Consider the following 57,671-nt stretch of genomic DNA (forward strand, 5'->3'; position numbering starts at 1 on the left):
AAAGCCGTGCCCAAAACCGTTGTAGTTAACTTACCGGCATGCACTTTAAAGGGTTTTTGAGGGTTATGAGCGACATCAAAAAAAGCTTCACCGGTTATATTCACCTCACGTGTACTATCGTTAAATAATCTGTTATCATAACTAATGGTAGTTCCCGGGTTCAGCCAAATTTTGGTTCCGTCTCTTATAACCGCATATTGCAAACTGCCGGTAATGTTGGTAATTTTTTCATAGGTAGACGTTTGTTCAATTTTTCGCTCGGCAGAATTATAGATCAAAGCACTTATTCCGACAATCAATACTAAAGTAGCCGCAATTTTGAGATAGATATATGCGGTTTTACGGACTGGTCGTTTTACCTCTTGCTGCCCGTTCACCCGTTCCATTAAGTTATCAAAGAACTGTTCCTTAAAAGCGTGCTCTAACTGAACATCATCAGTGCATTTCTCGTTATCATTAATATAATTATCAAAAACACGCATGTCATTTCCCCGGAAATACTCCTTTACCTGTTCAGTTTCCCACCTGCTGCTCTTACCCTCAAAATATCTCTTAAGTATTTCTTTATTCATTTGAGTGTTTAACCGCGGTAATGGGCGGCAATTCATTTGCTTGTTTCTTATATAATCCCGTAATGGACCATATTCCCTAGTTCAATTGAAAAAAAACTTAATAAAATATTTACTACGAATAGGGAGTTGTCGCAGCCTACTCATTATATAATAAATGCACCTATGAAAAGCTGTATAACGGGTTATATAATTTTCGCTATTATGATAATCATGATAGCGTTACCATCATGTAAAAAAAACAATGAAACCGATAATCCACTATCATTAAGTAATCAGTGGATTTTAGATAGCATGAAAGTTTACTATTACTGGAACTCAGAATTACCAGGAAAGCCTGCATCAGCATTAAGCCCGACCTCATTTTTTAAATCGCTGCTTAATCCGGCCGACCGCTTTTCTTTTATTGACAGCCCCGATGAGACCAGGACCGAGTATTCATCATTCGCATGGTATGGCTTTGAATATGCACTCATACAAATACCATCAATGCCCAATCAACTAATTGGAACAATAACGCTGGTTGTGCCGGGCGGGCCTGCCGATAGGCAGGGACTTAAGCGTGGCGATATGTTTACGTCTGTAAACGGAACAGACATTACGTTGGGTACGGCATCATCAATAAAACAAACACTCGCACGGGGCGATGGAGTTATCCTTCAGCTATCTACATTGCATAACAACACCTTAACACCTTCAATAAAAGTGAAAATATACTATGCGAGGTTTGCTGAGCCGGCCGTGTATAAAACACGCATTTTCTCAAACGGCACAATAAAGGTAGGTTATATATTTTACAACTGGTTTGATGGACGGCAGGACTATGATGTTCTTGATTCACTTAATAAATTGAAGAATGAGGGAGTATCTAAGCTAATTATCGATCTGCGTTATAATCCTGGTGGTGATGTATCCTCAGCCGCTAAAATAGCAGCAACCGTAACTCCTACCACAGCTAACCAACTTTTCGCTATCTATCAGGCGAACAACAATGGTGGCCGTTTGCCTAAAACATTTAACGATTTAATTACAGAAAATTCGTTTACCCCTCAAGATTTTAATGAACTGACTGCCCGCCGAATCAACCTGCAAAGCGTAATTATTTTGACCACAGGTTCAACGGCCTCAGCCGCAGAATTACTGGTTAACAACCTTAAGCCTTTTGTAACTGTCACTCAAATTGGCAGCAAAAGCATGGGTAAGGATATGGCGAGTTTTGCTATTAGCGACCTTAGAGAACCTAAACTGGTTAACCTAACCATGCATCCCTTAATATTTAAACTTTACAACGCCAAAGGGATGGGTGATTACGCAAACGGCTTGCCGCCAGATTATTTAGTAGACGAATTTTCTACATTGCCCTTATTACCATTTGGCGATCCCAATGATCCGTTGTTGAAAAAAGCTTTAACAATAACAGGAATCCAGCCCGAAGCAAGCCTTACTAAAACGAAAACAACTAAAACATTAGCCGCGCCTTATGCAACTACCGTAGTTATCGCTAAACGGAATTTGCCCATGTTAGTTAAAAAGCCAAGTAAATTTAAAAACGCACATTAACACTACCACTCAAGCAAAGCAAGTGCTACAGCGTGGCGTTGCAACTTAACTTCCAAAGTTATTTTGCCTGCCTTTGGCTTTACTTTACTGTTTAAAATACGGCTTAATTGCCCGGCCTTTTCTAATTCGGTTATTTGCGCTGCGGTTGGATTTTGCGGCGAACCCATTTTTTTCCACACCTCGTACGCATTGCTGTTATTTTTATCGATCATGTAAATGCTCAGGCTTGCCTTTTTTGCGGTAAGACCTGCAATTTGCAGGCTAACGGTTTCGTAAGCAGCCGGCTTATCATCATCGTGGTAATTCCACAGCATAATACTTGCTGTTTGTTTGCTCTTCGCGGCCAATCCACCAATATCAGACAAAGCGCCATGTACGCTATTTTTTACAACGCTATCCAATGCAACCATTCTGTTCGATTGGACTTGCACGCGGCCCCCCTTCATCATGCCCAGCATTCTGAAAACGTTCAACACAGGTTTATCTACCCCGTTAGTGGCCAGATCTCGGAAACCATAAAACCAGGGCTGATCCTCAAACTCAAAAGACCAGCTTACCGCGCCTAACAAATTAGCTTTTTTACGGGTGGCCAGCTCATACTTACGGGCAAAAGAGGCAGCGGTATAGCTGGAATACATTACCCCGTTGCGGTAGGCGTTCTCCGGGTTTGTGGCCATACCACAGGCCGCGCAGCCTTCCGGGTCCGATTCACCAACTATCAGCGGTAGGTTTTTTGTTTGTTGATACGATTGAGCAATTTCCATCCCGGTACGAATGTCTTGCAATTGCGGCGCCATATCCATTCGGATATTTCCGTTCACCAGCCTCGGCCATCCCTTAGCATGGAATAAAACGGCATCTAACGGCGAACCTACCCTGCCGGTTGCGTAATTTTTGCCGCTTATGCAATGTTCAATGAACTGGCGCGTCCATTCTATTGCTCCTTTCGTGCGCGTTCCGGCAATATTGATACCGCCGATTTTAGCTGTTGGCAAAGCCTTTTTTAATCCGTCAGCTGCATAATCATATAATTTAAAGAACTCCTCACGCGTACCTTTCCAATAAGCGCCGTTGGGCTCGTTCCAAACCTCCCAATACCAGCTTTCCACTTCCTTTTGGCCATATCGTTCTACAGAATGCTTTACCCACTGATACACCAGTTCGCGCCATTTATCGTAATCTTTAGGTGGATAAGCCCACCCGGTAATAATATCATTGTAAGGGTCGCCGGGCTTCCAGTAATGGCGGTAAGGCTCCGGATGTGTAGACAATGCTTGCGGCATAAAGCCTATCTGTGCCAGCGGTTTCATACCGCGATTAACGTAAGTATCAAAAATACTGTCGATAATAGCCCAGTTGTAAATCGGTTTTCCGCTGGCATCTTCAGTATAAGCATTGGTTGAACCCCATTTAAGTGCGGCCGTTCCATCGCCCGTTACCAATAAACTGTGTGTACGCACATAAACCGGCACTGGACTTAGTTTCGATAGTTCAGTAAGCAACTTCTTGCCATCTTTCATGTAAGTATAATTTGGTTCGTCGTAACCAAACCACGCCCAAATGGGTTTCATTGGTTCGATAACGCGGTTAAGGTCGACACTTACCTGTGGTTGCTGTGCAAAGGCATTAAAGAAGGAAGTCAAACTTAATAACAAAATGCTACTAAAGCGCTTAGCGCATTTGGGAAGGCTTGAAAAATTGAGCATAACAGGCTTACTAATAGGTATACGGCAAAATACACATATTATCTATAAGTGTGGATATTAATTGTTGATTATACAACAAAAAAGCAACCATATGTAGGTTGCTTATACATATGGGCTCTATATATTATTTACGAAGTATTTTATCCAGGGATTTACCCTTGGCAAGTTCATCAACGAGCTTATCCAGAAAACGAACTTTTTGAGTAATTGGATTATCAATTTCTTCTACCCGGTAACCGCAAATCAGCCCGGTAATTAATGACGCTCGTGGATTAATTGTAGCCTGAGCGAAGAAACCCTCGAAACTAACCTTCGCGTTAATTAACTCCTGTATCATTTCGGCATCAAAGCCTGTGAGCCAAGTAATCACCTGATGCAGTTCATCAACAGTGCGGCCCTTTACGTAACTTTTGGTTTGCCTGCTAAAAAATCGGCCGGTTTTATGATTATTCTTCGCAACTTATTTTTACACCAAATCAAACCTGTCCAAATTCATCACTTTGGTCCATGCTGCTATAAAATCACTAACAAATTTTTGCTGCGCATCATTGCTTGCATAAACTTCAGCAACCGCACGCAGCTCAGAATTTGAACCGAATACCAGGTCGGCACGGGTACCGCTCCAACGTAGCTCACCTGTTTTGCGGTCAGTGCCTTCGTATACCTCCCTATCCGGAGATGCCGCTTTCCAGGCAGTACTCATGTCCAGCAGGTTTACAAAGAAATCGTTGGTTAATTGCCCCGGCCGTTGCGTAAACACACCGTGTTTTGAACCATCGTAGTTTGTTTCCAGCACGCGTAAACCGCCTACCAATACCGTGAGTTCAGGAGCAGTAAGTGTTAGTAGCTGCGCTTTATCAATCAATAACTCTTCGGTTGATACACGCACTTTTTTACGGTAGTTACGGAAACCATCAGCAATTGGTTCCAGGTAGCCGAATGACTCAACATCGGTTTTTTCTTGAGAAGCATCCATGCGCCCGGCTGCAAAAGGTACTGTAACGTCATGCCCAGCAGCCCTGGCAGCCTTTTCGATACCTACGTTACCTGCCAGCACAATTAAATCAGCCAGCGAGATCTTCTTACTTGATGTTTGCGCTCCGTTAAAATCTTTTTGAATTGCTTCGAGCACGTCGAGCACTTTTTGTAGTTGCGGAGGATTATTAACCTGCCAGTATTTTTGCGGAGCCAGGCTTATACGTGCGCCATTAGCACCGCCACGTTTATCTGAACCGCGGAAGGTTGATGCTGATGCCCATGCTGTTGATACCAGCTCAGATATCGACAAACCAGAATCCGCTATTTTAGCCTTTAAAATATCGATATCGTTTTCATCAACCAAAACATGGTCAACTGCCGGTATTGGATCCTGCCACAAAAGTTCCTCCTGCGGAACGTCAGGGCCTAAATAACGCTCACGGGGGCCCATATCACGGTGCGTTAATTTAAACCAGGCGCGCGCAAATGCATCAGCAAAAGCGTCCGGATTTTCTAAAAAGCGTCTTGATATTTTTTCATATGCCGGATCAAACCTGAGCGCCAAGTCAGTAGTTAGCATGGTCGGCTTGTGCTTTTTAGCACCGTCATATGCATCAGGAATGATAGTCTCGTCTGTTTTAGCTACCCATTGGTGAGCACCAGCAGGGCTTTTGGTAAGCTGCCACTCAAAACCAAACAGGTTCTCAAAAAAATTATTACTCCATTGGGTCGGAGTTTTTGTCCAGATAACTTCAAGCCCGCTGGTAATGGTATCAGCACCTTTACCTGAGCCATATTTATTATTCCAGCCGAAGCCTTGTTGTTCAATATCAGCAGCTTCCGGCTCTTTGCCCACATTATCAGCAGGTGCTGCGCCGTGTGTTTTACCAAAGGTATGCCCACCGGCAATTAACGCCACTGTTTCCTCGTCATTCATCGCCATTCGTCCAAAGGTGTCACGTATATCCTTAGCAGCCATTATCGGGTCGGGGTTACCATCCGGGCCTTCGGGATTTACGTAAATCAAACCCATCTGTACCGCTGCCAACGGTTTTTCAAGATTACGCGAGTGGATATTACCGTCGGCATCATCGTCAGATACCAATACGCCATGATTTTCCTGGACACCCTCTGAACCATTTGCATAGCGCAAATCGCCACCAAGCCAGGTACGTTCTTCACCCCAGTAAACTGATTCATCCGGCTCCCAAACATCCTCACGCCCGCCGGCGAAACCAAAGGTTTTAAAGCCCATTGATTCTAAAGCTACATTTCCGGTAAGTATCATTAAATCAGCCCATGATATTTTGTTGCCGTATTTTTGTTTGATAGGCCATAATAACCTACGGGCTTTATCTAAACTTACGTTATCTGGCCAGCTATTGAGTGGAGCAAAGCGTTGCATACCGGCACCCGCACCACCCCGGCCATCAGTTACGCGGTAAGTACCTGCGCTGTGCCAGGCCATACGGATGAACAGGCCACCGTAGTGACCAAAATCAGCCGGCCACCAATCCTGCGAATCGGTCATCAGCGCGTGCAGGTCGGTTTTTACGGCTTCCAGATCAAGACTTTTAAAAGCTTCGGCATAATTAAAATCCTTATCCAAGGGGTTTGATAAAGATGATTGCTGGCGCAGAATACCAATCTTTAATTGATTAGGCCACCAGTCGCGATTGCGGGTACCGCCACCGCCAACATTGTGTTTCATTGTGCCATTGTGAAAAGGGCATTTACTGATGTCATTTGATCCGTTTTCCATAATTTATAAGTTTATTAATCAATGTCTTTTTTGATTTAACAACGTAAATGTATGGCATAAAAATGTACAATCACAATCAATATATTCTATGCTAAATAGTTAAAAACTATCGGCATACACATAGAATGAGATGTTGACATGAATCGAGTTTGTTAAAACAGATTGATGAAGAAAAAATCAGATCAGGCAAGAAAATAAAAGGAGCGGCCACAATGACCTCAGCCGCTCCTTGCTGCGTAGTTTAACACCCTAACACAGTTTTTTTGACAGAAATGCTATAGCAATTTCTGCCTTGGAGGTGCTATCTCAGCAGCTCGTCAAATAGTCAGTTAATAGTTAAAATTTTGATTTGAAGTATTGGCCCGGCGCAGGAGCGCCAGGGCCATCTTCAGCAGCACAAAGAACCACCACTTGTGCTAAGAGAGGTTGGGAACGGATTCGAACCGTCGTAAAAGGTTTTGCAGACCTCCGCCTCACCGCTCGGCCACCCTACCGTTATTGATTTACTTACCACGCGTGCTCGCCGTAGTTAGTTGTTTATTGTCTTTGTAAATTTCATTCAGCTTTGCTGATAGTTTATCGCCGGTAAGATTTTTGGCTACAATTTTTCCATCCGGTCCTATTAAAAAGTTTTGCGGTATGGCTCGCACACCGTATAATTCAGCCACCTCGTTCTTCCAGTATTTAAGGTCTGATACCTGTGTCCAGGCTAATTTATCATCGTCAATGGCTTTTAACCAGGCATCGCGATTGCTGTCAAGCGAAACGCCCAATATGGTAAAGCTCCTATCTTTATATTGATTATATGCGGATACCACATTCGGATTCTCATTTCGGCAAGGGCCGCACCATGATGCCCAGAAGTCAACCAATACATATTTGCCTTTGAATGATGCTAAAGAAACCTGCTTCCCATCTTTATCAGCTTGGGAAAATTGCGGAGCCGTAGCACCAACTGCTGTTTTTTTCCAGCCATCCAGCCATTTTTGATGTTGCGCACCAGCCTTGCTGCTTTTAACCTGTTTGGATAAAGCGGTATATAACGGCTCCACTTCAGCAGCTTCCGGGAAATATCCACCATAAGTTTTTAAGGCATCCAACGCTATTAACGAGTTTTGGTGCGATTTAATGAATGGTACGAGTATAGCTTTTTGTTCATTTTCAATGGCCTCTACCCTTTTGTCAAGTTCAGCTTCAGCCTGGCTGGTTTGCTGATGTTTAGGTAAGCTGCCATAGGCACGGTATTCCGCACGTAACCTGTCTGTATAAGGTTTAAGCGCAACGGTTAATTCAATGTTGTCCTTATTTAATTGTCCGGCATTAATAGCCGCTTTGGCTATTGAGTCTGTTGCCTGTAAATTGATATTGCCGTTTTCAAGGTAAAGAGTTAAGCGGTCGGCATTACGCTGTTGCTGAAAGTTTTCGGTATTGCGGGTTATAGTCAAAGTAGCTTTTGTTGCCTCAGGCAACGGGCCTTTGAATGAAAAACTTCCTTTCTGAACTTCGGCAGAGTCTGCAACAGTACCGGCGTCGGTACGGTATTGCAGATACGCCTTACCGCTGCTATTAAAATTCTTGATATCTCCCTTTAAATTAAAATTGATTTGTTGTGCAAATAAAACAGAAGGCAGCACCAGGCCTGCGGTAAATAGTATATACTTTGTCATGATAGTTGTGTTGTTGATAAACGAATGGAATAGTTATTAAAAGAGTTGTCTCCTTAAAAACATATCAACAACAATAGAAAAAGGCCTTTAGTAAACGGCTCAATTGAGAATTAGGGTAGATGCAGGTCGTGTTCATTTGTTATTCTTATTGACAAGACAAATATACTACTAAATCTATAGAATTTATATAAAATAATAAATATCTTATTATCACTTTGATTATCAATATATTAAAAATCACCCTATTAAACATATAATGACAAATTATTCAGTAGCTGCTGCCTATACATCGCCCCAAACAAATTAAGATGTATTAACAGCGGATAGATATTCCATAGTTTTAAACGTTGCTGCCAGCCTTTGTTTAAGGGAAAAGAATTATTATATGCACCATAAAACTCCTTATTGAAACCACCGAACAAAGTCGTCATCGCTATATCAAACTCCCGGTGTCCGTAACTCGCCGCAGGATCAATTAAGTAAGGTTTGCCCCTACCGCTTATCAAGTAATTGCCACCCCACAAATCACCGTGAATAAGGCTTGGTTTTTCTTCATCAAACAACTCAGGGAGCTTGTTATACAATCTTTCAACCAGCTTTATGTCTTCGGTATTTAGCAAATCTCTTTCCTTCGCCATGCTTATCAAAGGCGTTAGTCGCTCTTTAACAAAAAACTCAGCCCATGTAGTATGCTGTTTATTGCTTTGATTTAGCGAACCTATATAATTGTCATAAGGCAAACCAAAGCTTTCGGCGCTTACGCGATGCATAGCGGCTAATTGCTCGCCTAATTCGCGCGTATTAACCGCGTCAGCTTTTTTCGTATCAATCCATTCAAGTACCAGATAGCTCTTATCGCCGGCATCGCCTTGCATAATTACATGAGGCACGGCGATAGTTTGGGTTGAGCGTATCAGCTCCAGCCCTCTCGTCTCAACATCGAACATGCCCGGAAACTTGTGCTTACTATTAGTCTTTAAAAAGTAGATGTTCTTAGATGTATTTAAACAAAACGCGTTATTAATATCCCCGCCACTTACAGGTTGGTAAGTTGTTATATGCTGATTTAATTGCTGTTCAATTGCACTTAACAATGCTTCCATAGGTTCAAATTTCGCGTTAGTAAATATCCGCGTAGTACATTGCAAATTTATCAAGGCAAAAAACTATTTTTGCGGTTCTGATGAAGCATATTCGTAACTTTTGTATTATAGCACACATTGACCACGGCAAAAGCACTTTAGCCGATAGGTTACTTGAATACACCAACACCATTACCCAGCGCGAAAGCCAGGCCCAGTTGCTTGACGATATGGACCTTGAGCGTGAACGCGGTATTACCATTAAAAGCCATGCCATACAAATGGATTATGTGCTTGATGGTGAAAAATACACCCTTAATTTGATTGATACGCCGGGACACGTGGATTTCTCTTACGAGGTATCACGCTCAATTGCCGCCTGCGAAGGCGCATTATTGATTGTTGACGCGGCGCAGGGTATACAGGCCCAAACCATATCAAACCTTTACCTGGCTTTGGAGAATGACCTGGAAATAATCCCGGTATTAAATAAAATGGACCTTCCGGGAGCTATGCCGGAGGAGGTGAAAGATCAGATTGTTGACCTGATAGGCTGTAAACGTGAGGACATTTTAGCAGCGTCCGGCAAAACCGGTATGGGTGTGCATGATATTTTGCGCGCCATTGTTGAGCGTGTGCCTGCACCTGTAGGTGATCCTGACGCGCCGCTGCAAGCATTGATTTTTGATTCCGTTTTCAACTCATTTCGTGGTATCATCGCTTACTTTAAAGTAGTTAACGGTGAGATCCGTAAAAATGATAAGGTAAAATTCGTAGCTACCGAAAAGCAGTATTTGGCTGATGAGGTAGGTACATTAAAACTTCGCCCGCTGGCTAAGGATGTTATCAAAACAGGCGACGTAGGTTATATTATTTCCGGTATTAAAGAAGCGCGTGAGGTTAAGGTTGGTGATACCATTACCCAGGTTGACCGCCCTTGTGCCGAAGGTATTCAGGGTTTTGAGGAAGTAAAACCAATGGTATTCGCCGGCATTTACCCGGTAGATACGGAAGACTACGAAGAGCTACGTGAATCAATGGCCAAGCTACAGCTTAATGATGCTTCGCTGGTTTTTGAGCCGGAGTCGTCAGCCGCGTTAGGCTTTGGTTTCCGTTGCGGCTTCCTGGGCATGCTGCACATGGAGATCATCCAGGAACGTTTGGAACGTGAGTTCAATATGACGGTGATTACCACCGTTCCCAACGTATCGTACATCGCTTACACCACAAAAGGCGATAGCATGCTGGTAAACAACCCATCCGACCTGCCCGATCCAAGCAAAATAGATTTTGTAGAGGAGCCATATATTAAGGCCACTATCATCACCAAGTCCGACTTTGTGGGGCCGGTAATGTCATTATGTATCAATAAACGTGGGGTTATCGTAAACCAGTCTTATTTAACGTCCGACCGTGTGGAGCTCATTTTTGAGATGCCGATGGGCGAGATAGTATTTGATTTTTACGATAAGCTGAAAACCATATCAAAAGGCTACGCCTCGTTTGATTATCATCAGATAGGTTACCGCCAGTCAGACCTGGTAAAACTGGACATTCGCCTGAACAGCGAGCCTGTGGATGCGCTATCATCATTGATACACCGCAGCAACTCGTACGATTTTGGTAAAAAGATCTGCGAAAAGCTGAAAGAGCTTTTACCGCGCCAACAATTCGAAATCGTTATCCAGGCGTCAATCGGTGCTAAGATCATCGCCCGCGAAACGGTGAAAGCCATGCGTAAAGACGTTACCGCCAAATGTTACGGTGGTGATATATCGCGTAAGCGTAAACTATTAGAAAAACAAAAAGCAGGTAAAAAGCGCATGCGCCAGGTAGGTAACGTTGAGATACCACAAAGCGCGTTTATGGCGGTTTTGAAACTGGATTAAGTGTCCCCCTGCCCCTGAAGGGGGTGTTATTGGCGACTTATATATCTGCTTTCCTTCAAGGGGGTTGGGAAGCTAAACTTTTATTCCCCATTTAGGGGTTAGGAGACTAAATGAATTTATTAGACGGAAAATACGTATCAGAAAAACTTAAGGTGGAAATAGCTGAGCAAGCGGCTATTATTCTGGAAAAAACCGGCCGTAAGCCACATTTAGTGGCGGTATTGGTTGGGCATGATGGCGGCAGCGAAACTTATGTGGCCAGCAAGATGAAAAACTGCGAAAAGGTGGGTTTTAAATCGACACTGGTACGTTATGAAGATACCGTTACCGAAGAAGAATTACTGAAAAAGGTTGAGGAACTTAATGCCGATGCTGATATTGACGGCATTATTGTGCAGCTACCATTACCAAAACACATCGACCCGGAAAAGGTAACCGAGCGCATAGACCACCGTAAGGATGTTGACGGCTTTCACCCGGTAAACCTGGGCCGTATGCAGCGCAACCTGCCATCGTTCATCCCGGCTACACCTTATGGCATCACACTGATGCTTAAGGAATATGGTATTGAAACCGCAGGTAAGCATTGTGTAGTGGTTGGCCGCAGTAATATAGTTGGTTCCCCAATGAGTATATTAATGGCGCGTAATACGCAGCCGGGTAACTGTACGGTTACCATTTGCCACAGTCGTACACCGGATATTAAAAAGTTTACGCTGGATGCTGATATATTGATCGTGGCCATCGGTAAAAAGAATTTTATTACTGCCGATATGGTTAAAGATGGCGTTGTAATAATTGACGTAGGCATGAACCGTGAAACATCGGCCACCACAAAATCAGGCTATAAGTTATATGGCGACGTTGATTTTGAGAACGTAGCGCCAAAATCCTCATGGATCACCCCGGTACCGGGCGGCGTTGGATTAATGACCATTGTTGGCTTGCTTAAAAACACTTTAGCATCAGCCAATAAAGAAGTTTACCAATAAGCAAAAATGGCTCGCTTGATTAAGCGAGCCATTTTTGCTATTATAAATATTTACTATTTGTAAAAGAACTCCTCAGGTATATCAGTAAACCGGTGCTTTTTGCCCACAAAAAATGCCGATACTATACTGCCTTTATACATGCCGGTAAGTGATTTTACACTTCCTTTTTTTTCGCCCTTATGCTTGGATGCTTTGAATAGCTGTCGCACAAAATTCTGATGCGCCTTGCTCACCGCCCAGGCATCCTTGCGTTTACCCTCACCTAAAAATCGGAACAGCGCTAACAGATCCAGCCAAAAACGCAGACCAATTACAAACGTTGCCCGGCCAAATGGTAGGTTATTTTTTAACAGCAACAGGTTGTTACGGAAGTTAAGATAAGTTTTAAACGGATTTTCGGTATTCAGCGTACCGCCGCCCACATGGTAAACGGTTGATTCGGCGCAGTACATTACCTTGTACCCCATATTCTTCAATCGCCAGCAAAGGTCAATCTCTTCCATGTGGGCGAAAAAACGTTCGTCAAACCCACCGGACTCTTCCCAGCATTTCCTTTTAATAAACAAAGCCGCACCTGATGCCCAGAACACCTCTCCTGACTGATCGTATTGCCCTTTGTCCTCCTCTATCTCATAAAAAATACGGCCACGGCAAAACGGGTAACCAAAATGATCAATAAAACCACCGGCAGCACCGGCATGTTCAAACATTTTCTTATCAGCGTATGATCGTATTTTAGGGGATGCCGCCGCAATACGTTCATCACTTTCCATTAAGGCAATCACCGGCTCTATCCAACCGGGCTGTACTTCTATGTCCGAATTCAAAAGTATGAAATAGTCGGCATCAACCTTTTCGAGCACACGGTTATAACCTCCGGTAAAGCCATAATTTTCGTCGTTCTTAATTATGGTTACCGCCGGATAAACGCTCGAAACCCACTCCACCGAACTATCGGTTGAGCCATTGTCGCCAAGTACGATCTCAAGGTTTTGCCAGGTTGAGGCCATTACCGAAGGCAAAAATTGCTGTAAGTGTGAAAGCCCGTTCCAGTTTAAAATAACAGCCGCAACTTTAGGTATATCGTTCATTAATGCTTATCCTCCGGCTTAAATTTCCAGCGCCTGTGCGTCCAAAGCCAGTATTGCGGCTGTTGCCTTATCATGTTCTCTAAATATTTTACGTGAAGTTCAGTAACCTCATATTCTGCCGTTTGTTTTGGATTTTCGGCAAGTGGCACAAAGGTACAAGTATAATACCCTCTTTTCACCCGCTTTATATCACAAAAAACCACTACCGCGTCCATCATTTTCGCCAGCTTTTCAATCCCTAAAAAAACAGCCGTTGGCTGGTTTAAAAAAGTGGTAAAGTACTGCGCTTCGTGCTGCACGGGTGTTTGGTCGGCCACTAAAACCGTTATTGAAATTTGCCTGCGTATATCGCTCATTTTGCGCAGCGTGTTTTTCATAGCTACCAGCGTAGCGCCAAACCGCGACCGAACATGAATAAAAAAACGCTCGAAAATCTTGTTGCTTAACGGCTTATAAACAATCAGCCGGGGCCTATCAGTAATTATCCCCAGGCCCAGAGCCGACATTTCCCAGTTACCATAATGCCCTACTGCCCCTATCACGCTGCGGCCCTGCTCAAAGTAGCTGTTAATCAGTTCTACATTTAAAACTTTGATACGTTTGACAATCTGCCGTTCAGACAGGGTAATGCCCTTAATGATCTCTACAATAAGATCAGCAAAGTAGCGAAAAAAATCACGCTCAATTTTACTCCGCTCCTCATCGCTTTTCTCAGGGAAAGCATTACGCAGATTTTGCTGTACCACCTTACGCCTGTAGCCTGTAACAGAGTAAATTACAACAAATAACACATCAGCAATAAGATACAAAAACCAAAAAGGCAATAACGATACCAGGTATAAAAAACCGATACCGATGTATGAAAGCCCTTTGTTTATCATTTATTTCTGCGAAATTTGAACACAAACATAAAATATATGATCGATAAAGGCGCAGTTCTTCCTTTGTTTTATCTACCACCGGTATCATACTTCACTCAATTAAACAAGTATAAGCCCGATATATGGATTGAACGCGAGGAGCATTTCCCAAAGCAAACCTATCGTAACCGCGCCAATATATATTCGCCCGACGGTGTTTTGAGCCTGGTAGTGCCTGTTATAAAAGGATCAAAAAATCACACCAAGATAAAGGATGTACGCATCAGTTACGATTTTAACTGGCAGCGCCTGCACTGGATGAGCCTGCAAGCCTGTTACCGCCGATCGGCTTATTTTGAATTTTACGAGGACGACTTTGCACCGTTTTACGAGCAAAAGGTTGATTACCTATTTGACTATAATCAGCAAATGCTGGAGCTGATATTAAAGCTGCTCAAAATAAAAACCGAGTTAAAGTTTACCGATAACTACGAGCATACTTACACAACCGCGATTGACCTGCGTGAAAGCATTCACCCTAAAAAAGGATTGATCACTGATAATAAGCCCTACTTTCAGGTATTTGAGGAGAGAAACGGCTTTGTGCCAGATTTAAGTATTGTTGACTTGCTGTTTAACCAGGGCCCGCAAGCGCAGTTGTATATATGACAGTAGAAAAAAGAACCCAAAAGGGCGATGACCTGCATTAAAACAACTTAACCACAAAAGGTGTTAAGCGATAGTTATAGAGTAATACCTTGAAAACTAAGCTTATATTTTTCCTTATAGTCTTTCCGTTTTTTGCGGCAATTGCCAAATCTGTGCCCGATACCGTACGCACGGATATTTATATAACCAGCATTCACGATATCAACTTCAAGGATAAGGAATACACCGTGAACCTTTGGCTCTGGATGAAATACAAGAACAAGGATTTTGATTTTGAGCGTAACCTGGAGGTGCCACTGGCAAAAACGGTTGAAAAATCATTTTCTACCGTTGATTCGTCTGACGGGCGGATATACCTGATGATGAAGCTGCAATGCGTAATGAAGGACAGTTGGAGTATTAATAACTTTCCGTTTGATAAGCAAACGCTGCGGTTCTCTATTGAAAACTCGCAATTTGACTCAGATGCGCTCGTTTTCGCGGCTGATACAGTTGGACAGCATTTCGACCCACGCCTAACTTTACGGGGCTGGAATATTGACAGCGTTGACATTGCCACCGGCATAAAAAAGTACGAAACCGGCTTTGGAGACGAAACATTAGAGAAGCCTCATACCGAATACAGCAGTTTTAAAACTAAATTAATTATTCATCGCAATGCGATGGGACTCTTTTGGAAGATGTTTTTGGGAATGTATGTAGCTTTCCTGATTGCGTACATGTGCTTTTATATACATGCCGATAGTATTGATTCTCGCTTTGGACTAAGCGTTGGCGCCTTATTCGCGGTAATTGGTAATAAATATATTATAGATGCCTCTCTACCCGATTCAACAACCTTCACCCTGGTAGATACGCTTCATGGACTAACTTTGTTATGTATACTAACCGTAATTATTTGCACGGCTTACACCTTAACGCTGATTAAGCAAGGCAAAACAAATGAATCCAGAATATTTGATATACGCAGCGGTCGCGTTGTGCTCGCCATATACATATTGTTTAATGCTTACTTTATACTGAAGGCCGGTGTTTAAACATTGCTTAAATCATATAATAAAAGTTAAGCTGCATTAAAATTCCATTAGAAATCACATCTGCGGTTATACAGATAGATATTTTGCCGTACTATTGTATCGCAGGCACCTGCCTGCTATGTGATAAGGTTTAGGTTTGAAGGCCCCGGCAGCGAGTGCAAGGGGCTTTCTATTTTTATGACACTTTACTTTGCGGAATTTTCACACTGAAAATGCTGCCGCTTCCTTGAGTTGAAGTTATATCCAAAGTTCCTTTCAGGCTGTCTATTAAATGTTTTACGAGCGACAAGCCGAACCCATACCCCTGCTCGCCGGATGTACCATGTGTAGACTCGCCTTCGCCGGAAAGAACGGCCGAAATTTTAGCGGGAGACATACCAACACCATTATCAGCCACAGTAAAGAGCAGCACGTTTTGGTTGGTGCCGATCTGTAATCCGAAACTTACCGAAACTCCACCTCCGCTGGGCGTAAATTTTATGGCGTTTGAGATGATGTTGCCGATGATCTGTAATAATTTATTTTTTGAAAATGGCACCGCTTCCGTCCCTGAGTCGGTTGTTATGGTGAGGTGGATACCCTTATTTAAAGCTTGTGGCGCATAAAGCTTTTCAAGCTTATCCTTTAACATAAGTTGGTTGTACTCATTAGCTCCTAATGCCTTAGCTGATTTGGCCAAATCAACGCTTAAAATTTCGTCGGCCAACTCGAGTATGGAATTACCACTTTTATAAATAAGGTTGATGAACTCCAGTACCTCTTCCATGTTGTTCTCATTACCCTGCTCACTGATTACCCGGGCCAAGCCAATAATTCCGCCAACAGGCCCGCGTATATCATGTGCCACCCGCTTTTTGCTTTCTAAGGCCTCGTTTGCATTTTGTTTAAGCTCCTGCAGGGTTTTATAAACTTGTAAACGGTTAACGATCTCACCGGAAATTATTTTTAGCATTTCAATCTTTTCCGGACTAAGCTGTTTGGTTTCTGCATCCATAAGGCACAAGGCACCGAGGTTATTCCCGTTAGCTGTCCGCAAGGGTACACCAAAATAATATTTTAAATTAGGTGCACCGCTAACGTATGATTTATCTTTAAACCGATCGTCTTCCGTTAAATCCGCAACTTCAAAATTTTCGTCTCCGCTTATAGTATACTGGCATACGGTTTCATCTCTTGGCAACTGCTCTACCGGTAACCCATGCCTGGCTATAGTCCATGAGGTGTAAGAGTCGATGAGGTTAATCAATGAAATATCGGTTCCTGCAATTTTTGCAGCCAGGGTGGTTAAATCCTTAAACTGTTCTTGCATCGCGCCGTAGTCAATATCATAGTCAGAAAGTTCAATAACCCTTTCCATTTCATTTGCAGGTATCGGTAACTTATTAGCTTGCATAGATTACAATTTATTTAAGCAATACTGTTTACGATTTATAAATTAACATGTTACCACCCAAAACAGTTTCGTAAAACGCAAAGTTATAGGCAATGGTTAAGTTGAAATACATAATTCAGCAAAGAATTCCTTTATCGGTAAGAAATCTTTTTTTAAACTCAACGTTTCAAAGCGTTAGCTAATTAGATAAACAAAGCGAAAATTGCTGACTACAAAATGAACCTACTCGTAAAAAATTACTAATTTCGTTGGCAATGAACGAAAATCTTGACCCGGCACGTGAGCGTTTAAGTCCGGCGGAACGTGATATTGAAAAAGTACTACGTCCGCAGGTATTTGAAGATTTTACCGGCCAGCATAAAATATTAGCCAATTTAAAAATATTTGTTCAGGCAGCCCGCCAGCGCGGCGAAGCGCTTGATCATGTTTTGCTGCATGGCCCGCCGGGTTTGGGTAAAACCACCCTGTCCCACATCATCGCTAATGAGATGGGCGTTGGAATAAAAATAACTTCGGGCCCGGTACTGGATAAGCCCGGCGACCTGGCGGGATTGCTGACTAACCTTGAAACAGGTGATATTTTGTTTATTGACGAGATACATCGCCTTAGTCCTCTGGTTGAGGAGTATCTGTACTCGGCAATGGAAGATTTTAAGATTGATATCATGCTGGAAAGCGGCCCTAACGCGCGCTCGGTACAAATATCACTTAACCCGTTTACACTTGTTGGCGCTACTACCCGATCAGGCTTACTTACTGCACCATTGCGGGCAAGGTTTGGTATAAACGCGCGTCTTGAATACTATGATGCAAAGCTACTGACAACAATATTAATGCGTTCCTCATCCATTTTGCGTACCGATATTACTGAAACCGGTGCGTTTGAAATAGCGCGCCGAAGCCGTGGCACCCCACGTATAGCCAACGCGCTATTGCGCCGTACGCGCGATTTCGCTCAGATAAAAGGTAACGGTAATATTGATACCGAGATAGCGCGCTATGCGCTCAACGCACTTAATGTAGACGAACACGGGCTTGATGAGATGGATAACAAAATACTCTCGACCATTATTGATAAATTTAAAGGTGGCCCTGTGGGTGTAAAAACCATAGCTACCGCGGTTGGTGAGGACGAAGGCACCATTGAAGAAGTGTATGAACCCTTTTTGATACAGGAAGGCTTTTTAATGCGCACCACCCGCGGGCGCGAAGTTACCGAGGCTGCCTACAAACATCTCGGCAAAATTAAACCGGGCAGCACGCCTTCGCTTTTTTAAACATATACTTGCTTTATGAAACCAATTAAATTAAGCCTGTTGCTGGTGTTTGCTTTTTTAGTGAGCGTTGGGAATGAGGTTGCTGCTCAACAACGAAAGTTGAAGGTGGTTGTGGCCGGCCTATCGCATGATCACGTGCATAATATCATGAACCAATACCGCAAAGGCGAAGTGGAAATAAGCGCTATTGCCGAACCTGATAAAAAGCTATGGCAAAAATACCGAAAGCTTTACAACCTGCCTGAGAATATTTTTTACAGCGATTTAAAGCAAGCGCTTAATAGCAGAAAACCGGATGCTGTTTTAGGCTACAATCCGGTAGCGCAGCATGTGGACGTTGTTGAAATTTGCGCGCCGCTGCATATCCCGGTTATGGTTGAAAAGCCTTTAGCCGCTACCCTTGAGCAAGCCCAACGTATTCAGGCACTCGCTAATCAATATAAAATTAAGGTACTCACCAATTACGAAACAACATGGTATAACTCGTTTAAGGAGATTTATGATCTCGCAAAAAAAGACAGCCTTGGTACTATCCGTAAAATGGTAGTGCACGATGGCCACAAAGGCCCACGCGAGATAGGCTGCAGCGAAGAGTTTTTAAGCTGGCTTACAGACCCTGTGCTAAACGGGGCGGGCGCACTTAACGACTTTGGCTGTTATGGGGCCAACCTGATGACCTGGATTATGAATGGTAAAAAACCAATAGCCGTAACCGCAATTGCCCGGCATTATAAGCCAAACGTTTACCCTAAAGTTGAAGACGACGCCACCATTTTAGTGGAATATCCAAATGCTGTTGGTCAGATAGAAGCATCCTGGAACTGGCCATTTAACATTAAGGATTGGGAGATATTCGGCAGCACTGGATATGTTCACGCTTTTAACGGGGACAACCTGCAGGTACGCTTAACGGAAAACAAAACCAATAGCCGTAAAGCAGTACCGTTAGCGGCGCCTTATAACGATCCGCTTGTGTACCTGGCTGCGGTGCTTGATGGAAAAATAGATGAATCGCACGATCAGGCTTCACTGCAATATAATATGATTGTAATGCAGATACTTGACGCCGCTAAAAAATCAATAAAACAAGGAAAACGAATTATTTTGTAGCAATTTATATTTTTGCGTACAACTTAAGGGTGGATTCACAATTCGCCCGATTACTTTTAATACTTTACACCAATATGCTTAAGCAATTTATTGCTATTACACTTTTTGCAAGCTTCGGACTTATAGCTTGCCAATCTGTATCAAACAACAACCTAAGTGCCGACAGTGCTTCTGACAAAGATACTGCGGCTACTGACACCATTAAAGCCGTGCATGCCAAAGCGGCTGATGCGGCTACAATACTGTCAAGACCACAAGTGCCCATTATCTGTTACCATCAAATCAGAAACTGGCGCCCCAAGGATTCAAAAACCGCTAAGGACTATATCATCGAGCCGGACAACTTTAAATCGCACATCAAAATGCTGGCTGATAGTGGCTATCATACCGTATTGCCCGATCAGCTTTATGATTACCTGGTATATGGCAAAGAATTACCCTCAAAACCTGTAATGCTTACTTTTGATGATACAGACCTTGACCAATTTACCATTGCCGCACCTGAACTTAAAAAGTATGGTTATAAGGCGGTATACTTTATCATGACGGTGTCTATAGGCCGGCCTAATTACATGAACAGCCAGCAAATAAAAGAACTCTCTGACGCAGGAAATATAATTGGCAGCCACACCTGGGATCACCATAACTTTAAGAAATTGAAGGGTGAAGATTGGCTCATTCAACTCGATAAACCAACAAAGCGGCTGGAAGAGATAACCGGACGTAAAATTGAATATTTTGCGTATCCATTTGGGCTATGGAATAAAGAAGGCTTACCAGAGTTAAAAAGCCGTGGTTTTAAACTGGCATTTCAGCTTGCTGAAAAACGCGACCAGGAAGACCCGCTTTATACGGTCCGCCGTATATTAGGCAGTGGTTACTGGAGTGCCAAAACGTTGCATAACAGTATGAAGAATAGCTTTTAAAACAAAGGCCTGCTTAATCAAGCAGGCCTTTGTTTTATGCGTTAAAGCATTTATTGCTCATCGTCTTCTTGTTCTTCGGCGGGCGGGCCCGGTATTCCGCTGTCGTTATCAGGCGCAACGGTATGCACCAAATCGTCGTCGGGTTTCTTCTGCTCTGTGGGCTGGTTGCCTTTTGTTAAATCATGACCCTGATTATCGGATGACTGGTGAACACTTTCATCATCACGATGTTCTTGTTTTTCTGTATTCATAGGTTGTATTTATTAATGATCTTTTTTTGCTATCCATTGAATGGCTTTATCCATCTGTACAAAACGAAACCTCTTGGAAACGCCGGGAATTAAAAACCGAAATGCTGATGTGAACATTTGTATTCCCTTGTCATCAGCCACTACAGCCACCTTGTTCCATTTGGTATAATATCTTAGTATCAGAAATAAATAAGCAAACATAGCACCGGTTGTATACTCCCAAATGCTGCTTTCTGCTAATAATATGTAATTCAAACCACCGTAAACCTTCACCAGATTATTAACCGCCGGTTCCAAAATTGTTTTAATGTCCTGCCTCGTGACATTTCCCTTTGCATGCACACCAAGTACATGGCCGGGCAAATCATCTATCTGTTTTAACATTGCGATCGGCTAATAACCATGTGCAACTTCATAAATTTATTAACCTATGCGCAAACAGCATACCATTAAACGACTAAAACTGGCACTGCGAATTAAAAACGAACTTTTAGTACACCTTAGTGGTCAGCTGTCCAATTTTTTGGAAATAGTTTTTATCGCCGTATCAAGGCTTGTTGCGGAGTGATCGAGACTTTGAATGATGTGATTTTTTTCTTGATCATCGCCCATGTTTTTATCTTTCACAAGCGAAACCAATCCTAATATATTGGATAGATGCCGCCTGACTTCATGTGAGTTTATGAAAGCCAGTTCCTGATGTTTGGCTTTATACAAAAGCTGTTCGTAATAGTGTTTTTGTTTTATGCCACGATAAAATATTATAGTGATAGCAATAAGCAGAACCGAAACTACAATGATGAATATGAGAATAAGGCGTTGGCGTTTGTAAGCTTCCTCTTTGCGGATGAAATCTCCGGCAATTTGATCAATCTTCATTTCAGACGATATGTTGGCTACCTGCACCATGCGTGTTGTATGCAGTTGAAGGTTAGCCAGTGCCGTTGAAAACTTTTTTGAGGCATCAACTGAATCGCCATTTTTCAGATCAATCTCACCAAGCATATTGTATAAGTGAAACTTTAGAAACGGGCTATCATTATGTGCTGATGCTTTGACGATATAATTGACTGTAAGCTTCGCTGAGTCGTTCATTCCTGCTTTGTAATAGGTATCGGCCAGATACACCAAATCTTCATCACTAAAAGGGTATTTTTCGTCTGACCGTAGCCGGTTTATTTGATTAATAGCTTCCAAATGGCGGCCTTTAGCTATCGTCCATAAATAGTACGCGCGCTTTCTAAATTCATATATTCCGGCTGACTTACGATCCCGTGTAGCTAAAAGTTCCTTGTATTTATTTAATGAGTCAAGCTGGTTCAGCCTGAAATAAATTTCGGCCTTATTAAAGTAAATATAGTTCTCGTGCTGAAAATTAGTCGATCTTTGAGCACCGGCCATAGCCTGCGCCTGATCCAGATACTGCAGCGCCTGTTTAAAAAGGTTATTTTTATAATAGAGGTCAGATATATTAATGGCCAGCACAATGTGGCGGTCAATATCGTTTAATAAAGTAGCTTGCTTTTGTGCCAACCGGTATCTAACCATAGCTTCTGCACTATTACCAATTGCAGCCTCAATAAAAGCGCTGTTTGTTTGCAAGGCATACAGCAAAAAATGATTACCTGTTTTCTCCGCCTTTACTATCGCCCTATCAAAATTAGTACGTGCTTTGGTGTATTTATAAAATCGCTTTTCTATTACTCCATTTATAAAAAGCTCAAAAGCCGGTCGCTCTCTATTGCGGTATAGCTTTAAATAGCTAAAAACCTTTTGCCTGTCACCATCTATTTCACGTTCCGGGACCCTTACAAAATAAGTATTTAGATATCGGGCCAGATCACCATCGTTCACTCCCGGAAGATTGCGCTGCAGCGCACGGGTTACAAAAATACTGTCGAGCTTGGTAGCATATACTTGAACTATTGTTAAACACAATAAAACAGCTGTAAGATAAATTTTCCGGTAGTAAAACATAAACTGTCAATAGTTCAACTGTCAGCTAAATATAAAAATATACTGTTACTTAGTTATAATTTAATTGACTTAGTGAAAACTCAGGTTAACTAACCGTACAAAAAGTTTTAATATTTTTGTGCGATCAGACGCTTACTTACAGCATGATATCGGCTAATAAAGAAACATACAGCAAATTGATAAAGGACGAAGCTCAACGGTTGGGCTTTCTTTTTTGCGGTATTTCTAAAGCTGATTTTTTAGAGGAAGAAGCGCCACGGCTCGAAAAATGGCTCAAAAATAATATGCATGGCGAAATGCATTATATGGAGAACCATTTTGATAAGCGGCTCGATCCTCGTTTGCTGGTTGATGGTGCTAAATCAGTAATATCATTGGGATTAAATTATTATACCGATCAAACGCAGACTGATCCCGACGCGCCTAAGATATCAAAATATGCCTACGGGGCCGACTATCATCACGTTATAAAGGATAAGCTCAAATATTTACTGCAGTTTATACAAGAACATGTTGGCGATGTATGCGGCCGGGCTTTTGTTGACTCTGCCCCCGTGCTTGATAAAGCCTGGGCGAAAAAGGCGGGCTTAGGCTGGATAGGCAAAAACAGCAACCTCATTAATAAAAAAACAGGCTCTTTCTATTTTTTGGCCGAGCTGATTATTGACCTGGAGTTGCAATACGATATTGAACCTACCGCCGACCATTGCGGCACCTGTACCCGGTGCATTGATGCCTGCCCTACAGAAGCTATAGTTGCACCATATGTTGTGGATGGAAGCAGGTGTATATCTTACCTGACCATCGAACTAAAGAATGAGATACCATCGTCTTTTAAAGATAAAATGGATGGATGGATGTTTGGTTGCGATGTTTGCCAGGACGTTTGCCCCTGGAATAAATTTTCGGTATTACATAATGAACCGGCATTCAACCCCCACCCCGATCTGCTTGGATTGAAGATGGCCGATTGGACGGAACTTACCGAAGAAACATTCAAAAAAGTTTTTCAAAGGTCGGCAGTGAAACGTGCCAAGTTCGTCGGGCTTGAGCGTAATATCAAATTTGTTCAAGATACCGTACCAACAGAAAACAATCGATAAACGACTCTTTTACCTATTTATAAATCAAAAAATAATCAATAAAGGAATTTTTAGAATATTTTGACATATATTTAGATAATTACAAGTCAATTACGCCTCATTTTTGCTTAAATTGCCAAAAATTAACTTAAATTGATTAAATACAAACGAATTATTATAAAAATAGGCTCAAATGTACTTGCAAAGAGCGATGGACTTATTGATGAGCAACGCATAGCGCACCTCACCGATCAGATTACCCAGCTTAAAAATAGCGGTGTTGAAGTGATATTGGTTTCTTCGGGGGCGGTTGCCTCGGGCCGGGGTTTGATACGCGTATCTGATCGTTGCGATGCGGTTGCAGCGCGCCAGTTGCTTGCTTCGGTGGGGCAGGTAAAACTCATTAATATTTACGCGGACCTGTTTGCCAAATCAGCGCAGCTTTGTTCGCAGGTCTTGGTCACCAAAGATGATTTTCGTGACCGCATCCACTATCTCAATATAAAAAACTGCCTGGAAATACTATTGCAACACGGGGTGATACCCATAGTAAATGAAAACGACGTGGTATCGGTTACAGAACTTATGTTTACCGATAATGATGAGCTGGCCGGGCTTATCGCTTCTATGTTGAACGCCCAGGCGTTGGTGATACTTACCAATGTTGATGGTATTTATAACGGTAACCCGGCACATGAATCATCTGAGGTTATTAAGGAAATTAATGGCAAAGGCGTTGACCTGTCCGCCTTTGTTGTGCAAGGCAAATCTCAATTTGGCCGGGGCGGCATGATTACCAAAACCCACATGGCGCAAAAGGTAGCACAGCTGGGCATTACCGTGCATATTGCCAACGGAACTCGTGAGAACATTGTGCACGATATACTATCGGGCGATGTACCGCACACCTGCTTTTTACCGCAAAAAGTTACATCCGGACGCAAAAAGTGGTTAGCCCATTCAGAAACCGCGGCTACCGGTGTGGTTGAGTTAAACGACGGTGCCAAGCAGGCGTTATCGTCAGACAAAGCCATCAGCCTGCTTCCGGTGGGGATACATGCCATTAAAACTGATTTCAGAAAAGGTGATATCATTAAATTAGTTGATAGCACAGGTAATATTATTGGCGTTGGCCGTGCGGAATACGGCGCCGATAAAGCACGGGAACGTATGGGGCAAAAAAATCAAAAGCCATTAGTGCATTACGACTACCTTTATTTACAATAACCGCAAACATGACATCGTACAATACCTATTTTGATAATGCAGTAACGGCAAGCCGCAAAATGGCTGGCCTATCTGAGCAACTGGTTAGCAAAGTGCTTAATGAAGTAGCTGCAGCTGCCATTGAACATACTGAACATATCGTTCGTGAAAATCAAAAGGATCTTGCGCTAATGGCGGAGGATGATCCGAAGTATGACAGGTTGAAGTTAACCGCTGAGCGTATTGAAAATATTGCGAATGATATGATTGCCGTTGCTGAATTACAATTGTCTTTGGGAAGGGTTTTAGAAGAGCGAGTGCTTGAAAACGGATTACATCTTAAAAAAGTCTCTGTACCGCTTGGTGTAGTGGGTGTTATTTATGAAGCACGGCCAAATGTAACCTTTGATGTATTTGCGCTTTGCTTTAAAACGGGAAATGTGGCGGTACTGAAAGGCGGAAGCGATGCTGACCACTCTAACCGCTGTATCATTGAAATTGTTCAACAAGTTCTCGAAAAAAACAATCTTGACAAAAATATTGCGACCCTGCTACCCGCACAACGCGAAGCCACACATGCCCTATTGAATGCTACGGGTAAAGTGGATGTGTTGATTCCGCGTGGAAGCCAAAGTTTGATAGATTACGTGCGCGATAATAGCAAAGTGCCTGTAATTGAAACCGGAGCAGGCATTGTGCATACCTACATAGCACCGTCTGCAAATATTGATAAAGCCAGAGATATCATATTTAATGCAAAAACCCGCCGGGTGAGTGTTTGCAACGCTTTAGATTGTTTGATTATACATTCCTCGCACTTATTAAATATCGCTGGTATAGTTGCAACCCTTGCGGAAAAAAAAGTAACACTTTATGCGGATAATCCGGCCTATAACGAACTAAAAGATCACTATCCTGCAAACCTCTTGCAACAAGCTGAGGCACAGCATTACGGGACTGAGTTTTTAGATTATAAGATGGCAATTAAAACCGTTGCCAGCATAGATGATGCGCTGGATCATATTGCCCTTCACAGCTCCAAACACAGCGAGGCGATAATTACTGAAGACCAGGACGAAGCCGACCGCTTTACCAACCAGGTTGACGCGGCAGCTGTTTACGTTAATGCATCGACAGCCTTTACTGATGGCGCCCAATTTGGCTTAGGAGCCGAAATTGGCATCAGCACACAAAAACTACACGCCCGCGGGCCAATGGGCCTTAACGAATTAACAAGCTATAAATGGGTGATAAAAGGAAGCGGTCAGATTAGAGAACGCTGATAACCAAATCTTATAAACAAAAAGCGGGACCCCTCATGCCGGGATCCCGCTGAAATTCATTCTGGGGTAATTAGAAAAAATAATAATTCACCGCCACTGCTAAGCCTACTACCGCAAGTATTACACCTTGCAGCTTTTGCTCGAAAGTTAAGTTAACAGCATTCATATCTTTATAAATTAGGGTATTACAAATCTATAAGGTGTTGCTAATTTTGCAATAGTGCCGATCACTTTTGCTATTTTTTTAACAAAATGGCAATTTCAACTTTAACGTGTTTAAACACAAGTCGCTTTTTTAAAAAATTTTTCAAAAAAATGTCTGCCAGACATTAAAATATTGGTGGTTATTGGTCTGTTAACCTATATTTTACATCATATTTAATTTAATGAAACATGTAATTTTGCGCTGTTCACCATAACTCATTAAATATTTAGCAAACTTTTGCCACATAACTGGATTTATTTTTAAAATAGTTATGACGATCCAATCCATAAATCCGTACAATTTGCAAAGCATCGAGGAGTACGCTTTGCATACCGATCAACAAATCAATGATAAGATTGAACAAACGCAAGGTGCCTGGTTAAAATGGCGAAATTCCGGCTATGCAGAAAGAAGCTACCTGTTAAACAAACTTGCCGAAATAATAAGAGCACGTAAGGTTGAATTGGCCAGGCTTATGGCTTTAGAAATGGGTAAACCTGTAAAACAAGGAATAAGCGAGGCCGACAAATGCGCTGCGGTTTGCGAGTACTATGCTGAAAAAGCAGCAGGTTTTCTTTCAGATCAAATCATCAAAACAGAGGCTATTAAAAGTTATGTATGTTTTAATCCGCTGGGTGTTGTACTTGCCGTTATGCCTTGGAATTTTCCACTATGGCAGGTATTCAGATTTTTAGCGCCCGCTTTGGCTGCAGGTAACTGTGGGGTTTTAAAACACGCGTCGAATGTGCCTGGTTGCGCGCTCGCCATTGAAGATATGGTTACTGAGGCTGGATTTCCACCGTATGTATTTCAAACGTTGCTTGCCGGCAGTAATAAGGTAGATAAGATAATTGAACATGAGCACATCAAGGCTGTAACATTAACCGGAAGTACCCAAGCTGGTATAAAAGTTGCGCAAAAAGCCGGATCGCTTTTAAAGAAAACCGTGCTCGAGCTTGGCGGCAGCGATGCCTATATAGTATTAGAAGATGCGGATATAGCACTTGCCGCTAAAGTATGCGCCGAAAGCAGGCTTATCAACGGCGGGCAGAGTTGCATAGCCGCCAAACGTTTTATAGTGGTTAAAGAAGTTGAGGAAGAATTCACCAGGCTATTTACACAATATATGTCGCAAAAGGTAATGGGCGATCCATTGGAAGATAGAACGGACTTAGGGCCGATGGCACGGGCTGATCTTCGAGACGAGTTACATAGCCAGGTCATAAAGTCTGTAACCCAAGGCGCACGCTGTATTTTAGGTGGTAAAATCCCGGATGGCGAAAACGCATTTTATCCACCTACTGTGCTCGTCAATGTCACGGAAGACAATCTTGCTTTTAATGAAGAACTATTTGGTCCTGTAGCGGCTATTATCTCGGCGAATGAAGAAGAGGATGCTATCAGCCTGGCCAATAAAAGTCAGTTTGGATTGGGCGCTGCTGTATTTACTAATGACGTTGAACGCGGCGATTATATAGCGGCAAACCTGCTCGAAGCCGGATCATGTTTTGTAAACGGACTCGTAAAGTCTGACCCGAGGCTACCGTTCGGAGGCATAAAACAATCTGGTTACGGACGCGAACTGGGCATGTTCGGTATACATGAGTTTGTAAACATTAAAACTGTAGTAATAGCTTGATACAGAAATTCAGTTACACAAAAATTAGATATAAAACCAGTAAATAATTGAACAACAATATTCCTTTCGCAGAAGGAAATAAGTTCTGATAATCATTTACAGAGTATTTCTTTACGTAAATCGGCTAATGTTATCACTTGATCGTCAAAATAAGTGGCGTTTACGGGCGTATGTAAAACATTGCTTACTTTTGCAATTAATATGAGCAAGCACGGTAGAATATTAGTGGCCATGAGTGGTGGTGTGGATAGTTCGGTAGCAGCGGTAATGCTGCACGAGCAAGGTTATGAGGTTATTGGCCTTACCATGAAGACCTGGGATTATGCATCATCAGGCGGTAGCTCAAAAGAAACCGGGTGCTGTAGTTTGGATAGTATAAACGATGCGCGCGCTTTAGCCGTGAGCTATGGTTTCCCGCATTATATACTGGATATACGCAACGAGTTTGGAGATTTTGTGATAGATAATTTTGTTGACGAATATCTTGCCGGCCGTACCCCTAACCCTTGCGTGCTATGTAATACACACATTAAATGGGAAGCTTTATTAAAACGCGCTGATAAACTCGATTGCGAGTTTATAGCTACCGGGCATTATGCAAACATAAGGATGCATGATAATGGCCGCTATGTAATTTCAAAGGGTAAGGATGTTAACAAGGATCAATCCTACGTACTTTGGGGAGTTTCGCAAAAAAACCTTGCCCGAACCAAGTTTCCTTTAGGTAGTTTTTCTAAGCCCGAGATCAGGCAAATGGCATTGGACATGGGCCAGATGGAGCTTGCTGGTAAGAGCGAAAGCTATGAGATATGCTTTGTTCCGGATAACGACTATCGCTCATTTCTGCGCCATAAAGTTGAGGACCTGGATGAACGTGTAGGCAAAGGCAATTATGTACTTACCGATGGCACTATTGTTGGCCAGCATGAAGGCTACCCTTTTTATACCGTTGGTCAGCGTAAGGGCTTAGGTGTAGCTTTAGGCAAGCCTATGTTTGTTACTTCTATCCAACCGGATACAAATACAGTGGTATTAGGTACTGCAGAAGAATTGGAACGCAAAGAAGCCTGGGTTAAGAATTTGAATCTTATAAAATATGAGACCATAACTGAACCTATTGAGGCGATTACCAAAATACGTTACAAGGATGCCGGCACATTAAGCAACATTGTACAAATGGGTGAGCATATGAAGGTAGACTTCCATCATTCGGTATCAGGCATTGCCCCGGGCCAGTCCGCTGTATTTTACGAAGGCAATGATTTACTTGGCGGCGGTTTTTTAATTTAATAATTACAGCAAACATAACTACGAGCATACGCCCGATATAAATGCCGTAAAGCATTTATACCGGGCGTTATACATTAGGTATGCTTCCCCAAATTATTGTATAGCTCAAATAGGTTTTCAGAAATTTCACGCTAATTAAAACCAAAACAAATTTGCGTTTAGCGTTCTTTATATTTTATTTGCAGAAAAATTGAACTGTTAATGGCTAAAAACTTACTCATAGTAGAATCACCCGCAAAGGCAAAAACCATTGAGGGTTACCTCGGCAAAGACTTCACCGTAAAATCGAGCTACGGGCATATCCGCGATCTGGTGAAATCTGAGGATGCTATTGATATTGCCAATAATTTTCAACAAAAATATGAAGTACCGGCAGATAAAAAGCAGGTAGTTAGCGAGTTAAAGAAATTAGCTAAAGAAGCCGAAACGGTGTGGTTAGCATCCGATGAAGACCGCGAGGGAGAAGCTATATCATGGCATTTATTTGATACGCTCAATTTAAAAGAAGATAAAACGCGACGGATCGTTTTCCACGAGATTACTAAACCCGCGATTTTAAAAGCGATTGATAATCCACGCACCATAGACTATAACCTGGTAAACGCCCAACAAGCACGACGGGTGTTAGATCGGCTTGTGGGTTTTGAGCTCTCTCCTGTTCTTTGGAAAAAGGTAAAGCCATCGTTATCAGCAGGTCGTGTACAATCAGTAGCAGTACGATTAATTGTTGAACGCGAACGCGAGATCAACAAATTTCAAACTGAAGCTGCTTTTAAAATTGTTGCCATTTTTGGCAAGGGTAAAAGCGCTTTTAAAGCCGAGCTACCACAGCGCTTTGCCCAACAGGCAGATGCCGAAAAGTTTTTGCAAGACTGTATAAGTGCAGAGTTTACTGTGGATTCACTTGAAACAAAGCCGGCAAAACGTTCACCTGCAGCGCCTTTTACCACTTCCACCTTGCAGCAGGAAGCCAGCCGTAAATTGGGTTACTCTGTTTCGCGAACCATGTCGTTAGCGCAGCGGCTTTACGAGTCGGGTAACATAACCTATATGCGTACTGACTCGGTTAACCTTTCGGAAATGGCGTTAAACGCGGCAGCACAGGAAATCCGCAGCGCTTACGGCGAACAATACCATCAGCAGCGAAAATATAAAACAAAAAGCGCAAGCGCGCAGGAAGCACACGAAGCCATCAGGCCTACGTATTTCGACAGGCATACTATCGATGGCGATAATGCTGAAAAACGCCTTTATGAGCTAATCTGGAAGCGTGCGATAGCTTCGCAAATGAGTGAAGCCCAGTTTGAGAAAACTACCGCGAAAATCGGTATATCAACACGTAATGAGGATTTGGTTGCCAGCGGAGAAGTAATGAAGTTCGATGGCTTCCTCAAAGTATATCTCGAAGGCAGCGATGACGAAGATGACAACCAACAGGATGGCGACAATGCTATGCTGCCACCGTTACAAAAAGGCCAGCCACTGGATTTGCAGGAGCTTTCTGCTACCGAGCGTTTCTCTCGTCCGCCGGCCCGCTATACAGAGGCAAGTCTGGTTAAAAAATTAGAAGAGTTAGGCATCGGTCGTCCATCAACCTACGCCCCTACCATATCAACCATACAAAACCGTGGTTATGTAGTTAAGGAAGATCGTGAGGGTAAAGCGCGTAACTATCGTGTGTTGACCTTAAAGGAAGGATCGATATCCAAACAGGAAAAATTAGAAAATACCGGAGCCGAACGCGGTAAACTATTCCCTACTGATATTGGCGCTGTTGTAAATGATTTTTTGGTACAACACTTTAACGGTATAGTTGATTTTAACTTTACCGCGAGCGTTGAAAAGCAGTTTGACGAGATAGCCCAGGGAATGAAGGAATGGACAGACATGATCCGTAAGTTCTACGCTCCTTTTCATAAAGATGTAGAGAATACCATCGAAACTGCTGACAAGGCACGTGGCGAACGTGAGTTAGGCGCGCACCCCGAATCGGGTAAAAAAATATCAGTACGCATAGGGCGTTATGGTCCGTTTGTACAGGTTGGTGATAATGATGATGCTGATAATAAGCCATTGTACGCGAGTTTGCGTACCGGACAAAGCATTGAAACCATTACACTTGAAGAGGCCTTAGAATTGTTCAAACTGCCAAAAAAGGTTGGTGTTTATGAAGATAAGGAGATGACGGTAGCTATTGGCAAGTTTGGCCCTTACATACGTCATAACAGCGCCTTCTATTCGTTGCCTAAGGGCCTGGACCCGTTGGACGTTAGCGGAGAACAGGCGATTGAGATCATCAATGAAAAGCGTAAGAAGGATGCGGAGAAACTAATTAAAGTTTTTGATGAAGACCCGGACGCTAAAATATTAAACGGACGCTGGGGGCCATACATTGAGTATGGTAAGCAAAATATAAAAATCCCGAAGGATAAAGACCCTAACACCATTACGTTTGAAGATGTGAAAGCCCTGGCCGGCGAAGCTGGTAAAGAGCCCAAAAAGGGCGCCAAAAAATTTGCTAAAAAGAAGTAATGCCAGGTAATTGATTACCGTAAATAAGGAGATCATCATGATAAAAGACCTTCCCGATAATACAGTTCAGGACATAGCGATTGCAGTGGCTTTAGAGGGCGAAACTGTTGAGGGAAAAACCTGGTATGTTTATATCATCAATTTAAAAGATGAACCGTTAGAAAACATACTTATTACCTCAAAGGGTTATGGCGAAAAAGATGGTGAGCAGGTTAAAACCTCTACCCTTCGGCACATGATACCCAGCCTATCGCCAAAAACATCAGCCATTATTGAACCCATAGATGAGCAAACGTTTGGTTTAAATAACGAATATTGGCTTAGCTATTATATTGCCAATACTATTTACGACAAAAAATTCATCTTCCTTCCGGAAAGTATCGTCGACATGAACCTGATCAAATTACCCGTGGTAAATAAACCCGGGGTAATGATAAAATAATCCGGCCGATATTTGCTTAATATGATAAGTGGTTTATATTTACTCAAAATATATAAACCTTTATTATGCCAGGTGAAAGCAGTTTGTTTAACCACCCGAAACGATTAGCCACTATCGGGGTAGCTGTACTACTAATATTCATTGTCAGCTTCTTTTTCATCCACAGGCCTAAGCGTCCGCCGGTTGATCCGGTTTTTAGCAAATATATTGAAGCCTATACAACGGGTATTATTTCAAAAAAAGGCACTGTACGTATCAAACTTTCGGGCGAGGTACAGGTGGCACACCAGCAGGATGGTGAGCTGGATAACAGCCTCTTTGAATTTTCACCGTCTATAAAAGGTAAAACACGTTGGGTTGATGCGCGCACTATCGAGTTTACTCCTAACGAACCTCTGGAACCCGGAGAAAACTACTCTGCCGACTTTGACCTGAGTAAGGTAATTGATGTACCTAAGGATTACAAGCACTTCAGTTTTGATTTTCAGATCATAAAGCCTGACTTCACAGTTAGTTTTACAGGGCTACGCACAGCTACCAATACATCCGTTGATAAGATGAAACTTGGTGGATGCATTCAAACCGCCGATGCCGAGGATGACAAAGCGGTTGAAAAAATATTGGCAGTTAATTATTCTTCATCAGCTAAAGTAAGCTGGCAGCATAATGCAACTACTAAAACGCACACCTTCACGGTAAACAATCTCGCACGCGCTTCAAATGGCGCCACACCATTGAATGTTGAATGGAACGGCAGTAGTTTGAACGTAGACAAAAGCGGAAGTCAGGATTTTGTTGTGCCCGCCATTGGCGATTTTCGAGTATTAGCCGTGCGCGCCGTTCAAAATACCGACGAATATGCCGAGGTGCAATTCTCAGATGCTATTATGGTTGGCCAGGAACTGAATGGCCTCATCAGCATAAATAATATAGGCGATGCTGCTTACACCATTGATGGTAGTGTAGTAAAAGTTTATGCGCCGGAGAGATTGGAAGGGAACTATACTGTTACGGTAAATCCCGGTATCGAAAACATCTCCAACAAAAAACTCACTAAGCCCTACACCGCAAATGTTTTCTTCGAGAACCGGTTGCCGGCTGTAACCATACCGGGCAAAGGCGTTATTCTACCGGATTCGGGGCACCTGATGATGCCTTTTGAGGCTGTTAACCTAAATGCGGTTGATGTTACCATTATCAAGGTTTATGAAAACAATGTACCCCAGTATTTCCAGAACAATGGTTTTGATGGCGGCGCAGAGCTACGCCAGGTAGGTAAACCAGTGGTGCAAAAAACCATACGCCTGGATACTGATAAAGGGTTAAATCTGGGTAAAAAGAACCGTTTTATGCTGGATATCGACCAGCTATTACGTACCGAACCAGGCGCGATTTACCGGGTAGTGATCGGCTTCAGAAAAGAGTACTCGCTATACAACTGCCGTGCGGGGTCACCAGCTAACATAAATAATGAAGAAGATGATTATGGTGGTGACTATGATTATAGCAACAACACAGGCAAGGTAAACGATGAAGACGACGAGTTTTGGCAGCGCTATGATAACTACTATCCTGATGACTACCGTTGGGATGAGCGTAACGACCCGTGTACTAACTCATATTTTACCAAACAGCGTTGGGCCACGCGCAATATCATGGCCTCAAACATTGGTTTAATAGCAAAACGCGGTAGCGATAATAGTATGCTGGTTGCCGTGACCAATTTGCTTACCGCACAACCTATGAGCGGCGTTGAGTTGCAATTACTCGATTACCAGAAACAGGTACTATTCAAAACCACATCAGACGGAGAAGGCCTTGCCAATTTTGATTTAAAACGCAAGCCATACCTGCTAATAGCCAAGTATAATAATGAACGCGGTTATCTGAAACTGGATGATGGAAGTTCTCTCCCGCTTACGCGCTTTAATGTTGGTGGCGAGCAGGTGCAAAAAGGGTTAAAAGGCTTTATTTACGGCGAGCGCGGCGTATGGCGCCCCGGCGATAATATTTACCTGACCTTTGTTTTAGAGGATAAGCTAAAAACACTTCCACCAGACCATCCCGTTGAATTTGAACTTTATAACCCGCAGGGACAGGTTTATAAGCGCATAACGCAAAATAAATCGATTGATGGTTTTTATAGTTTCCATACCGCGACCGAAACTTCATCGCCTACGGGCAACTGGCTGGCGCGTGTTAAGGTTGGCGGTGCCGTGTTTGAGAAGAACATAAAAGTTGAAACCATAATGCCGAACAGGTTAAAACTTAACCTTTCGTTTGGGGGTGCCGAGGAGCTGACCAAAGGTGCCGGCGAAAATGGCACCCTATCTGCACAGTGGTTGTTTGGCGGCGCGGCTCAAAATTTAAAAGCTAAAGTGGATGCCTTCCTGTCTGCGCAAACCACCACTTTTAAAGGATTTGATGATTATGTGTTTGACGACCCTACCCTTGCCTTTAATACACAAACGCAAACCGTGTTTGATGGACGCTTAAACGCGAATGGCACAACGCCGGTAAGTGCCGACATTAATGTAGAACGCCAGGCGCCGGGCCGGTTACGTGCAAACTTTGTGGTTAAAGTATTTGAGCCGGGTGGTAATTTCAGTATTAACCAAGTGGCTTTGCCTTATAATGTTTACCCGGCTTATGTAGGTATTAAAACACCAAAAGGCAGCGAGCTTTCGGGTATGCTGGTTACCGGTAAAGATCACGTGATTGATATTGCGGATGTGGACACAAAAGGCAAATTGCTACCCGGCAGCCGTTCTGTTGAAGTAGAATTATATAAAATTCAATGGCGCTGGTGGTGGGATGAAACCGGTGATGAGTTAAGCAATTTTACGCAGGATAGGTACAATAAACTTATAAAAACCGAAACCGTTAACCTGACCAACGGTCGCGGTAAATGGGGAATGCGTATAGCCCAAGCCGATTGGGGCCGATACCTGATTAAGGTAAAAGACCCGCAAACCGGTCATTCAACAGGTAAAATTATTTACGTGGATTGGCCAAACTGGTCGGAAAGGTTACAGCAGGATAATCCTACCGAAGCGGCGATGCTATCGTTCACATCTGATAAAACAAGCTATAGAGTTGGCGACGATGCCACGCTTACCATACCAACCAGTAACGACGGCCGGGCGCTTATCAGCTTTGAAAATGGCAGCAAAGTGCTTAAAACAGTATGGATTGATACCAAAAAAGGACAAACCCGCTATAGCTTTAAAGTTGATGAAAGCATGGCGCCAAACGTGTTTGTGAACGTTACCCTGCTTCAACGCCATGCGCAAACCATAAATGATTTACCTATCCGCATGTATGGCGCTATCGGTTTACAGGTTGAGGATCCGGAAACAATATTGAAACCACAGATCGCGATGCCTGATAAAATACGGCCGGAGACAGAATCTGCTATAACAGTATCCGAAGCATCAGGCAAAGAAATGACGTATACCGTAGCCATTGTAGACGAAGGCTTGCTGGATATTACGGGCTTTAAAACCCCTGATCCGCATAGCGCGTTTTACGCTAAAGAAGCGTTAGGCGTAAAAACCTGGGACCTGTTTGATTATGTGATAGGCGCTTTTGGTGGCGGCCTCGAACGTATACTCAGCATTGGTGGTGATGGCACCGGTTCGGTAAATAAAAACGTTTCGGTAAACCGCTTTAAGCCGGTGGTAAAATTCCTCGGCCCATTCCATTTAAATGCAGGCGAAAAACAAACACAGCGCTTTACGCTGCCGCAATACATAGGCTCTGTACGGGCGATGGTAATAGCCGGTCATGCGGGAGGTTATGGTTTTGCCGAAAAAGCGGTTGCGGTTAAAAAACCGTTAATGATTATGGCCACCCTGCCACGCGTATTAGCCCCGCAGGAGCAAATACAGTTGCCGGTTACGGTATTCGCCCTGGAGAAGAACATCAAGAACGTGAGCGTTCAGGTACAGTCTAACGCGTTTAGTAATCTCGGCGGCAACAATACCCGTAGCCTCACCTTTACTAAAACCGGTGATCAATTGGTTACCTTCAATCTGAATGTAAAGGACTTTGTAGGTATAGGAAAAGTGAGAATTGTTGCAAAAAGCGGTGGTGAAACAGCAGCCTATGATGTTGAATTAAACGTGCGTAATCCGAATCCGCCGGTTACTAAAATTATTGAAGCGGAATTAGCGCCGGGAAAATCATGGGCTGCGCCTTATGCTGCTTTGGGCATGGCAGGTACCAATAAAGCGACACTCGAAGTTTCGGCCATACCAGCGCTAAATCTATCGAAACGCTTAAGTTATTTAATACAATATCCGCATGGCTGCGTGGAGCAAACCACGTCAGCCGTGTTCCCACAATTATATTTGAGCCAACTACAGGATTTGACCGATCGGCAGAAAGCTGAAGTTGACCGAAACATAAAGTCGGGCATAAACAGGCTTAACGGCTTTAGGGTAAACAGCGGCGGCCTGAGCTACTGGCCGGGTTATGGCGATGCCGACGATTGGGGTACCAATTATGCGGGTCACTTTATGCTTGCCGCTCAAGCTAAAGGCTATATGTTACCGGTAGGATTTATTGAGCAATGGAAAAAATTCCAGAAACAAAGAGCTCTTGCCTGGGCTCCTGATACGCGCAGCTTCTATGGGTCTGACCTTATACAAGCCTATCGTCTATACCTGCTTGCTTTGGCGCATTCACCTGAATTGGGTGCTATGAACCGCTTGCGCGAGTTTCAATACATCAGCGTAGAAGCTAAATGGCGTTTGGCGGCGGCATATAAACTGGCCGGGCAAACGGAGGTAGCCATGAATTTGATAAAAGGACTACCAACAACCATCAAACCTTACAACACCATGTACGGTACCTATGGTTCTGACCTTCGAGATCAGGCCATGATATTGGAAACTCTGACTTTGTTAGGACAACAACAACGGGCTTCGGGCGTAATGCGTGCCGTGGCCGCCCGCCTGTCTCAGGATAGTTGGTACAGTACGCAAACCACCGCCTACTCACTCATCGCGATAGCGCAATATTGCGGCGTAAATAAAAACGGCGGTAAAATGGCCTTCGCTTACCAGGGTGCCGGGAAAGGGTCTATCAATGCTAATTCATACATCTGGCAAGGTGACGCAGCGCCAAACGGTGGTAAAGTGTTTGTAAAAAATAATGGCACGAATAAACTTTATGTTCGCCTGATACAAAAAGGGCAGCCGTCATCAGCCGATAATATAGATACCTATGTTAACCCCGACGTACTTAACATGCGCGTAGCTTACTTTACACTTGCAGGCAAGCCTGTTGATCCGTCGAAACTTAAACAGGGTACTGATTTTGTTGCACAGGTAACCCTACGTAATCCGGGTAAACAAGGTCGGTACGACAACCTGGCTTTAACGCAAATATTCCCTTCGGGATGGGAAATTTTAAACAGCCGGATGCTGAATAACGACGAGGCGTTTAAGTCATCCCCTTCCGATTATCGTGATATTCGCGACGACAGGGTAAATACTTACATTGGTTTAAGCGAAGGCCAAGAAGTTACTTACTACGTAATGCTGAACGCTGCCTATGCCGGTAAGTATTATATGCCTGCCACCTATTGCGAAGCCATGTACAATACATCCATAAACGCCTTAATTAAAGGGCAATGGGTTGAAGTGTATAAATAACCTAAATGAAATTAAATAATCGAGGCCGCCTTAATAAGCGGCCTTACTTGTTTACTACCCTTTTAAAAATGGGTTAAAGTTACGTGTGCCTATTTCCATACCGGCAGCGCGGCAAACTGTTTTATCGCCAAACTTAAAGTTGATGCTATCCAGAGCCTGATACAGGCGTATCTGTTCTTCATTGTCCTCAAAAAGGTTGATCTGATAACGGCCCGTTGCCAGATTGCTTAGCCTAACCCCTATTAATCTGATAGGCCTATAACCGTTCCAGGCTTTTTTAAGCAGATTTTTAATTCCGGGTATCAAAATGTGCTCGGCGGCAGTAAGCGGTATCTTCTGTTGTAAGGTGTGCGTCTCAAAATTTGAGTAACGTACTTTTACAGCAAGGCACGCGGCAAGCTTATCTTCCTTACGGAGTTTGTATGAAAGTTCTTCGGTCATGCTTACCAAAATGGTTTCCAAAGTGCGCCGGTCCGCCACATCATTATGAAAAGTGTGTTCGCTTGAAATTGACTTTCTGTCCGAGTGCGGTATAATCTCACTGTAATCTATCCCACGTGCCTTTTCCCAAATAAATAACCCGGCTTTACCGAACACTGTTTGTAAAAAGCGTAGCTCTACCTTTTGCAGATCGCCGATTTTCTCGATGCCGTATCCATAAAGTTTTTTGCAGGTACTTTCGCCAAGCATCGGGATTTTGCTGATGGGCAGCGGTGCCAAAAAAGCCATCTCGCTTCCGTGCGGTACCAGCAATTGGCCATTGGGTTTAGCCTGGTTGGTAGCCATTTTAGCCACCGTTTTACTTGATGCCATACCAAAGGATATGGGCAAGCCGGTATCACGCATTATTTTCTGCCGCAGATCAGTCGCCATTTTATATGGGTCATGAAAGCGATCCATGCCGGTAAGATCAATATAAAATTCATCAACAGAGGTTTTTTGGTATAGCGGCACCGCGTTATTAATAATCTCTGTAACCTCCCGCGAAGCCTCTGAATAACGGCCATGTGTGCCATGAATAACAATGGCATGCGGGCAAAGCTTTAAAGCCTGCCGTGTAGGCATAGCCGAATGAATGCCATACTTACGCGCCTCGTAACTACATGATGCAACAACTCCCCTGTCTGCCGAGCCACCTATGAGCACCGGCTTACCAATAAGCTCAGGATTGAACTTACGCTCCACTGAAACGAAGAATGAATCAAGATCAATATGCACGATGTACCGCTTGTTGGACATAGCACAAATATCACAATTAATTTGTAAATACTAAAAATATTAGCAAGTATTGCAAGATAAAAATCAAATCATACTTATGCATTACGCGGATTATATGATGCTTTTAGCGCCACCCGAACAAGTGAACATAGAGATTAAAAGATATAAGCTGGCCTCGGCTAAGCATATCGGTAATTTTAATAGCATGCACTCCGAAGCACATATCAGTATTTGCGGAGCCGACCGGCAAAAAACATTTATTATAGAACCATCCTTGCAGCGCATGGCGCAAAAACTAAGCACTATTCCGCCTATTGTTTTACACATAAAGGGATTTGACTTTTTTAAACATGGCGATAAGGGAATGACTATTTACGCGCGTATTGAGCAAACTGACTCAGTTAAAAAATGGTTCAAGCTCTTATTGCTGAATATGAACCTTAAAACGAACATTACACCTCATATCACCATCGTGCGCAATATACCGGCTTACAAATTTGAGCAGCTATGGCCTCATTTTGCTAAAGCGCAATACCATGATGTATTTAAGATTGATGGCTTAACCATACTAAAAAGAGACACCTTTGAGCCGCATCAAAACTGGCGGCAACACTGCTTATTGCCATTTAATAACAGCTTTTTTAGCTAAAGTTTAGCAGCCTGAACAATTATTCTGACTGATTATAAGTGTGTTAAATACACAAGCACTATTTTTTATACTGAAGACGAAATGTTTGCTATATTTGCGGTGGGTAAGTCTTTTACGACCAGCTCCTCTTGAACTCCCCCAGGGTGGGAACGCAGCAAGGGTAGAGGGTTGTAGCGGTGCGATAAAAGTAGCTTACCCATTTTTTTTAACTCGACCTGCATTACCTGAGCCGTCTGATTATTTGCCCGGGTAATTACTTTGTTTTGTTATTCAACAAAATCATCATATAAAATGAAATTTTTTATTGATACTGCAAATCTTGCACAAATCAAAGAAGCACACGAAATGGGTGTTTTGGATGGCGTTACTACCAACCCATCACTAATGGCTAAAGAAGGCATTACCGGCCAGGAAAACGTAATTAACCACTATAAAGCTATATGCGAAATTACTGATGGCGATGTGAGCGCCGAGGTAATATCAACTACTTTTGACGAGATGGTTGCCGAAGGCGAAGCCCTCGCTAAACTGCATGAGCAAATAGTGGTGAAAGTGCCTATGATAAAGGATGGTGTAAAAGCTATAAAATACTTTACTTCAAAAGGTATCCGTACCAACTGTACGCTGGTGTTTTCTGCAGGTCAGGCTTTATTAGCCGCTAAAGCCGGTGCTACTTATGTATCTCCTTTTGTTGGCCGTTTAGATGATGTATCAACCGATGGTATGCAACTGATTGAGGATATCCGTTTAATTTATGATAACTACGGTTACGAAACTCAGATATTAGCAGCTTCAGTGCGTCATGCAATGCACATTATTCAATGTGCTAAAATTGGTGCCGACGTAATCACTGCTCCTTTAAGCGCTATCGCTTCACTATTGAAACACCCGCTTACCGATAATGGCCTTGCACAATTCCTGGCCGACCATGCTAAAGCAGCTGGTAAATAATTATCAAGCTAACATATTTTAAAAGCCATCTTATCGATGGCTTTTTTTGTTTCCGTAAAAGTGTTTAGTCAATTGCAAGTAAGTAAAGTTGATTATACCGTGGTTAGCCTCTCCTATTTTTTATATTAGCAAAATATACGTTATCCTGATGCTTGATCTGTTAATTATTGGTGGCGGCCCTATCGGGCTGGCATGTGGTTTAGAGGCACAAAACGCTGGTCTGTCATTCAAGATCATTGAAAAAGGCTGCCTTGTTAATTCCCTGTACAACTATCCTTACACCATGACGTTCTTTTCCACGTCAGATAGGCTGGAGATCGGCGGCATACCGTTCGTGACAATCAACAATAAACCCAACCGGGCCGAGGCACTGGAGTATTATCGTCGTGTAGCCTTATCAAACCAGCTTCCCGTTAGTTTATTTGAGGAGGTAACGGATGTACGGCGTGATGGCGATGGTTATCATATAACAACATGCAAAGCAACTTATCAGGCTAAATATGTAGTACTTGCTACAGGGTTTTATGATATTGCCGTTAATCTTAACATACCGGGCGAATATCTGCCTAAAGTAAAACACTATTATAAGGATCCGCACTATTATGCCATGCAAAAGGTGATAGTAGTTGGGGCAAGCAATTCCGCTATCGATGTTGCTTTAGAGACCTATCGTAAAGGTGCAGATGTTACCCTGGTTGTTCGGGGCAGCGAGGTTAGCAGCAGAGTTAAGTATTGGGTGAGGCCGGATATAATCAATCGAATTGAAGAAGGAAGTATTAAGGCTTACTTCAACTCCGAACTGGCCGCCGTACGTGAACATGAAGCTGATATTAATACTCCGGATGGTTTAGTAACAATTCCGAATGATTTTGTTATGGCGATGACCGGCTATAAACCCAATTTTAATTTTCTGAAAAAATTGGGTATCGAGCTAACTGATGACAAATTTATACCGCATTATAATAAGGAAACGATGGAAACCAATCAGCCTGGCATGTACCTGGCTGGTGTGGTTTGCGGCGGCTTAGATACGCATTTGTGGTTTATAGAAAACTCGAGGGTACACGCCGAAATGATAATTGGAGATATAGTAAAAAAACGCGGTTAAACCTTACTCATCAATTATAAACGTCTTCCCTTCTATAGCCAGTTCAGTGTCCGGAAATACGGTACGTGCTTCATCAAGCAGATCGTTCAAGGTTTTATAACGCGCCGAGAAATGCCCAATCAATAACCTTTCTGCGCCTGTTTGCACCGCTACATCCGCAGCCTGTAAAGCTGTAGTATGGTAGGTATCACGCGCGCGCTCAAGCATATCGTTCATAAAGGTAGCCTCATGATAAAGCAATGTAGCGCCTTTGATCTGGTCAAAGTAATGTGCACTGAAAAGCGTATCTGAGCAATACGCATAAGTTTTAGGTTCCGGCGGCGGTATCGTTAAGCTCTCATTGGCATATACCGTACCATCAGGCGCAGTGTAATCTCTGCCCGCCTTAATAGCGCTAAAGTAAGCCACAGGCACCTGCAGCTCATCAATACGCTCCTTTACAAGCTTACGGGTGCGCTTCTTCCCTCTGAATATAAAACCGGTACAAGCAATACGATGCAGCAGCGGAATGGTCTCTACCGTGAAATCGTAATTTTCAAATATCTGCTCAGGTTTTTCGGCGTTGGTAGCTTTAAAAACAAGCGGATATTGGAGTGTAGTTTCAGAGTATTTAAGCTGCATTTCAATGATCTCGATCAATGGTGCAGGACCGAACAAGTTCATGGGCTTTTTACGGCCGTTTAAATGCAGAGACGATAAAAGGCCAACCAAACCAAGGTAATGGTCGCCGTGCAGGTGGCTGATAAATATACAATCGATGCGGCTTGCTTTAATGTCAAACCGCATCATTTGTTGCTGACTGCCTTCACCGCAGTCAATCATATATAAATGCTCGTTAATGTTAAGTACCTGGGCGGTGGGGTTCCTGTTGTAAATAGGCGTTGCCGAACTGCTTCCAAGTATAGTAACTTCAAACTTCATACCCGGAAAACAATCAAAGGATTATTTTAGTTCGCGTTTAAGCTCTTTTTCTATCTCTTCCATAAAAATCAGGTCGATAGCTTCTTCGCAGGTTGGTACAATGCTTAATACATTCTCCAATTGCGATATGGTAACCAAACGGTTAACCGCATCATTCAAACCGCAAAGAATAAATACGCCTTCAGCATTTTTACATAAGCGATGACCAACCAACAGGCTGCTCAAACCTGATGAATCCGCAAATTTTACCTGCGAAAGATCAAGGATGATGTTGCGCTGGCCTTCAGTATTGATCAGGATTAGTTCTGATTTAAGTTGAGGAGTTACCAATGAATTTAACTTTGATTCATTCAGCTTCACCAATATGTACTTTTCGTGTTTGTCAACAGTAAATTTCATTGTTAAAATTATATAAAGCTAATATAGCAAATTTTTATATATACAACTTACAAGGCGGCCAGCGCTTGTTTTACGTTAGCCTCTACCCTTTTTAAAATATCATCGCTTGCTGAACGGACAAAAGGCTCTCCGGTAATTTTTTCGTAAAGCTCAATGTAACGGTCAGATATCGACCGGATTTTTTCTTCGGTCATTTCCGGCACTGCTTGTCCTTCTTTACCTTGAAATCCATTCTCTATAAGCCACTTTCTAACAAACTCCTTTGAAAGCTGTTTTTGCGGCTCGTTATTTTTTTGGCGATCTTCATAACCTTCACTATAAAAATAACGGGATGAGTCAGGAGTGTGTATTTCGTCGATGAGGTAGATTGTGCCGTCGGCTTTACCAAATTCATACTTGGTATCCACCAGTATCAGACCCTGCTCAGCGGCTATTTCGGTACCACGGGCATACAGCGCCTGAGTATAGGCTTCCAGTTTTTCATAATCTTCAGCTGATACAATGCCGCGGGCAAGTATCTGCTCTTTTGATATATCCTCATCGTGCCCTACTGATGCTTTAGTTGTAGGCGTTATGATTGGCTGCGGTAGCTTATCATTTTCCTTTAAACCATCAGGTAGCGCTACACCGCAAACTTCCTTGCGCCCCGCGCTGTACTCACGCCAGGCATGGCCGGCCAGGTAACCACGTATTACCATTTCTACCTTAAACGGCTCACAAATACGGCCTATAGTAACACTCGGATCGGGCACGCTGATTACCCAGTTAGGCACAATATCTTCAGTGGCCTTTAAAAACTTGGCAGCTATCTGGTTAAGCACCTGCCCTTTAAATGGAATAGGCTCAGGTAACACCACATCAAAAGCGGATATGCGGTCGGTAACCACCATGGCCAGGTATTTATCTTTTATAGTATAAACATCGCGCACCTTGCCTTTGTAAAAAGCAGTTTGCCCATCAAAATTAAAGTTCGTTTCTTTTATCGCGTCCATTAGTTATAGATGTGAGTGGTGAGATGTGAGTAGTGAGATCACCACCCTAAATCCAAACTCTTATATCATTATCAATTAGATATGGATGCTATATGTCTAATATCTCATATCTAACATCTTAAATCTAATTATTGTATATCCCCGTAAGCCTCGAGTATGCGTTTCACCAGTTTATGGCGTACCACGTCCTCCCCGCTCAGATAAATAATGTCAATGCCTTTTATGTCTGTCAGTATCCTTAACGCAGTATGTAAGCCTGATTGCTGTTTTTTAGGTAGATCGATTTGTGTTACGTCGCCCGTTACAATGAATTTGGCTGTTGGCCCCATACGTGTTAAAAACATTTTTAACTGCATATCTGTGGCGTTTTGCGCCTCATCCAAAATTACAAAGCAATTATCCAGTGTGCGGCCACGCATAAATGCTAAGGGCGCTATTTCTATAGTACGGTTCTCCAGGTAAGTTTTGAGCTTTTCAGGTGGGATCATATCATCAAGCGCATCATATAACGGGCGCAGGTATGGATCAATCTTCTCCTTCAAATCACCAGGCAAAAACCCCAGGTTTTCCCCTGCTTCAACAGCCGGGCGGGTTAATATTATGCGCTTAATTTCCTTATTCTTTAACGCACGTACAGCCAACGCAACAGCCGTATAGGTTTTACCTGTACCCGCCGGACCTATGGCAAACAATACATCGTTTTTCACGATGCTATCTACCATGCGGCGCTGGTTATTGGTACGCGCCTTAACCATTATGCCATTAGGTCCAAAAACAATCACCTCTCCGGTGGTAGATTTATCAACCGGGCCATCAGCAGCAGGGGTGTGCGTTACTTTTGAACCCAGTATGCGCTCTATGTCTGTTATATTTAAATTGTCGTACTTCTCAACATGCTGAAGCAAAAACCCGAATTTTTCATTAAAAACCGACAGTTCATGCTCATCGCCCAGTACCTTCACCTCACTGCCCCGTGCAACTATTTTTAGCTTTGGGTATTGCTTTTTAATGATCTCAAAATGATCATTATTAGGCCCCCAAAGTACCGCAGGATTGATGTTTTCGATAGATAGTTTTAGCTCGTTCAATACAAAATTGATTTTTAGTTGCTGATTTTTATGAATTAAAAATTGAATATTTGTAGCGCTTATCGCTTGTACAAGATTAGCAATAAATATTTAAATAATTAATGGCAATAATAACTTTAACTACCGACCTTGGCGATAAGGATATATACCTTGCAGCACTTAAGGGCAGTATTTTAAAATTGTTGCCTGATGTGAATATTGTTGATATTACGAACAGCGTATCAACCTTTAACATTCAACAGGCTGCCTTTATTTTAAAGAACAGCTTCCATTATTTTCCGGATAATACGGTACACCTTATAGGTATTGATACGGTGTATAATTCGTTCACCAAGTACCTGGCCATTCACTACAAAAACCACTTTTTTGTTGGCGCTGATAACGGTATATTTTCTCTGATGTTTGATAATGAGCCTGAGGAGGTTTACGAGATCAACATTATGCAGGACCTGAAATTTTTGCACTTTCCGCTGGCTGACATTTTTGTGAAAGCGGCCTGCCATCTGGCCCAGGGCGGCAAGATTGACGAGATCGGCCTGCGCATAAGCGGTATCGAAAAAAAGATGAACCTGCAACCCGTGGTAGAGCGAAACCTCATCAAAGGTGCGGTTATTTATATCGACTCTTTTCAAAACGTTATCACCAATATCACGAAGGAATTTTTCAATACCATACAGCAGGGTCGCCGGTTTACGTTATACTTTAAACGCAACGAAACCATCAATCACCTGAGCTGGCATTACAATGAGGTGCCCGAGGGCGAAAAGCTTTGCCTTTTTGGTATAAGCGATCATTTGGAAATTGCCATTAATAAAGGTAACGCAAGCGGGCTGTTGGGCCTTAACCTTGGCGACAGCGTGATTATCGAGTTTGAATAACAGCTACCTGTAACAATTATTTTAAAAAACCGCAAACAAGCTGTTTTAACTTAACTTTGTTGTAGGGTAACATTACCTGACCATGCTTGCGCAGCAGGTAGCAAACTGAGGATACTTAATGAAATTAACTATACATGGTGCCGCACGCCAGGTTACCGGGAGCATGCATTTGCTTGAGGTAGAAAACTATAAGATATTGATTGATTGTGGATTGGATTATGAGCGCGACAGGCATCTTCACACTAACGAAGATTTCCCTTTTAACCCTGCTGATATAGATGTGGTGATACTCACCCACGCGCACATTGATCACTCGGGCAATTTGCCTACGTTAATACGCCTGGGCTATGAAGGACAAATATTGAGCACCGCCCCTACGGCTGATCTTACAGAATTATTACTGCTCGATTCGGTTAGTATATTTATGAATAAAGCTCATAAAGGCCGCAAACACAGTCGCAATCGTGGTAAACAGAGCAATTCTTCACAGCCGTTATATCTGCAAAAGCATGTAATGGATACTATGGAGCGTTTTGTTACCATAGGTTTTAACAAACCTTTCAGGCTTACGGGCGATATTGAGCTCACTTTTATACCAGCCGGCCACTTACTTGGCGCCGCTGCTGCGGTGCTAAAAATCAATGATAACGGTGAAGAAAAAACAATTGCCTTTACCGGTGATATCGGCCGCAAAAACTACCCGGTTTTAAATGATCCGGAGCCGCTACCGGCTGTGGATTACCTGGTAAGTGAAGCCACTTATGGTGGCCGCTATCATACCAAAGGCAAAACGGTTGAGGAGGCTCTGGTTGAAACTATCGATCAAGCCTGCATTAAAGAGCAAGGACGATTAATCATTCCGGCATTCAGCATTGGGCGTACACAATCGCTTGTTTTTGCGCTTAACAAGATATTCAGCAGCGGTTTACTGCCACCTGTTAAAGTTTTTGTTGATAGCCCCATGGCAGTTATGGCTACGCGTATATTCCGTAAATATCATTACCTGGTAAACGGGGAAGCACAGGAATTCTATAATAAAAAGGGTGATGAGTTTGAATTTGACAACCTTACCTATGTCGAAACATTGAAAGATAGCCGGCAGGTCTCCAATTACTTTGAACCGTGCATTATCATATCATCCGCAGGTATGCTGGAGGGTGGCCGCATACAGGATCACCTGTTTTACAACATACAAAATTACTACTGCACCATCCTTTTTATCGGTTATTGCGCCAAAGGCACTTTAGGCCATCGCCTGCTACGTGGCGACCCGATCGTGCATATTAAAGACCGCGATCTGGCCGTTTACGCTACCATTAAGCAGACCGATGTATTAAGCGCGCACGGCGACCATGACGACCTAATGGCTAATGTTTTGTCTCAAGACAAAAATAAATTGAAAAATGTATTCCTGGTTCATGGTGAAACATCAAGCATGGAAGCATTGGCGGCAACTATTGAAGAAGCGGGTTATCGGGCAACTGTTCCTGAAAAGGGGGTAGATTATATTTTATAATATTTCTGCCAAAACAACCAAACAACCTATAGGTTTGATTACTATGTCTTGCTGAGCTTGTCGAAGCATTCGCCGTTTGATTAATTCCGTCGCTCGCCCTTCGACAGGCTCAGGGTGACATGGCTTACGCTATTTTTTATTATTTTGGCATTTCGAGGCGATAGCGAGAAATCTGTCTGCGTCCATAATCAGCGACAGATTTCTCCTCATACCTCGTTCGAAATGACAAGAACTCGTTCAAGTCTTCCCTATCGCGAGGATTTTGGAGGGGTAACAAAAAAGTCCATGAATATTTCTATTCATAGACTTTAAAAAATCATTTTAACAAAAATTCTTATTTCTTAAAGTGATCGATGATCAGGCTGGCAAGCTCTACACCAATTCTTTCCTGTGCTTCGTTGGTAGCCGCACCGATGTGCGGGGTTAATGAAATTTTAGGGTGAGATAGAATTTCCTGGCGAGGAGTTGGCTCATTGTCGAACACATCTAATGCAGCAAATGAAACCTTGCCACTGTCAAGCGCTGCAATCAAAGCTGCTTCGTCGATCAAACCACCGCGAGAGCAGTTAATCAGGCCTACACCCTTTTTCAATAGCTCAAGTTCGGCTCCACCAATCAATGCTTTATCAACAAATGGCGTGTGTAGAGTAATAAAATCTGACTGTTTCAGCACTTCATCAAATGTGGCAGTTTTTACTGAAACATTTACTTTAGTACCACCACCTAAAACAATTTCCAGTTCAGGGTTAAAAGGGAATACATCGTAAGCCACTACTTCCATACCTACACCAATGGCAATCTTGGCCACTTCGCGACCAATGCGGCCGAAACCTAAAATACCTAATGTTTTGCCGCGCAGTTCAACGCCTTTTGCATAAGCTTTCTTAAGTCCGTTAAAGTTGGTAGCGCCTTCAACCGGCACTTTACGGTTGCTATCGTACAAAAAGCGAACGCCACCATATAAGTGAGCGAAAACCAATTCCGCTACTGATAGTGAAGAAGATGCCGGAGTGTTATAAACGGCTACGCCTTTCTCTTTGGCATAGTCAACGTCAATATTATCAACACCAACACCGCCGCGGCCTATTAACTTAATATTAGGGCAGGCATCAATAAGGGCTTTACGCACTTTAGTTGCACTGCGTACGGTAATGGCATCGTATTCGTTTAAACGTGCAGGCAATTCATCCTGCGGTATATTATTGGTATCAACGGTAAAACCAGCTTCCTCAAGCATTTGCTTGCCTACCGGGTCAATACCGTCATTAGCTAATATTTTCATTTATTATTAGTCATTATGTCATTAGTCATTGGCAATTATCATTTTATGTAATGACTATTGACCATTGACCGTTGACTAAATTATTTATTCTTTTCAGCAAACTCCTGCATAGCTTCAATAAGCACATGCACACTTGTTATTGGCAACGCATTGTAAATTGATGCCCTGAAACCACCTACACTTCTGTGGCCTTTGATGCCTACTATGCCTTTTTCATCGCACAGTTTAAGGAATGGTTTTTCGTGCTCCGGATTTTCAGCTACAAAGCAAACGTTCATGTGCGAACGGTCTTCCGTAGCAGCTACACCTTTAAACAACGGATTACGATCAATCTCGGCATACAAAGCTTTTGATTTAGCCAGGTTTTCCTGTTCAATGGCTTCAACGCCGCCCTTTGCTTTAACCCAATTCAAGGTAAGCATTGAAACGTAAATAGCGAAGGTTGGCGGCGTGTTATACATGGAGCCACCTTCAATTTGTGTTTGATAATTCAACATTGATGGTATAGCACGACCGGTTTTCCCCAAAATCTCGTCTTTAACAATAACCAGTGTTACGCCAGCGGGGCCCATGTTTTTTTGCGCACCGGCATAGATCAAACCAAAATCGGCAACATTGATCTTGCGGCTAAATATATCTGACGACATATCGCACACAACGGGTACCGGTGAAGGGAAGAATTGTTGCAATTGCGTACCGTAAATGGTGTTGTTTGACGTTATGTGGAAATAAGCTGCATCGGCAGGTATTTCAAAATCCTTCGGGATAAAAGTAAAGTTGCTTTGTTTTGATGAAGCAACAACAGCTACCTCGCCAAAATATTTAGCCTCTTTCAAAGCTTTGTTAGCCCATACCCCTGATTCCAGATAAGCGGCTTTACCACCTTCGGGTAACAGGTTGTAGGGTACCATGGCAAACTGAGTGCTTGCACCACCCTGTAAAAACAATACCGAATAACCCTCGGGAACGCTGAATAACTCCTTAACCAACCGTACAGCTTCATCCAAAACAGCTTCAAACTCCTTTGATCTGTGCGAGATCTCAAGAAGCGACAAACCTGTACCATTAAAATCAATAACAGCCTGAGCGGCCTGCTTGAAAACCTCCTGGGGTAATATGCCCGGCCCGGCACCAAAATTATGTTTCATATAATTTGTTGAAATGTAAACGCTAATAACACTTTTGGTCAGTTAGTATATTAACGCTCCGAAGTTAATTATTTTGACAAAGTATATAGAGATTATTTGCTTTTTGTTGAAAAAAAGCGACACTTTATTAACAATAAGATCAATAAACTCAGGCTTCCTTTAAAGGCTGCGTGTTTTTGAGGGCTGAGATGGCATCGAGCGGGTTATGAGCCGAAAAAACCGAACTACCGGCTACCAGCACATTAGCCCCGGCTTCAATAAGTTTTGAAGCATTGCTTACATCCACCCCGCCATCAATTTCAATAAACAGTTTGGGGTTATGCAGTTCGGCCAGGGTACGTAGCTCGCGTATCTTTTTGTAAGTGTTATGTATAAATTTTTGTCCGCCGAAACCGGGGTTTACCGACATTACACAAACTTGCTCTACATCGGCTATAACATCCTCAAGTAAACGCACATTAGTGTGCGGGTTTAAGGCGACGCCCGCGCGGCAGCCTAAATCCTTAATAGCTTGTATAGTACGGTGCAAATGGGTACAGGCCTCATAATGTACCATTATGCCATCAGCGCCTGCGTCCTTAAACGCTTTTAAATAACGGTCAGGATCAACGATCATCAGGTGCACATCTAAGGGTTTTGTGGCATACTGCTTAACTGCTTTCATTACCGGAAAGCCGAAAGAGATATTAGGCACGAAAACGCCATCCATTATATCTACATGTATCCAGTCAGCTTCGCTGCTATTTAACATCTCAATGTCGCGTTGCATGTTTGCAAAGTCCGCCGCAAGAATTGAAGGGGAAACAAAAGGCTTCATGGCGGTAAATATAGGCATTGGTGTGGCGCGTAGTTATTATTTTCAAAAAAATGACTCTGCCTTAATCACAATTGAGCAGCAAGTCATAATATTTCTTCATTAAAACAGTATCGTAATTAACAAGTGAGTTGTACGCCTCTGATACAAGCTCATTTAGTATAGATGCACCTAATTGTCCGGCACCATTCGGTATAGATTCATAATATTTGATGATATCTTTCACCCGAATGATCTCATATAACAACAACTGAACCAAGTCAGCCTGCGCGTCTGACTTAACCCCCTGTGGGTTTTTGCTGAGAAAATCTAAAGGATCAAGGGGTGTAAAATTCATTTTTTATAGCACCGGATATAATTTACCATTTACCTAAGCAATACAAATAATGATTGCAGTTGTTTTACGCAAAGTATTTGTAGCAACTATGTTACACAATTACGTATCGGCTAATAAAAAAAGAAACCCTCGCTTTTAGGGAGGGTTTCATATTGCAATTATAATAAATTTATTTGCTTTCCTGCGCTGGTTTTTCAGGTTTTGGTAATAAGGCTTTTCTTGAAAGCTTTAATTTACCTTGCTTATCAACGTCAAGCAATTTAACACGTACCTCGTCTCCCACCTGGAAGATACCGTCCATGCTTTCAAAACGCTTGTGGTCAATTTCTGAAATGTGCAGTAAACCATCTTTACCCGGCATAATTTCAACAAATGCGCCGAATGGCATGATCGATTTAACCTTACCTTCGTAAATTTCGCCTATCTCTGGTTTAGCGGCAATATTGCGTATACGGGTAACAGCTTGATCGATAGATGCTTTGTTATCAGCAAATATTTGCACTATACCTTGGTTATTAACCTCTTCAATTGAAATTGTAGCACCGGTTTCGCGTTGCATTTCCTGGATGATTTTACCACCCGGGCCAATAACGGCACCGATAAATTCTTTGTCAATTTTGATAGTAACAATTCGCGGAGCATGTGGCTTGTAATCTTCGCGAGGCTCAGCGATGGTCTTTTTCATCTCATTCAGGATGTGTAAACGACCGTCTTTTGCCTGATGCAATGCTTTAGCCAATACTTCATATGAAAGGCCGTTGATCTTTAAGTCCATTTGGCAGGCAACAATACCTTTTTCAGTACCGGTTACCTTAAAGTCCATATCGCCTAAGTGATCCTCGTCGCCAAGAATGTCAGATAATACAGCGTATTTAGTACCTTCCGGATTAGTAATTAAACCCATGGCGATACCAGATACCGGAGCCTGAAGTTTAATACCTGCATCCATCAACGCTAACGTACCTGCGCAAACAGTAGCCATTGATGACGATCCATTTGATTCCAGAATATCAGATACCACGCGGATAGTATATGGATTTTCATCCTCAACAGGCAGTACTTGTTTTAACGAACGCATAGCCAAGTTACCGTGGCCAATCTCACGACGGCCTGCTCCCCTGTTAGGACGAACCTCACCGGTTGAGAAACCAGGGAAGTTGTAGTGCAGGATGAATTTCTGGTAGCCGTTGATGAACGCGCCGTCAATCATTTGCTCGTCGTCCTTAGCGCCTAAAGTAACTGTAGTTAGTGATTGGGTTTCGCCACGCGTAAATACGGCAGAACCGTGAGCGGCAGGCAGGTAGCCAACTTCGCTCCATATTGGGCGTATTTGTTTTGAGTTACGGCCATCTAAACGCAAATCCTCATCCAGGATCAGGTTACGTACCGCGTCATACTCTACATCGTGGAAATATTTTTTGATCAGGCTTTCTGTAACCGCGTCAATCTCGATACCTAAGGTTGCGATAAATATATCACGTATCTCGCGTAGTTTTTGATGGCGCTCATGTTTGCTTGAGCCTGATTTAGCCACCTCATATACTTTATCGTAAGTAGCGGCGTAAACTTGTTTCTTAAGCTCCTCATTGCTGTGCTCGTGGCTGTAAATACGTTTTTCAGTTTTACCAACCTCGGCAGCAAGTTCTCGCTGAACCTGAACCTGTACTTTAATAGCCTCGTGCGCGAACTTGATAGCTTCAACAAGCTCTTCTTCCTGAATTTCTTTTGCTTCGCCCTCAACCATGTTGATGTCGAACTCAGAACCGGCTACGATAAATTCTAAAGTAGCGCGTTCGAGATCGCTACGGGTTGGATTGATCACCAGCTGGCCATCAATTTTAGCAACGCGAACCTCTGATATAGGGCCGTTGAACGGAATATCAGAAACGGCTAATGCTGCAGATGCTGCCAAACCTGCAAGGCAGTCGGGCATAATATCTTTATCTGCCGAGATCAAAGAGATCATTACCTGGGTGTCGGCATGGTAATCCTCCGGGAAAAGCGGACGTAAAGCGCGGTCAACCAAACGAGAGATCAACACCTCGTAATCAGACAAACGGGCCTCACGGCGTAAGAAACCACCCGGTATACGGCCGGTTGAAGCGTATTTTTCCTGATAGTCTACCGAAAGTGGTAAAAAGTCAACACCTTCTTTAGCTTCAGGAGATGATACTACGGTAGCCAGCAACATGGTGTCGCCTTGTTTTACTACCACAGAGCCATCAGCTTGTTTGGCCAGTTTTCCTGTTTCGATCTCAATGGTGCGGCCATCACCTAAATCGAAAACCTTTTTAATTGCATTATAACTCATTTTGTGTTTATTAAGATGCGCTTTTCGTCTTTAGGAGCGCACCGGTTTTATTTATGTTTAAAAACTTGCGTACAAAAGTAAAAAAGCCATTCGCATTTGACGAACGGCTTTCTTAAAAATACTGTTTAAAATTACTTGATAATATCCCTTAGCTGTAAAGCTTTGATAATAGCACGGTATCTTTCAATATCTTTATTGTATAGGTACGCCAATAAGGCACGGCGTTTACCTACAAGCTTTTGCAGTGATAATTGTGTTGCAAAATCTTTTTTGTTTTTTTTCAGGTGACCGGTTAAGTGCGCAATACGTGTTGTGAACAATGCTACCTGACCTTCTGCTGAACCTGTATCGGCAGCACCCTTACCATGTTTTGCGAAAATTTCTTGTTTCGCTTCTTTACTTAAATACATTACCTGAATAATATTAAAGCTGTAAATACTTTGTTAATTGAGCGGCAAAGATATAGCTATTAATCGTAATAAACAATAGCCTTCCCTGTATATTAAACTATATATCACCAAAGCTCATAAAATAACAAAGGCCACCTTGCGGGCAGCCTTATATGTGGTAATATTATTTACTGAAATTACTCAGCTATAGCAGCTTCTTCAGTACCTTCAGTTGCTTTAGCTACAGGAGCCTCTTCAACTTTAGCGGTTTTTGCTTTGCTTGCAGCCTTTGCTTTTGGAGCCGGTGCAGCCACTTCAGCTACGGCTTCAGTTTCAAAAGGAATTACTGATACATATGAACGGTTATCAGCTTTCTTTTTGAAAACTACCTGACCATCAACAAGGGCGAATAAAGTATGATCTTTACCGATACCTACGTTTTGACCTGGGTTGTGCGGGGTACCACGCTGACGAACGATGATGTTACCTGCGATTGCCGGCTGACCACCGAATATTTTGATACCTAAGCGTTTGCTATGCGATTCACGACCGTTTTTGGAACTACCGGCCCCTTTTTTGTGTGCCATTTCTTTTATCTATTATGAAGGATAAACACCTTCGGGATTAAACAATAATTACAGAGCAATACCTGTGATCTCGATTTTGGTAAATTGCTGACGGTGACCGTTTTTCTTTTTGTAACCTTTTCTTCTTTTCTTTTTGAAGATGATCACTTTATCACCTTTTACATGCGACAAGATCTTAGCTGATACTTTAGCGCCTTTCAAATCAGTACCTAATTTGAATTTACCTTCGTTTTCTGCTAACAATACTGTGTCAAATTCAATACTAGCGCCTTCATCTCCCTGTAAGCGGTGTACAAAGATTTGCTGGTCTTTTGCAACTTTAAATTGCTGTCCGGCTATACTTACTATTGCGTACATTGTTATTTAATTATGTTTTTAAATTTCGAGGTGCAAATATAGATATTAATCTATCAAATACCAACAACGTTTACTTTTTATTTCGTTGCTCAGCGTCTCTTAACACACGCTGTATCTCCTTTATTAAACGCTGGTTGGCGTCTATCAGCTTTTCATTACCCTGGTAATTAGCCTGAAACAGTACGCTTTTGCTTTTGCGCATGTAGTTAAACTGGATCAGGTAATACGGCACCTTCGGGTCGCGCTTTGCGCTGTTCACTTCCTGCTCCGGAAAATCCCAGAAACCCAGGTCAGCAGCCTTGCGGTGCAAGTATAACAGATCATCGTTGGTAAGTTTCAATGATGTTTTAACAACCGAATCTCTACTATCAACATACTGGTAATTATGAGTTTTAGAGTTGTATTTATTCAACAAGCTATCACCGTTTCCATATTCAAAAACCATATACTGAAACTCATTAAACTTATACGGCGCATTCTTCACCATCATGCCATAATAGTAAAAGCAATACAGTAAAAACGGCACAGCGACACTGGCAGCAAGGAATATCTTTTTATTTCTTAAAGTCATTATATACTTTGATTACACAGATTATAGATTGATTTCACCGAGCATCAGCAAATCAGGAGCGAAAATCGTTATTGAATTGCATAGTTCGAAATTGATTAATCGAAAATTACATTTAATCAATTTCTTTCTCCCACTTGCTTACTACAGCGGTAGCCATGGCGTTACCTAATACGTTGGTTGCGGAGCGGCCCATATCAAGTAATGGATCAATACCAATAAGCAATGCCAATCCTGCTTCGGGTATATTGAACATAGCAATAGTACCTGCAATAACAACCAGCGACGCGCGCGGTACACCGGCAATACCTTTACTGGTGAGCATCAGCACTAATAGCATAGACAACTGCTGCTCAAATGAAAGATTAATATTATATGATTGTGCAAGGAAAAGCGAAGCAAAGGTCATGTACATCATGGAGCCATCCAGGTTGAAAGAGTAACCTAAAGGCAGAACAAAACTTACTATCTTGTTATTACAACCAAAGCGCTCCAGTTCCATTAAAACCTTGGGGTAAGCAGCTTCGCTGGTTGATGTACTGAACGCCACCAGCATAGCATCCTTAATATTGTTTACCAGCGTTAGAGCGCGTTTACCTAAAACAAAGTACCCAGCCAGTATGATCGTTAACCATAATACCACGAGCGAAAAATAGAATTCACTTATAAATATGGCATAGGTAGATAGAATGCCCAGCCCCTGCTTGGCAATAATGGCTGTAATCGCACCAAACACCGCAAGTGGCGCTGCCTTCATAACATAACCTGTAATTTTCAGTATCACGTGGGCAATGGCATCCATCGCCTTGATCACCACCTCTCCTTTTTCACCGATAGCCGCCGTCGCCACACCAAAGAACAGGGAGAAAACTACGATCTGCAATATCTCATTGTTCGCCATTGATTCGATAATACTCTTTGGAAAAACGTGGCCAATAAAATCTCTTAGTGATAGTGCAGCCTTTTGTACGCCGGTAGCAACATGGCTATCGGGTAACGGCAGATGCATAGCCTTGCCAGGTTCAAAAAAGTTAACCAGTACCATACCTAATAATAACGACACCAGTGTAGCACTTAAAAACCAAAGCAAGGTTTTGCCCCCAATACGCCCAACAGCCTTAATGTCGCCAACCTTGGCAACGCCCACCACTAAAGTAGTGAACACCAATGGGGCTACGATCATTTTTATCAATCGTAAAAATATATCGCTCAGCACGTTGAAGCCTACCAGCTTATCCTCGCGGGAGGTATCGTTAGTTTTGCGGATGCTGATCTGTTCAGTACGTTGTAGCTTGAGTTCTTTATAACCTGCAACGGTGGTATCAGTAATGGCGGCAAGCCGGGTATCAATTATTTTTATTTGAGCGTCGGCTTTGCTGATGTTGTTATTGATATCATTAATAACAAGGGTATTGTAAAAATACCCTGTTATTACGCCCACAACAAGGGCTATAAATATGTACAATGTAAGTTTGCTACGGCGCATGCAAGTCAGTTAAACCCCAAAGCTACAAATTTACACCGTTAATAAAAGCAGGCGTTGAAAACCAGCCTTTACAGGTCAACCTTGCTAACTTTCACCGCCGTACCGTAAGCAAGTACTTCGGTAACGCCTTGCATAACTTCATTAGCGTCATACCGCATGTTGATCACTGCCGTGGCGCCAACTTCCTGCGCATGAAGTATCATCAGGTTATAAGCTTCCTGGCGGGCCTGCTCGCATAGCTCGGTATAGATGCTGTTACGACCGCCGAATATGGTTTGCAGTCCACCCAAAAAATTACCGCCTACACCGCGTGAGCGAACCGTTATACCACGGATAACGCCTAAATGCTCAGTTACTTTGTAGCCTTCTAAATGTGTGCTGGTTGTTACTATCATAGTTATATATGTATTTGTTTACGTCAAACATAAACTATATCATCAATATTTAAATGAATAATAGAACTTTGTTGCTTTAGATGATATACCAGCTATGAGTGTTACTACTTACGGACTCCAAAATATAAAAAAGGAACTACAG

49 protein-coding genes, 1 tRNA gene, 1 other RNA gene and 1 pseudogene (2 of these 52 running past the window's edge) are annotated in these 57,671 nt (G+C 42.7%); 23 read left to right on the plus strand and 29 right to left on the minus strand.

Annotation, left to right across the window (positions count from 1 at the left end):
• Positions 1–572, minus strand: the 5' portion of a protein-coding gene (locus LT679_RS04500; protein WP_232175911.1) for a FecR family protein. It extends 409 nt beyond the left edge of the window; 572 of the gene's 981 nt are visible here — the first part of the coding sequence; the start codon lies at positions 570–572; its stop codon lies beyond the left edge, outside the window.
• 201 nt (positions 573–773) lie between these two features.
• On the opposite strand from LT679_RS04500, the gene LT679_RS04505 reads away from it, so the two are divergent.
• Entirely contained in the window at positions 774–2,129 is a 1,356-nt protein-coding gene (locus tag LT679_RS04505) for a S41 family peptidase (protein WP_232175912.1), read from the plus strand.
• Between the two features lie 2 nt (positions 2,130–2,131).
• On the opposite strand, the gene LT679_RS04510 is transcribed toward LT679_RS04505, so the two are convergent.
• From LT679_RS04510 to LT679_RS04535, 6 genes and pseudogenes are all read right to left on the minus strand, one after another.
• Positions 2,132–3,835 (minus strand): GH39 family glycosyl hydrolase, encoded by a 1,704-nt coding sequence (locus tag LT679_RS04510; protein ID WP_262909233.1) that lies wholly within the window; start codon positions 3,833–3,835, stop codon positions 2,132–2,134.
• Positions 3,836–3,959: 124 nt separating this feature from the next.
• Positions 3,960–4,238 (minus strand): annotated as a pseudogene (locus LT679_RS04515) (DUF2200 domain-containing protein); the annotation flags it as partial.
• A gap of 63 nt (positions 4,239–4,301) precedes the next feature.
• A complete protein-coding gene (katG, locus tag LT679_RS04520) occupies positions 4,302–6,575 on the minus strand; it encodes a catalase/peroxidase HPI (protein WP_262909234.1) in 2,274 nt (757 codons plus the stop codon).
• 423 nt (positions 6,576–6,998) lie between these two features.
• Positions 6,999–7,069 (minus strand) — tRNA-Cys (locus LT679_RS04525).
• A gap of 9 nt (positions 7,070–7,078) precedes the next feature.
• Positions 7,079–8,242, minus strand: coding sequence for a TlpA disulfide reductase family protein (locus LT679_RS04530; protein WP_232175915.1), 1,164 nt, complete (start codon positions 8,240–8,242; stop codon positions 7,079–7,081).
• 245 nt (positions 8,243–8,487) lie between these two features.
• Positions 8,488–9,345: a fructosamine kinase family protein gene (locus LT679_RS04535; protein ID WP_232175917.1), complete on the minus strand. Its 858-nt coding sequence runs from the start codon at positions 9,343–9,345 to the stop codon at positions 8,488–8,490.
• An 80-nt stretch (positions 9,346–9,425) separates the two neighbouring features.
• On the opposite strand from LT679_RS04535, the gene lepA reads away from it, so the two are divergent.
• Together lepA and LT679_RS04545 are read left to right on the plus strand one after the other, a co-directional pair.
• Positions 9,426–11,213: a translation elongation factor 4 gene (gene lepA / locus LT679_RS04540; protein WP_232175919.1), complete on the plus strand. Its 1,788-nt coding sequence runs from the start codon at positions 9,426–9,428 to the stop codon at positions 11,211–11,213.
• A gap of 110 nt (positions 11,214–11,323) precedes the next feature.
• Positions 11,324–12,205 carry a bifunctional 5,10-methylenetetrahydrofolate dehydrogenase/5,10-methenyltetrahydrofolate cyclohydrolase gene (locus LT679_RS04545; protein ID WP_232175920.1) on the plus strand — a complete coding sequence of 294 codons (882 nt, stop codon included), beginning with the start codon at positions 11,324–11,326 and terminating at the stop codon, positions 12,203–12,205.
• A gap of 53 nt (positions 12,206–12,258) precedes the next feature.
• On the opposite strand, the gene LT679_RS04550 is transcribed toward LT679_RS04545, so the two are convergent.
• Both LT679_RS04550 and LT679_RS04555 read right to left on the minus strand, forming a co-directional pair.
• Positions 12,259–13,296, minus strand: a complete 1,038-nt coding sequence (locus LT679_RS04550; RefSeq protein ID WP_232175922.1) for a glycosyltransferase family 2 protein — start codon at positions 13,294–13,296, stop codon at positions 12,259–12,261.
• Positions 13,296–14,177 carry a lysophospholipid acyltransferase family protein gene (locus tag LT679_RS04555; RefSeq protein ID WP_232175924.1) on the minus strand — a complete coding sequence of 294 codons (882 nt, stop codon included), beginning with the start codon at positions 14,175–14,177 and terminating at the stop codon, positions 13,296–13,298. The genes LT679_RS04550 and LT679_RS04555 overlap by 1 nt, the downstream gene beginning before the upstream one ends.
• Before the next feature lie 36 nt (positions 14,178–14,213).
• On the opposite strand from LT679_RS04555, the gene LT679_RS04560 reads away from it, so the two are divergent.
• Both LT679_RS04560 and LT679_RS04565 read left to right on the plus strand, forming a co-directional pair.
• Positions 14,214–14,825: a WbqC family protein gene (locus tag LT679_RS04560; RefSeq protein ID WP_232175926.1), complete on the plus strand. Its 612-nt coding sequence runs from the start codon at positions 14,214–14,216 to the stop codon at positions 14,823–14,825.
• Positions 14,826–14,914: 89 nt separating this feature from the next.
• Positions 14,915–15,862 carry a ligand-gated ion channel gene (locus LT679_RS04565; protein ID WP_232175928.1) on the plus strand — a complete coding sequence of 316 codons (948 nt, stop codon included), beginning with the start codon at positions 14,915–14,917 and terminating at the stop codon, positions 15,860–15,862.
• A 175-nt stretch (positions 15,863–16,037) separates the two neighbouring features.
• Here the strand turns inward: LT679_RS04565 and LT679_RS04570 are convergent, their stop codons facing one another.
• Positions 16,038–17,255, minus strand: a complete 1,218-nt coding sequence (locus LT679_RS04570; protein WP_232175930.1) for a GAF domain-containing sensor histidine kinase — start codon at positions 17,253–17,255, stop codon at positions 16,038–16,040.
• A 254-nt stretch (positions 17,256–17,509) separates the two neighbouring features.
• Here LT679_RS04570 and ruvB point away from each other — a divergent pair, with 254 nt between their 5' ends.
• From ruvB to LT679_RS04585, 3 genes are all read left to right on the plus strand, one after another.
• The gene (ruvB, locus tag LT679_RS04575; RefSeq protein ID WP_232175932.1) at positions 17,510–18,532 is read left to right on the plus strand and encodes a Holliday junction branch migration DNA helicase RuvB; all 1,023 of its coding nucleotides are present in this window, start codon (positions 17,510–17,512) and stop codon (positions 18,530–18,532) included.
• A 15-nt stretch (positions 18,533–18,547) separates the two neighbouring features.
• Positions 18,548–19,642: a Gfo/Idh/MocA family protein gene (locus LT679_RS04580; RefSeq protein WP_232175933.1), complete on the plus strand. Its 1,095-nt coding sequence runs from the start codon at positions 18,548–18,550 to the stop codon at positions 19,640–19,642.
• A gap of 74 nt (positions 19,643–19,716) precedes the next feature.
• Positions 19,717–20,568: a polysaccharide deacetylase family protein gene (locus tag LT679_RS04585; protein ID WP_232175935.1), complete on the plus strand. Its 852-nt coding sequence runs from the start codon at positions 19,717–19,719 to the stop codon at positions 20,566–20,568.
• A 50-nt stretch (positions 20,569–20,618) separates the two neighbouring features.
• Here LT679_RS04585 and LT679_RS04590 read toward each other — a convergent pair whose 3' ends face one another.
• The 3 genes from LT679_RS04590 to LT679_RS04600 form a co-directional block, all read right to left on the minus strand.
• Positions 20,619–20,819: a hypothetical protein gene (locus LT679_RS04590; protein ID WP_232175938.1), complete on the minus strand. Its 201-nt coding sequence runs from the start codon at positions 20,817–20,819 to the stop codon at positions 20,619–20,621.
• Positions 20,820–20,831: 12 nt separating this feature from the next.
• The gene (locus LT679_RS04595; RefSeq protein WP_232175940.1) at positions 20,832–21,203 is read right to left on the minus strand and encodes a SpoIIAA family protein; all 372 of its coding nucleotides are present in this window, start codon (positions 21,201–21,203) and stop codon (positions 20,832–20,834) included.
• Positions 21,204–21,326: 123 nt separating this feature from the next.
• Positions 21,327–22,757: a tetratricopeptide repeat protein gene (locus LT679_RS04600; protein WP_232175942.1), complete on the minus strand. Its 1,431-nt coding sequence runs from the start codon at positions 22,755–22,757 to the stop codon at positions 21,327–21,329.
• Positions 22,758–22,939: 182 nt separating this feature from the next.
• Between LT679_RS04600 and queG the strand changes: the two genes are divergently transcribed.
• The 8 genes from queG (at position 22,940) to LT679_RS04640 (ending at position 38,135) form a co-directional block, all read left to right on the plus strand.
• The gene (queG, locus tag LT679_RS04605; RefSeq protein WP_232175945.1) at positions 22,940–23,899 is read left to right on the plus strand and encodes a tRNA epoxyqueuosine(34) reductase QueG; all 960 of its coding nucleotides are present in this window, start codon (positions 22,940–22,942) and stop codon (positions 23,897–23,899) included.
• Between the two features lie 132 nt (positions 23,900–24,031).
• A complete protein-coding gene (proB, locus tag LT679_RS04610; RefSeq protein ID WP_232175947.1) occupies positions 24,032–25,105 on the plus strand; it encodes a glutamate 5-kinase in 1,074 nt (357 codons plus the stop codon).
• Positions 25,106–25,113: 8 nt separating this feature from the next.
• Entirely contained in the window at positions 25,114–26,367 is a 1,254-nt protein-coding gene (locus LT679_RS04615) for a glutamate-5-semialdehyde dehydrogenase (RefSeq protein WP_232175949.1), read from the plus strand.
• 476 nt (positions 26,368–26,843) lie between these two features.
• Positions 26,844–28,211, plus strand: coding sequence for an NAD-dependent succinate-semialdehyde dehydrogenase (locus LT679_RS04620; protein WP_232175951.1), 1,368 nt, complete (start codon positions 26,844–26,846; stop codon positions 28,209–28,211).
• Positions 28,212–28,412: 201 nt separating this feature from the next.
• Positions 28,413–29,501: a tRNA 2-thiouridine(34) synthase MnmA gene (gene mnmA, locus LT679_RS04625; RefSeq protein WP_232175953.1), complete on the plus strand. Its 1,089-nt coding sequence runs from the start codon at positions 28,413–28,415 to the stop codon at positions 29,499–29,501.
• Positions 29,502–29,702: 201 nt separating this feature from the next.
• Positions 29,703–32,033 (plus strand): type I DNA topoisomerase, encoded by a 2,331-nt coding sequence (gene topA, locus LT679_RS04630; protein ID WP_232175955.1) that lies wholly within the window; start codon positions 29,703–29,705, stop codon positions 32,031–32,033.
• A 37-nt stretch (positions 32,034–32,070) separates the two neighbouring features.
• Entirely contained in the window at positions 32,071–32,475 is a 405-nt protein-coding gene (locus LT679_RS04635) for a hypothetical protein (RefSeq protein ID WP_232175957.1), read from the plus strand.
• A 65-nt stretch (positions 32,476–32,540) separates the two neighbouring features.
• Positions 32,541–38,135: an alpha-2-macroglobulin family protein gene (locus LT679_RS04640; RefSeq protein ID WP_232175959.1), complete on the plus strand. Its 5,595-nt coding sequence runs from the start codon at positions 32,541–32,543 to the stop codon at positions 38,133–38,135.
• Positions 38,136–38,189: 54 nt separating this feature from the next.
• Here LT679_RS04640 and dinB read toward each other — a convergent pair whose 3' ends face one another.
• Complete coding sequence (gene dinB, locus LT679_RS04645) at positions 38,190–39,374, minus strand: DNA polymerase IV (RefSeq protein WP_232175961.1); 1,185 nt, start codon at positions 39,372–39,374, stop codon at positions 38,190–38,192.
• Between the two features lie 76 nt (positions 39,375–39,450).
• Between dinB and LT679_RS04650 the strand changes: the two genes are divergently transcribed.
• From LT679_RS04650 to LT679_RS04665, 4 genes are all read left to right on the plus strand, one after another.
• Positions 39,451–40,002 (plus strand): 2'-5' RNA ligase family protein, encoded by a 552-nt coding sequence (locus tag LT679_RS04650; protein ID WP_232175964.1) that lies wholly within the window; start codon positions 39,451–39,453, stop codon positions 40,000–40,002.
• A gap of 101 nt (positions 40,003–40,103) precedes the next feature.
• Positions 40,104–40,203, plus strand: an RNA gene (gene ffs / locus LT679_RS04655) — signal recognition particle sRNA small type.
• Between the two features lie 90 nt (positions 40,204–40,293).
• A complete protein-coding gene (gene fsa, locus LT679_RS04660; protein ID WP_232175966.1) occupies positions 40,294–40,953 on the plus strand; it encodes a fructose-6-phosphate aldolase in 660 nt (219 codons plus the stop codon).
• Between the two features lie 148 nt (positions 40,954–41,101).
• A complete protein-coding gene (locus LT679_RS04665) occupies positions 41,102–42,061 on the plus strand; it encodes a YpdA family putative bacillithiol disulfide reductase (protein WP_232175968.1) in 960 nt (319 codons plus the stop codon).
• A gap of 3 nt (positions 42,062–42,064) precedes the next feature.
• Here LT679_RS04665 and LT679_RS04670 read toward each other — a convergent pair whose 3' ends face one another.
• From LT679_RS04670 to LT679_RS04685, 4 genes are all read right to left on the minus strand, one after another.
• Positions 42,065–42,982 carry a ribonuclease Z gene (locus LT679_RS04670; protein ID WP_232175969.1) on the minus strand — a complete coding sequence of 306 codons (918 nt, stop codon included), beginning with the start codon at positions 42,980–42,982 and terminating at the stop codon, positions 42,065–42,067.
• A 21-nt stretch (positions 42,983–43,003) separates the two neighbouring features.
• Positions 43,004–43,381 carry an STAS domain-containing protein gene (locus LT679_RS04675; protein WP_228948991.1) on the minus strand — a complete coding sequence of 126 codons (378 nt, stop codon included), beginning with the start codon at positions 43,379–43,381 and terminating at the stop codon, positions 43,004–43,006.
• A gap of 47 nt (positions 43,382–43,428) precedes the next feature.
• Entirely contained in the window at positions 43,429–44,373 is a 945-nt protein-coding gene (locus tag LT679_RS04680) for a phosphoribosylaminoimidazolesuccinocarboxamide synthase (protein ID WP_232175971.1), read from the minus strand.
• Between the two features lie 128 nt (positions 44,374–44,501).
• Complete coding sequence (locus LT679_RS04685; RefSeq protein ID WP_232175973.1) at positions 44,502–45,461, minus strand: PhoH family protein; 960 nt, start codon at positions 45,459–45,461, stop codon at positions 44,502–44,504.
• Positions 45,462–45,562: 101 nt separating this feature from the next.
• Between LT679_RS04685 and LT679_RS04690 the strand changes: the two genes are divergently transcribed.
• Entirely contained in the window at positions 45,563–46,339 is a 777-nt protein-coding gene (locus LT679_RS04690) for an SAM hydrolase/SAM-dependent halogenase family protein (RefSeq protein WP_232175976.1), read from the plus strand.
• Between the two features lie 118 nt (positions 46,340–46,457).
• Positions 46,458–47,855, plus strand: coding sequence for an MBL fold metallo-hydrolase (locus LT679_RS04695; protein ID WP_232175978.1), 1,398 nt, complete (start codon positions 46,458–46,460; stop codon positions 47,853–47,855).
• 334 nt (positions 47,856–48,189) lie between these two features.
• Here the strand turns inward: LT679_RS04695 and LT679_RS04700 are convergent, their stop codons facing one another.
• From LT679_RS04700 to LT679_RS04750, 11 genes are all read right to left on the minus strand, one after another.
• Positions 48,190–49,137 (minus strand): D-2-hydroxyacid dehydrogenase, encoded by a 948-nt coding sequence (locus LT679_RS04700; RefSeq protein WP_232175980.1) that lies wholly within the window; start codon positions 49,135–49,137, stop codon positions 48,190–48,192.
• A gap of 80 nt (positions 49,138–49,217) precedes the next feature.
• Complete coding sequence (serC, locus tag LT679_RS04705; protein ID WP_232175982.1) at positions 49,218–50,285, minus strand: 3-phosphoserine/phosphohydroxythreonine transaminase; 1,068 nt, start codon at positions 50,283–50,285, stop codon at positions 49,218–49,220.
• A 148-nt stretch (positions 50,286–50,433) separates the two neighbouring features.
• Positions 50,434–51,102 (minus strand): ribulose-phosphate 3-epimerase, encoded by a 669-nt coding sequence (rpe, locus tag LT679_RS04710; RefSeq protein ID WP_232175984.1) that lies wholly within the window; start codon positions 51,100–51,102, stop codon positions 50,434–50,436.
• 61 nt (positions 51,103–51,163) lie between these two features.
• Positions 51,164–51,436, minus strand: a complete 273-nt coding sequence (locus tag LT679_RS04715; protein WP_232175986.1) for a hypothetical protein — start codon at positions 51,434–51,436, stop codon at positions 51,164–51,166.
• A 169-nt stretch (positions 51,437–51,605) separates the two neighbouring features.
• Positions 51,606–53,747 carry a polyribonucleotide nucleotidyltransferase gene (gene pnp, locus LT679_RS04720; protein WP_232175988.1) on the minus strand — a complete coding sequence of 714 codons (2,142 nt, stop codon included), beginning with the start codon at positions 53,745–53,747 and terminating at the stop codon, positions 51,606–51,608.
• 131 nt (positions 53,748–53,878) lie between these two features.
• Positions 53,879–54,157 carry a 30S ribosomal protein S15 gene (rpsO, locus tag LT679_RS04725; protein ID WP_232175990.1) on the minus strand — a complete coding sequence of 93 codons (279 nt, stop codon included), beginning with the start codon at positions 54,155–54,157 and terminating at the stop codon, positions 53,879–53,881.
• 176 nt (positions 54,158–54,333) lie between these two features.
• Positions 54,334–54,723, minus strand: coding sequence for a 50S ribosomal protein L27 (gene rpmA / locus LT679_RS04730; protein ID WP_232175992.1), 390 nt, complete (start codon positions 54,721–54,723; stop codon positions 54,334–54,336).
• A gap of 48 nt (positions 54,724–54,771) precedes the next feature.
• On the minus strand, positions 54,772–55,080 hold the full coding sequence (rplU, locus tag LT679_RS04735) for a 50S ribosomal protein L21 (RefSeq protein WP_194100723.1): 309 nt from the start codon (positions 55,078–55,080) through the stop codon (positions 54,772–54,774).
• A 70-nt stretch (positions 55,081–55,150) separates the two neighbouring features.
• Positions 55,151–55,651 (minus strand): hypothetical protein, encoded by a 501-nt coding sequence (locus LT679_RS04740; protein WP_232175995.1) that lies wholly within the window; start codon positions 55,649–55,651, stop codon positions 55,151–55,153.
• A gap of 112 nt (positions 55,652–55,763) precedes the next feature.
• On the minus strand, positions 55,764–57,134 hold the full coding sequence (locus tag LT679_RS04745; protein WP_232175997.1) for a dicarboxylate/amino acid:cation symporter: 1,371 nt from the start codon (positions 57,132–57,134) through the stop codon (positions 55,764–55,766).
• Positions 57,135–57,202: 68 nt separating this feature from the next.
• Entirely contained in the window at positions 57,203–57,529 is a 327-nt protein-coding gene (locus LT679_RS04750; RefSeq protein WP_232175999.1) for a YbjQ family protein, read from the minus strand.
• A 94-nt stretch (positions 57,530–57,623) separates the two neighbouring features.
• On the opposite strand from LT679_RS04750, the gene LT679_RS04755 reads away from it, so the two are divergent.
• A protein-coding gene (locus LT679_RS04755) for a hypothetical protein (RefSeq protein WP_232176002.1) crosses the window boundary here: on the plus strand, positions 57,624–57,671 show its beginning. The gene runs 480 nt beyond the window's last position; the window shows 48 of its 528 coding nt (coding positions 1–48); the start codon lies at positions 57,624–57,626; its stop codon lies beyond the right edge, outside the window.

Source organism: Mucilaginibacter roseus, assembly GCF_021215455.1.
In the GTDB taxonomy this organism is placed as follows: domain Bacteria; phylum Bacteroidota; class Bacteroidia; order Sphingobacteriales; family Sphingobacteriaceae; genus Mucilaginibacter; species Mucilaginibacter roseus.

Bases quoted from the DNA above. Each gene is read 5' to 3' on its own strand.
- LT679_RS04505 (WP_232175912.1), top strand. From the start codon at position 774: ATGATAATCATGATAGCGTTACCATCATGTAAAAAAAACAATGAAACC.
- LT679_RS04510 (WP_262909233.1), bottom strand. From the start codon at position 3,835: ATGCTCAATTTTTCAAGCCTTCCCAAATGCGCTAAGCGCTTTAGTAGC.
- katG (WP_262909234.1), bottom strand. From the start codon at position 6,575: ATGGAAAACGGATCAAATGACATCAGTAAATGCCCTTTTCACAATGGC.
- LT679_RS04530 (WP_232175915.1), bottom strand. From the start codon at position 8,242: ATGACAAAGTATATACTATTTACCGCAGGCCTGGTGCTGCCTTCTGTT.
- LT679_RS04535 (WP_232175917.1), bottom strand. From the start codon at position 9,345: ATGGAAGCATTGTTAAGTGCAATTGAACAGCAATTAAATCAGCATATA.
- lepA (WP_232175919.1), top strand. From the start codon at position 9,426: ATGAAGCATATTCGTAACTTTTGTATTATAGCACACATTGACCACGGC.
- LT679_RS04545 (WP_232175920.1), top strand. From the start codon at position 11,324: ATGAATTTATTAGACGGAAAATACGTATCAGAAAAACTTAAGGTGGAA.
- LT679_RS04550 (WP_232175922.1), bottom strand. From the start codon at position 13,296: ATGAACGATATACCTAAAGTTGCGGCTGTTATTTTAAACTGGAACGGG.
- LT679_RS04555 (WP_232175924.1), bottom strand. From the start codon at position 14,177: ATGATAAACAAAGGGCTTTCATACATCGGTATCGGTTTTTTATACCTG.
- LT679_RS04560 (WP_232175926.1), top strand. From the start codon at position 14,214: ATGATCGATAAAGGCGCAGTTCTTCCTTTGTTTTATCTACCACCGGTA.
- LT679_RS04570 (WP_232175930.1), bottom strand. From the start codon at position 17,255: ATGCAAGCTAATAAGTTACCGATACCTGCAAATGAAATGGAAAGGGTT.
- ruvB (WP_232175932.1), top strand. From the start codon at position 17,510: ATGAACGAAAATCTTGACCCGGCACGTGAGCGTTTAAGTCCGGCGGAA.
- LT679_RS04580 (WP_232175933.1), top strand. From the start codon at position 18,548: ATGAAACCAATTAAATTAAGCCTGTTGCTGGTGTTTGCTTTTTTAGTG.
- LT679_RS04585 (WP_232175935.1), top strand. From the start codon at position 19,717: ATGCTTAAGCAATTTATTGCTATTACACTTTTTGCAAGCTTCGGACTT.
- LT679_RS04590 (WP_232175938.1), bottom strand. From the start codon at position 20,819: ATGAATACAGAAAAACAAGAACATCGTGATGATGAAAGTGTTCACCAG.
- LT679_RS04595 (WP_232175940.1), bottom strand. From the start codon at position 21,203: ATGTTAAAACAGATAGATGATTTGCCCGGCCATGTACTTGGTGTGCAT.
- queG (WP_232175945.1), top strand. From the start codon at position 22,940: ATGATATCGGCTAATAAAGAAACATACAGCAAATTGATAAAGGACGAA.
- LT679_RS04615 (WP_232175949.1), top strand. From the start codon at position 25,114: ATGACATCGTACAATACCTATTTTGATAATGCAGTAACGGCAAGCCGC.
- LT679_RS04620 (WP_232175951.1), top strand. From the start codon at position 26,844: ATGACGATCCAATCCATAAATCCGTACAATTTGCAAAGCATCGAGGAG.
- mnmA (WP_232175953.1), top strand. From the start codon at position 28,413: ATGAGCAAGCACGGTAGAATATTAGTGGCCATGAGTGGTGGTGTGGAT.
- topA (WP_232175955.1), top strand. From the start codon at position 29,703: ATGGCTAAAAACTTACTCATAGTAGAATCACCCGCAAAGGCAAAAACC.
- LT679_RS04635 (WP_232175957.1), top strand. From the start codon at position 32,071: ATGATAAAAGACCTTCCCGATAATACAGTTCAGGACATAGCGATTGCA.
- LT679_RS04640 (WP_232175959.1), top strand. From the start codon at position 32,541: ATGCCAGGTGAAAGCAGTTTGTTTAACCACCCGAAACGATTAGCCACT.
- dinB (WP_232175961.1), bottom strand. From the start codon at position 39,374: ATGTCCAACAAGCGGTACATCGTGCATATTGATCTTGATTCATTCTTC.
- LT679_RS04650 (WP_232175964.1), top strand. From the start codon at position 39,451: ATGCATTACGCGGATTATATGATGCTTTTAGCGCCACCCGAACAAGTG.
- fsa (WP_232175966.1), top strand. From the start codon at position 40,294: ATGAAATTTTTTATTGATACTGCAAATCTTGCACAAATCAAAGAAGCA.
- LT679_RS04665 (WP_232175968.1), top strand. From the start codon at position 41,102: ATGCTTGATCTGTTAATTATTGGTGGCGGCCCTATCGGGCTGGCATGT.
- LT679_RS04670 (WP_232175969.1), bottom strand. From the start codon at position 42,982: ATGAAGTTTGAAGTTACTATACTTGGAAGCAGTTCGGCAACGCCTATT.
- LT679_RS04675 (WP_228948991.1), bottom strand. From the start codon at position 43,381: ATGAAATTTACTGTTGACAAACACGAAAAGTACATATTGGTGAAGCTG.
- LT679_RS04680 (WP_232175971.1), bottom strand. From the start codon at position 44,373: ATGGACGCGATAAAAGAAACGAACTTTAATTTTGATGGGCAAACTGCT.
- LT679_RS04690 (WP_232175976.1), top strand. From the start codon at position 45,563: ATGGCAATAATAACTTTAACTACCGACCTTGGCGATAAGGATATATAC.
- LT679_RS04695 (WP_232175978.1), top strand. From the start codon at position 46,458: ATGAAATTAACTATACATGGTGCCGCACGCCAGGTTACCGGGAGCATG.
- LT679_RS04700 (WP_232175980.1), bottom strand. From the start codon at position 49,137: ATGAAAATATTAGCTAATGACGGTATTGACCCGGTAGGCAAGCAAATG.
- serC (WP_232175982.1), bottom strand. From the start codon at position 50,285: ATGAAACATAATTTTGGTGCCGGGCCGGGCATATTACCCCAGGAGGTT.
- rpe (WP_232175984.1), bottom strand. From the start codon at position 51,102: ATGAAGCCTTTTGTTTCCCCTTCAATTCTTGCGGCGGACTTTGCAAAC.
- LT679_RS04715 (WP_232175986.1), bottom strand. From the start codon at position 51,436: ATGAATTTTACACCCCTTGATCCTTTAGATTTTCTCAGCAAAAACCCA.
- pnp (WP_232175988.1), bottom strand. From the start codon at position 53,747: ATGAGTTATAATGCAATTAAAAAGGTTTTCGATTTAGGTGATGGCCGC.
- rpsO (WP_232175990.1), bottom strand. From the start codon at position 54,157: ATGTATTTAAGTAAAGAAGCGAAACAAGAAATTTTCGCAAAACATGGT.
- rpmA (WP_232175992.1), bottom strand. From the start codon at position 54,723: ATGGCACACAAAAAAGGGGCCGGTAGTTCCAAAAACGGTCGTGAATCG.
- rplU (WP_194100723.1), bottom strand. From the start codon at position 55,080: ATGTACGCAATAGTAAGTATAGCCGGACAGCAATTTAAAGTTGCAAAA.
- LT679_RS04740 (WP_232175995.1), bottom strand. From the start codon at position 55,651: ATGACTTTAAGAAATAAAAAGATATTCCTTGCTGCCAGTGTCGCTGTG.
- LT679_RS04745 (WP_232175997.1), bottom strand. From the start codon at position 57,134: ATGCGCCGTAGCAAACTTACATTGTACATATTTATAGCCCTTGTTGTG.
- LT679_RS04750 (WP_232175999.1), bottom strand. From the start codon at position 57,529: ATGATAGTAACAACCAGCACACATTTAGAAGGCTACAAAGTAACTGAG.